This window comes from Bacillus sp. JK74, assembly GCF_053663395.1.
The window spans coordinates 1-57671 of sequence record NZ_JBSJQB010000008.1; the positions used below are offsets into that span (position 1 = coordinate 1).

Genomic DNA, 57671 nt, shown 5'->3' on the forward strand with positions numbered 1-57671 from the left:
AGCTGCCGGAACGTCTCCTCCAGCCGGCTGCGGTCAAGCGGGCCCGTCAGTTCCAGCACAGCCGGCATATTGTAGCCGACACCGCCGTCTTCAAGCTGCTGGAGCACATACATCCGTTTCTGCGCCGAAGACACCGGGTAGGTATCTTGTGTTTGCGCAGGCTGAATCGCTTCATACGGGCTCTCTTCCAAGTCCTGAATAACCGAAGCGAGCTCTTCCACCGTCGGCCGGGCGAAGATGTCCTGTAACGGAACCTGAACACCGAACTCTTTGGCGATGCGGGAGACGAGAGCCGTCGCTTTTAACGAATGGCCGCCCCGCTCAAAAAAGTGATCCCGGATGCCGACGGGTCCGTTTTTCAGCACCTCTTCCCAAAGGGCGCAAAGCTTCATTTCCGTGACGTTCCGCGGGGCGGTGTACACCTGTCTGTCTGCCGCTCCGCCGGGAGCCGGCAGCGCGCGGCGGTCAAGCTTTCCGCTCGGCGTGACCGGCCATTCGCTCATCTCTATAAACTGAGCCGGCATCATGTAGGCCGGAAGGCGTGTTGCAAGCTCCGCCCGCACGTCATCGCTTTTTCGTCCTTCAATATAGGCGTAAAGCGCGGTTTCGCCGTGTTCGGTCCGGGCGGTGACTGCCGCCTCACGAATGCCGTCGATGCGCCGGATCGCCGTTTCGATTTCTCCCGGTTCAATCCGGTAGCCGCGGACTTTCACCTGTCCGTCTGAACGACCGAGCCATTCGACAAGGCCGTCTTCTGTCCAGCGTGCGATATCACCCGTCTGATACATGCGTTCTCCCGGATAAAACGGATCATCGACAAAACGCTCCTCCGTCAGCTCAGGCCGGTTCAGATAGCCGCGGGCCACGCCTGTCCCTGCGATATACAGCTCTCCGATACAGCCCGGCGGCAGAAGCTGTTTCTTTTGATTTAAAATATACAGCCGCATGTTATGTCCGGAACTGCCGATCGGAACATTGTGAAATTCCTTTCCTTGCGGCAAATCGAAGTACGCCGCTTCTACCGTCGCTTCCGTCGGACCGTAGGAATTTGTCAATTCCGTTCCCGGCAGAAGGTCATAAAAACGGGAAACCAAGTGCGGGCCCAATTGTTCGCCCCCGGCAAAAACCCTTTTTAAGCAGGTCTTTTTGATCGGCTGTTTTCTGGAATTTATATATTCCAAGAAAGCATGAAGCATGGATGGCACAAAATGAGCTGCCGTTATGCGGTTTTTCTCCAATGCGTTCAGTATCATTTCAGGGTCTTTCTCGCCGCCTTGTGGAAGGAGAAAAACAGAAGCTCCCGCGATCGGCCACCAAAACAGCTCCCAAATCGAAGCATCGAAAGAGTATGATGTTTTATGCAAAATGGTGTCGGAATCCTTTAATCCATAACGCGTTTGCAGCGAGTATAAAAAGTTTACGGCTGACTGATGTTCAACCTGCACGCCTTTTGGGCGTCCCGTAGAACCGGATGTATAGATGGTATAAGCCAATGAATCAGGTTTCACCGGAACATTGGGGTTGGCCGCAGCTTCCGGGTTTCCTGTTTGTCCGCTTTTCAGAGAGATCATTTCTCCCTCAAAAAGATCTGGTGCGAAAAGTTCTGGTTCTGCCAGTAAGAATTTCACGCCGCTGTCTTTCAGTAAAAAGCGAATCCGCTCTTCCGGATAATCCGGATCAATCGGCAGATATGCACCGCCTGCTTTTAAGACAGCGTAAATGCCGATCAGCATGTCAGGAGAACGCCGGCCCATAATGGCAGTCTTATCCTCCAGCCTTATCCCCCGCTTGATCAGCTGGTGCGCAAGCTCATTCGCTCTTTCGTTCAGTTCCTGATACGTAATCGAAATGTCATCAGTTAAAATCGCCGGACGGTCCGGCGTTTTTTCTGCCTGTTGTTCCAGCAGCTCATGAAGAGGCTGATGAAGCGGAAACGCTGTTTTCTGCAAGGGGCTGAAATTTTGAAGCAGAGACACTTCTTCTTTTTCTGACAAAACAGAAATATCGTCTAATTCCAAACCCGGATCAGCTGCGGCGTTTTCGGCAAGTGTCGTGAAAAATTCCGCCCATTTTTGAATCGTTTTTCTCTCAAACAAATCGGTGCTGTATTCAAACTGGCAGTACAATTCACCGGCGTTTTCGGAGATGTACAGCGATAAGTCAAATTTAGAAATCGGCAGGCTGACATCTGCCGGCTGCAGTTCAAGTCCGGCTGCCCTAAGCTTCTGCTGTTCCATATTTTGCAGCGCAAATGTTGTGTCAAACAGCGGATTTCGGGACATGTCCCGCGGCACACCGAGCTTATCGACGAGCTCTTCTAACGGGTAATCCTGATGTTCGTAAGCCTCAAGCGCTGTTTGGCGAATTTCCTTTAAATATTCTTTGAACGTCATGCTTCCGTCGGGACGCGTCCTGAAAGCGAGCGTATTGACAAACATGCCCAGAACGGCGTCAAGGTCGGCATGAGGCCTTCCTGCAATCGGAGACCCGACAATCATATCTTCCTGTCCGCTTAAACGGGCTAACAGAACCGTGTACACACCGAGCAGCGTCATATAAAGTGTGCATTTGTTTTCTTTCGCCAGCTTTTTCAACTGTGCTGTATGTTTTTCGCTGATGACAAATGACACCCGGTCACCGGAAAAGCTCCGCACCGGGGGACGCGGCTTATCAGCCGGCAATTCAAGCACGGGAATCTCCCCGGCAAGCCGGTTCAGCCAGTATTCCTCTTGTTTCCGATATGCGGCGCCCGCCTTAAATGATTGCTGCCAGACGGCATAATCTTTGTATTGAATCCGTAACGGCGGCAGACTTCTCTCAGCATACAGCTCACTGAATTCACGTATCAAAAGATTGACGGATACGCCGTCTGAAATAATATGATGCATGTCAGCTAAAAGCAGTTGCCGGTCTTTTTCTATTTGGACAAATCCCGCCCGGAAAAGGGGCGCTTTGCCGAGATCGAACGGCCGGATAAACGATTCGGCTGATTGTTCTTTTGTAAATGCAAACGGCACTTCGTCATGAATTCTCTGCACAGGCCGGCCGTTTTTTTCTTCAAAGGACGTTCTGAGCGGTTCATGCCGCCGGATCAGCTCCTTGAACACGGCTTCCATCCTGTCTCGGTCAAACGGCCCCTTCACCTCTAAAACGGCTGGAATGTTATAGCTGACACCGCCATTTTCAAGCTGGTGAAGGACATACATCCGTTTTTGAGCGGATGAGACAGGATAAGTTTCTTTTGTTTCTGTCTTTTCTATGGATGCGAACGGATTCTCTTCTGCTTCACCGATGATTTTGGCGAGTTCTTCTACAGTCGGATAGCTGAAGACATCACTCAGCGGGATTTGCACGCTGCACTCTTTAGCTATTTTTGCAACGAGTGCCGTCGCCTTTAATGAATGGCCGCCAAGCTCGAAAAAGTGATCGTGAACGCCGATCGGGCCGGTTTGAAGCACTTCTTCCCATATGCGGGTAAGCTTCAGCTCGGTCACATTCCGTGGAGCTGTATATCGACGGCCCGCTGCGTACGCCGAAGCTTCCGGAAGGGCCCGCTGATCGACTTTGCCGTTTCCAGTGAGCGGAATCGAGTCAACGAAAGCCCATTTGACCGGAATCATATAATCAGGCAGCTCCTTGGCCAAATCACTTCGCAGCTGAGAAGGATCAGTCGCTTGTGAGACGCTGCAGTAGGCGCATAATTCATTTTCGCCCGACTCATTCGTTTGAATCAGCACGGCAGCTTCTTTCACGGCATGATGATTTGCCAGGACGGTTTCAATTTCCTTTGGTTCAATCCGGTACCCTCTGATCTTCACTTGATCATCTGTCCGGCCGATGTATTCAATTTGGCCGTCCGCACGCAGTCTTGCCAAATCTCCGGTCCGGTACATGACGGCGCCCGTTCTGAACGGATCCGGCAAAAATTTCTCTTCGGTCAGCGCCGGATTGTTCACATAGCCTCTTCCTGTATTCGCTCCGGAAATATACAATTCTCCCGCAATTCCGAGAGGCTGAAGCTGTCTGTTTTTGCTGAGAATATACATTTTGTTATGATGGATCGGTTTCCCGATCGGCGGATGTTCAGGTATGTCATCTCCCGGAGAAATCGTATACGTTGAAACCACATGGGTTTCTGACGGGCCGTAATGATTATGCAAATGCATACCGTGTAAACGGAGCGTCTGCCTGAACAAACGTGAGATAGTCAGCTGCTCCCCGGCCGTAATGACATGCTTCACACAGCGGGGAAAAGACTGTGCATAACCTTCTTCATTGAAAAGCATCTTGACAAACGCAGTCGGGAAAAACACCACCTCTGTTTTGTGCTGATCGATAAACGAATACAGCTGAGAAACATCCCGTTTGATTGATTCGGGCACGATACAAAGGGTGCCGCCGCTTAAGAGTACTGAAAATAACTCCTGATAGCAGACGTCAAACGCCAAAGATGCGTACTGCAGCACATTTGTGCAAAAATCAATGTCTGTGTTCGTCAATTGGTCAGAAAGAAGGTTGGCCATATTTTTATGTTCGAGCAGCACGCCCTTCGGTTTCCCTGTCGTACCGGATGTATAAATCATATAAAGGAGGTCGTCCGCCGTATTAATGGATTGCACATTGCTTCCGTCCGCTTCCGTCCCGGCCTCTTCTATATATGTAACCTGCAGCGTTTGTCCCGCGGGGAGTGACTGATGCCGCTCTGTTACAACATGGATGCAGCCGCTGTTTTCAATAACATATCGGATACGCTCCTTTGGACTGCCGGGATCTATCGGGACAAAGGCGCCGCCTGCTTTTAAAATACCGAGAACGGCCGCCGCTAAAGAAGGGGAACGGCCGAGCATGACGCCTACCGGCTCCTCCCGCTTTAATCCGCGTTTTTGCAGCAGACGGGCCAGCTTATTAGCCGATTCATTCAGCTCTTTGTACGTCACTGACCCGCCTTCATACCGGATCGCGATTTGATCCGGCGTTTGTGCGGCCTGCCGTTCAAACATCGCATGAATCGTGTCATACTCAGGCTTTTCAGTTTCTTCAGAAATCGGAGCAAGCAGCTGCTCTTTTTCCTCAGGAGTGATGATTACAAGCTTATCCGGCGTGATATCAGGTTTGTCGAGAATCTGGGAAACGATATGTGTCAAATGACCTTTGATATTTTCGATAAATTGGCGGTCATACACGCTTGAATCGTATCTCATTTTCAAATGAATCTCGTCACCCGGCGCCACCATAAGATAAAAACTGTAATTGGTTTCGTCTTCCATGCTGAAATCATGGATGTGAAAAAGGTCTTTCGTGTCCCCCTTGCTGTTCAGTACATCAAGCTCCTGTTCAACCGGATAATTCTCAAAGACGAGAATATGGTCAATTAAGCCTTGTTTTACCTGTGAATTCGCCTGTATATCATAAAGCGGATGATAGCTGTATGCCTGTCCTTTCAAAGCGTCCTTTTGCACGTTTTTGATCAGCTTTTGAAACGGGATGTCCGCCCCGCTGATCCGGACAGGCACGGTATTAATGAACAGACCGATCATTCGCTCGATGCCTTCGATTTCAGACGGCCTTCCGGAAATAACAGAACCAAAAACCGCATCTTCTGTCTGGTTATACGCCTGAAGCAAAATGCCCCAGAGCGTGTGGAAAATGGTGCTCAGCGTGACCTCTTCTTTCACGGCCAGATCTTTCAGCTTAGCCGTGTCCTCTTTTGAAAAGGAAAACGTCACTTCCTCTTGGCTGCTTTCGCCGGCTTTTTTCTGCTTCGGCAGAACAGTCTGCTGCTCAAAGCCTTCAAGGTATCGCTCCCAATACGAAGCGGCTTTTTCTTTATCTTGCTCCATCAGCCACTTGATGTAGGTCCCGTACGGCACAGCGGGCTCAAGCGTTAACGGTGTCCGGCGGAGCCGCGAGGCGTATATCTGGAAGAACTCTTTCAGCACGATTCCGAGACACCAGCCATCCATAATAATGTGATGAAAACTCCATATGCACGTATATTCACATTCACCGGTTTGAAGCAGCGTCACCCGCATCAGCATGTCTTTTTGCAGGTGAAATCCTTTCTTACGGTCTCTTCGTTTGGCTTCTTCAATATGCTTGATTTGATCAGCCTTGTTTAAATTGGTGAGATTTTCCTCAATGATGCTGACGTTCCGCTCTTTTAATACGACCTGCTGCGGCACTGACACGTTCTGGCTGATAAAGATCGTTCTGAAAATATCATGTCTTTCGAAAAGGGCATGAACGCTCTCTTCAAACACGCGGGTGTCAACCTTCCCCGTTATTGAAAAGGAGGCCTGCTCGGCGTAAGCCTGTGATTCCTTTTGCAGGAGGGAATGAAAAAGCATTCCTTCCTGCATATAAGACAGCGGATAAATATCCTGAATTGCATTCTTTTTTGTCATGTTATAATCTCCCCGTCGCCTTTTTCTACAGTTCCTCGACAAAACTCGCTATGCTGTCCAAATCATCAGATGTTAACGTTTTGCTGCTAAAATCACTAACGGTTTTTTCTGCTTCCTCTTTGCCTGTGCAGTGCGCCATAATATCACGCAAATATTGCTGTAAAGTTTGCAGCAGCTGTTCCATCGTTTCTTTGCGGAAGCGGCTCGGCGGATAGCTCAAACTGAAGTGCAGTTTATGTTGAGCGGCCATCGCGCTCATTTCCACCGCTTGTTCCCGCTGCCATGTCGGCGTGATGTCGTGCCCGCTCGCAAGACCGGATAAACTGAATGTGTGCTGATCTTCTGTATCATTGAATTGCCCTAAATAGTTAAAACTGATTTCAGGCGCTTGTCTGAAGCGGATTGTTTTTTGTTCAGGCGGTGTCATGTATTTTAAAATGCCGTAGCCTATTCCTTTATCCGGTATTCTTCCGAGTGTGTCTTTGACCGTTTTTACAGCCGTTCCAAGCTCAGCGCCTGCTGTGTTCAAGTCAATGAGCACCGGGTACATGGAGGTAAACCAGCCTACGGTGCGGCTGATGTCGAGCTCCGGCATGATGTGCTCTCTCCCGTGCCCTTCCATCGCGATGCGCAGTCTGCCGCCCCCTGTCCAGTCCCGTAAAGCCAAAGCTGCGGCAGTCAGAAGAATATCTTGCGTATCGGTATGGTATGCCCGGTTGACCTGCTGAAGCAAAACGGACGTTTCTTCTTCTGTAAGTGTAAAGCTTACCGTTTGCCGAATGCTGTCGGCTCCCGTCTGATGCTGCGGTTTTTCATAAGGAAGTTCGGCGGCTGTTTCTTCTTCAATAAAACGCCAATATTCTTCTTCACGCATCAGCTTGCTGCTTTTTGCGTATTCTGAAAGCCTTACGGCGTATTGCTTAAACGAATCGGTCTTTGGCGGAAGCTGGACCGGCTGACCTTTTACGGCTTGAGTGTAAGCGGCAGATAAATCCTCCAGCAGAATACGCCATGACACTCCGTCAACCGCCAGGTGATGTACGGTGATGAATAAATAATCCCCTGACCGGGTTTTGAACCAGCCGGCTTTTAATAACGGCCCTTTTTCAATATCCATCCGCTGTTGGAGCGCAGCCACTTCATCTTCTATTTCTCTTTCCCAAGTATCTGTCTCAGACAGATCCCAAATGTCCAAGCTGTACAGTTCTTCTTTTTGAATACCGTGATTGATTTGTCTGATACTTTCGTTTTCTGCACTGACGGTGATCCGGAGTGCATCATGATGAATGACAAGATGCTCCAAAGCTTGTTTGAGCGGCTGTTTATGCAATGCGTCAGAGCTGAACATCATGACGGACTGATTGAAATGATTTCTGTTTTCCATCCGCTGTGATAAAAACCAGTGCTGAACGGGTGTCCAAGGTATGTCTCCTTCCACCGGCCGCTGATCGATGACTCTTTCCGCTTTCCGGATAAGAGGCGCGAGTTCCTTAATGGACGGATGCCGGAATAAGTCACTTGCCGTCATTTTCCACCCGTAGCGTCCGAGCCGTGCGGCAACTTGCAGCGCTTTGATTGAATCGCCGCCCAACTCAAAAAATGAGTCTTCAATCCCGACTTGTTTTGTGCCGAGCACTTCCTGCCAGATCACGGAAAGCTGTTCTTCAAGCTCATTGCGGGGAGCTGTGTATGCGGTTTGAAGCGCGAGCTCCGGTTCGGGCAGATTTTTCCGATCCAATTTACCGTTCGGCGTAAGCGGCAGCTTCTCAAGTTCCATCATATAGGCCGGAACCATGTAATTCGGCAGTTGCTTAGAAAGTGAAGAACGCACTTTTTCTGTATCCATGTCCGCCTGCAGACTCATATATGCGATCAGTTCTTTATTGCCGGACTGCCCGGTTCTGACTGACACGGCAGCTTCTTTCACGCCGTCCAGGCTCCTTAGTGCGGCTTCAATCTCTCCCAGCTCGACCCGATAACCGCGGATTTTCACTTGATCATCCATCCGTCCGGCATATTCAATCGTTCCGTCCGGCAGCCAGCGGGCTAAATCCCCGGTGCGGTACATCCGTTCTCCGGGAACAAAAGGATTAGGGACAAATTTTTCTTCCGTCAGCTCAGGGCGGCCGAAATATCCTCTTGCCACACCGTCTCCGCCTGTGCATAATTCACCGATGACGCCGATCGGCTGCGGTGTTCCCCTGCTGTTTATGATATATGCGGTTGAATTTCCGACAGGGCGGCCGATCGGGATTGAATGATCGTATGATTGTTCAATCAAAAAGCAAGTCGAGAACGTCGTGTTTTCAGTCGGCCCGTATCCATTCCATACCGAGAGATACGGCAGCGCATTCCGAACCCGGTTTACATGACTTGGGGACAGTGCTTCCCCGCCGATAATCAATCGGGATAATCCGGAAAACACGTATTCATTTTGTTCTGATAGATGATTGAACAAAGACGATGTCAGCCACAGTGTCGTAATGCCGTTTTGCTGTATAAATGTTTCCAGAACATCAGAGTCGAGATAGGTTTCCTGGTCACTTACATATAAAGAAGCGCCGTTTAAAAGCGGACCGAATATTTCAAATGTCGTTACATCAAATCCTAATGATGAAGTAAACAACAGTCTGTCTTCCGGCGTAAAATCAATATAATTGCTGTTTTTCACAAGGCGGATCACGCTTCGCTGTTCAATCATGACGCCTTTTGGCGCACCTGTTGACCCGGATGTATAAATCATGTAGGCCAATGATTCAGATCCGCCGAGCGGTTCGGGATTTTCCGAACTCAAGCCGGCCTTTGTTTGAATATCCTCTATGAATAAACGTTTTCCTGAAAGCGGCAGACCGTCAAGTTTATCAGATTGGAGAAGAATATCAGCTTTACAGTCTTTAAGCATCCATTCAGCCCGTTCCCGAGGCACATCGTCACCGATAGGCAAGTAGGCGCCTCCCGCTTTTAATATTCCGAGGATTCCGGAAGCAAGCTCTGTTGTGCGGCCGGTTAATAATGCGACAACGCTTTCCGGACCGACGCCATTTGATCGGAGAGCCGCCGCTATTCTGTTAGCCCGTTCGTTCAGCTCACGGTATGTCAAGATTTGTCCATCATATACAACTGCCCGGGCATCGGGGGTTTCTTCAGCCTGCCGCTCAAATAAACGGCTGATGGTTTCGTGTCTTGGGTAATCGCTTTTCGTCTGATTAAACTGATAAATGACGCGATTTGTTTCAGCATCATCCAGTACGTGAATGTCACCAAGCGGTATTATTTGGTCTTCAATTACTTTTGTAAGAATTCGGGTAAAGTAAGAAAGCCATTTTTCGATTGTCTGTTTTTGATAGATATCTGTATTGAATTCAAAATCAAAGCTGATGGAACCGTCAGACCCTTCTGACGCGTAAAGCGTGGCATCAAACTTTGCGGTTTTATGACTTGTATCCGCAGCTTGAGTCAAATGCAGCTCATTTAAATTCAGGGATTCACGCTCCATATTTTGGAGCACAAACATCACGTCAAACAGCGGATTGCGGCTCATGTCCCGCTGCACGCCGAGCCGTTCCACCAGCTCTTCAAACGGGTAGTCCTGATGTTCATACGCTTCCAGTGCGGCCTGGCGGACTTCCGCCAAATAATCGGTAAACCGCTTGTCCCCTTTCGGCTCCGTTCTGATGGCAAGCGTGTTGACGAACATGCCGAGAATCGGTTCAAGGTCTTTGTGCGGACGCCCGGCAATCGGCGAGCCGACGATGATGTCTTCCTGCCCGCTCAATCTTGCGAGTAACGTATTGTACGCGGCGAGAAGCACCATATACAAAGTGGAGCCGTGATCCCGGGCGATGCGGTGAAGGCCGGATGCCGTGGCAGCGTCAAGCGTGCACGATACGCTGCCGCCCGCAAAGCTTCTGACAGCCGGACGGGGCTTGTCAGCCGGAAGCTCAAGCACCGGAAGCTCTCCTTCTAGCCGCTTCAGCCAATACGCTTCCTGCTTTTGATACCCTTCTTTCTCCTGAAACGACCGCTGCCAGACGGCATAGTCTTTATATTGAAGGCGCATCGGCGCAAGCGAACGGCCTGCGTACAGCTCGCCGAATTCTTTTATCAAGGTGTTGACGGACACACCATCGGAAATAATATGATGCATATCCGTTAATAAAAGATGGCGTTCGTCCGATTCTTTCACGAGAGCCGCACGGAAGAGCGGCGCTTCCTCCAGACAAAACGGCCGGACGAATGCGTCAGCTGACTCGGCCTCATCGAGCTGAAACGGTACGCTGTCATGGATGCGCTGCACCGGTTCGCCGTCAGGCCCCGTTTCGAAGGACGTTCTAAGCGATTCGTGCCGCTCCACAAGCTGCCGGAACGTCTCCTCCAGCCGGACACGGTCAAGCGGGCCCGTCAGTTCCAGCACAGCCGGCATATTGTAGCCGACACCGCCGTCTTCAAGCTGCTGGAGCACATACATCCGTTTCTGCGCTGAAGACACCGGATAAGTGTCCTGTGTTTTCGCCGGCTGAATCGCTTCATACGGGCTCTCTTCCAAGTCCTGAATAACCGAAGCGAGCTCTTCCACCGTCGGCCGGGCGAAGATGTCCTGTAACGGCACCTGAACACCGAACTCCTTGGCGATGCGGGAGACGAGAGCCGTCGCTTTTAACGAATGGCCGCCCCGCTCAAAAAAGTGATCCCGGATGCCGACGGGTCCGTTTTTCAGCACCTCTTCCCAAAGGGCGCAAAGCTTCATTTCCGTGACGTTCCGCGGTGCGGTGTACGCTTGTCTGCCTGCCGCTCCGTCAGGAGCCGGCAGCGCGCGGCGGTCAAGCTTTCCGCTCGGTGTGACCGGCCACTCGCTCATCTCTATAAACTGAGCCGGCATCATGTAGGCCGGAAGACGTTTCGCAAGCTCCGCCCGCACGTCATCGCTTTTTCGTCCTTCAATATAGGCGTAAAGTGCGGTTTCGCCGTGTTCGGTCCGGGCGGTGACCGCCGCCTCACGAATGCCGTCAATTCGCCGGATCGCCGCTTCAATTTCTCCCGGTTCAATCCGGTAGCCGCGGACTTTCACCTGTCCGTCTGAACGCCCGAGCCATTCAACAAGGCCGTCTTCTGTCCAGCGTGCGATATCGCCCGTCTGATACATGCGTTCTCCCGGATAAAACGGATCATCGAGAAAGCGCTCCTCCGTCAGCTCAGGGCGGTTCAGATAGCCGCGGGCCACGCCTGTCCCTGCGATGTACAGCTCTCCTGCCACGCCCGCAGGCTGGATGGTTCCCCCGCTATCTAATACATACAGACGGGCACCAGGAACGGGTTTTCCGATCGGAAGCCGCGTCCGTCTGCTGTCCCGTTTTCGGTCACAGACGTAAAAGGCCGCATCGACCGTCGCTTCTGTCGGCCCGTAGCCGTGAATAAGCATGGTCTCCGGCAGAAGATCGGCAAACCGGGCAGCCGTAAGCGGGGAAAGAGCTTCCCCCCCGGCAAACACGCGTGTCAGTGTTCTGCCGAGGCGGGTTCTTGTTTCTGCAGGCTCAGTTTCCAGCGCGTCTAAAAAGCTGTTGACCATCGCCGGAATAAAATGTGCGGTCGTCACCTTTTCAGAAGAAAAAGCTTCAATCATCCGCACTGGATCTTTCTCCCAGCCGGCCGGAAGCAGATACACGGAGGCGCCGGACATCGTCCACCAAAACAATTGCCAGATGGAGGCGTCGAATGAAAAGGATGATTTCAGCACGATAATATCCTCTTCCGTTAACGGAAACTGCCCTTGCATCCCTGATAAAAAGGCGGCGGCTTGACGGTGTTCAACAGCCACTCCCTTCGGTGTTCCCGTCGAACCGGACGTATAAATGATATAAGCGAGCGAATCAGCATCCGCTTCGTCAGAGACAGCCCCTGTCTCCGTCTCACTTGTCAGAGAAGAAAGAGACACTTCTAGCGTTTCGCCGGAAAAACCGGGAACGGATAACCCCGGCTGTGCAAGCAGGAGACAAGCGCCGCAGTCATCGAGCATATAGCGCAGCCTGTCCTCAGGATAGTCAGGGTCAAGCGGCACATAGGCGCCGCCCGCTTTTAACACGGCAAGCACAGAAACCGCCATCTCCGGCGAGCGTTCAGCGAGTACGCCGACCATGCTTTCTTTGCGGACGCCTTTTTGTCGGAGCCGGACGGCGAGCCTGTCCGTGTACTGATCGAGCTCGGCGTACGTCAGCATACCGTCCGGAAAACGGAGCGCCGGACGATGCGGCGAAAGCGCGGCGCGGCGGGCAAACAGCCCGTGAAGAGTCGGAGCCGGCGGTTCAACCGTTTCTGTATGGTTAAATGCATCCATCATACTTCTGGCTTCACACGCATCCAGCAATGCGATCTCGGAAGCGCCGATTTCAGGGTCGGAAATGACTGAGTTCACCATATGCCGTAAAAATGTTTCGATATTCTTCATAAAAACATCGTCGTATATACCGGTATCAAATTTTAAGCGGATATAAAGAGAATTGCCCGGAATCACCTTTATGCTGCATCCGTAGTTTGTGACTTCTTCCATCGTGAAATCCTCTACCGCAAAATCAAATGAACCGGCCTGACTCACATTTTCAATTTCACGCTGGGCCGGCACATTTTCAAACACGATAATATGGTCAAACAGCGCTTGCTTCAGAGGGCTTTGCGCCTGAATGTCATACAGCGGATAATAGCTGTACGCTTCTGCTTGCAGCGTCTCCTGCTGCAAATGCCTGACAAGCTCCAGAAAAGAAAATGAACCGCTTTTCACCCGTACGGGAATCGTATTAATAAACAGTCCCACCATTTTTTCCACGCCTGCGAGATCCGACGGCCGGCCGGAAACGACAGAACCGAAAACGGCATCATCACAGCGGCTGACACGCTGCAGCAAAATGCCCCACAGTGCCTGGAACACTGTATTCAGCGTTGCTCCAGCCCTTGCCGCAATGTTCTTCAGCTCATTTGTCTGCTCTTCAGAAATGGTGAAAACCGCCTGCTCAAGTTCGCCGTTTGGTTCCGCGGATTTTTTCGGAAGAGACGCCGATTGCTCAAGATCGGCAAGTCTCGTTTTCCAAAAAATCTCGGCTTCTTTACGATCCTGCTTCATGAGCCATTTAATATACTTCCCATATGGCTGAACAGGCTCGAGAGACGGAAGCCGTCCGTCTCCCAGAGATTGATAGATCATCAGAAATTCCTTCATGACAATTCCGAAGCACCAGCCATCCATGACAATATGATGATGGCTCCATATACAAACATAGCGTTCAGGCGCTTTTTTCAAAATGGAGACTCTCATGAGAGGATCTGATTGCAAATCAAAGCCTTTATCTTTATCTTCTTTTCTGAACCGGTCGGCATATTTGTCTTGCGCCTTCTCGTCCAAATGAGAAATATCATGAAACTGAACGCGGCTCGGCCTGTTTTTCAACACGACTTGGCGGGGCTTCGCCACATTCTTATGAATAAATGTCGTACGGAAAATATCGTATCGTTCAAAAACAGCATCTATACTTTTTTGGAATCGTTCCCGGTCAAGCTGTCCGCTGATCGTAAACACCGCTTGTTCGAAGTAGGCTCTTGAGTCATGATCCAACAGAGAATGAAAAAGCATGCCCTCCTGCATAAAAGACAAAGGATATATATCTTGTATTTCCGGTTGCTGCCCCATTGCGCCACTCCTTTTCTATAGTTTGTTGACGGCTCCCATAATGTCATTCAGATCTTCCAGCGTTAACTCCTCGTCACTGAAATCAGCGGCGCTCCATTCACGCTCCTCTTTGCCTGTGCAATGCGTGATGATCTGCTTGAGAAAGGTATGAAAATATCCCGTCAAAACTTCAATCGTTTCTTTTTGATACTGAAAACGGTTGTACACGACATGCATGCTGAGACATTCCGACGATACGGAGCCGCTGATATCAAGTGTGTACGGACGTTCCCAGTCTGGGCTGACTTCATTTCCCGCTTTTACGGGAGAAACACCGAAGCCGCTGGAACGGATTTCCCGGTCAAACTGTCCCAGATAGTTAAAACTGATTTCAGGAGAATCAGATTCAGTCTCTCCCCAGAGTTTGCTTATATATTTCAGCACCCCGTATCCCGCTCCTTTATGCGGTATGCGGCGCATCATGTCTTTTGTCCGCTTAATGTGATAGCCGAGACGCTCGCCGTCATCAGGCTGATCTTGAAAACTTGCGTCAACCAATACCGGATAAATTGACGTAAACCAGCCGATGGTTCTGCTGATATCAAGATGCTCCAGATGCTCTTCCCTTCCGTGGCCTTCCATGCTGATTTTGAATGTCTCGTTTCCGGTCCATCTGTTCAGCGCTAGGCTTAACGCGGCAAGCAATAATTCGCCCGTCTCTGTTGTGTATGCTCTGTTTGCTTCCGTTAACAGCTGCTCAGTCTCCTGTTTTGTCAATGTAACGGTCATCACATCTGTATCTTTCAGAAGATTGGAAGAGGTGCGGGCATCTTTCGGAAGCGGTTTGACCGCCGCTTTTTCTCTTTCGGACCAGTAGTCTGCTTCCTGTAACAGCCGGCGGCTTTTTGCATAATCAGAGATTTGCTTCGCGTAAGTCTGATAGGAATCGGTTTTCGCCGGAAGCGCGGTTTCTTTTCCTTCGAGCGCCTGCCTGTAGCACGCGGTGAGATCTTCAAATAAAATCCTCCATGACACTCCGTCAATGACAAGGTGATGAATGGAAAGCAGCAGATGATCGCCATCAGCGGCATGAAATAAGCCGACAGCTACGAGCGGACCTGTCTCCAGCCGAATGGAAGTTTGAATACGGGCGGCCGCCTGTTCAATTGCGGCGTGCTCCTCTTGTAATGAACCTTTCTCTCTTACGTCATGCGTTTCAAACGTAAAGAGTTCTTCTTCAGAAAGGTTTTCTGCTCTGTTATATTGAATCACTGATCCGTTTTGTGTGCCGCATACCATCCGTAATGCGTCATGATGAACCGCGAGCTGCGCCAGCGCTTTTCTCATAGCAGATTCATTGATTCTGTCCGCACTGCGGAGCATAACGGACTGATTAAAATGATCATACGGCAATGATTGCGAAAAGAACCAGTGCTGGATCGGCGTCAGCGGCACGTCTCCCGTGACGGGAGACTGATCAATCACGCGGCGGACTTTCCGGAGCCGCATCGACACTTCTCCCAGTGTCTGATGCTCGAACAGCTCGCGGACGGTCGTTTCATAGCCCTGCTGTTTCAGCCTCGCACATACTTGCAGCGCTTTAATCGAATCCCCGCCGAGATGGAAGAAATGAGCATTGGGGCCGAGTCCTTCAACACCTAAGAGTTCTTCCCAGATGTCAGCCATCATTTCTTCAGTTTCATTTCTCAGGCTGATATCATCTCCAAGGCTTTCATTTAATTCAGGCTGCGGGAGTGCCTTCTCGTCCAGCTTCCCATTCGCCGTCAAAGGCAGTTCATCAAGCTCTATCAAGCGTGCGGGAATCATATATTCCGGCAGAAAAGCTCTGAGAGAGGCCTGAACCTCTGCTTCTTTTATTTTTTCATTCCCGTGTAAGACCGCGTATGCGTAAATGGAGTGCTGACCGTGCTGATCAGCACGTGTGATCACGGCGGCCTCTTTCACGAAGGAAAGCTCCTGCAGCGCTGATTTTATTTCTCCCAGCTCAATTCTGTGGCCTCTGACTTTTACTTGCGCATCTTTCCGCCCGACATATTCCAGCTCGCCATTTGAGAGTCTTTTGGCAATATCGCCCGTCCGGTAGAGCCGCATGCCGGTATTGTGCGGATTCGTGATGAACCGGGAGGCGGTTAAATCATCCCTGTTTACATATCCCCTCGCGACGCCTTCCCCGCCGATATAAAGCTCACCTGGAATTCCGATCGGCTGCGGATTCATATAGGCGTCCATGACAAAAGCATGAAGGGTTTCCAGCGGTCTGCCGATATTGCTTTTATTTCTCTCAATATCATCCATCTTCAGTTTTTTGCATGTGACGTGAACCGTGGTTTCCGTAATGCCGTACATATTAACAAGCTCCGTCTCCGGGTACTTCTCTTTCCAGCTTTTCAGCATGCCGGGCTGAAGCGCTTCTCCACCGAAAATGACATATCGAAGCTTCAGCTTGTCCGTATGCCCGGCCTCTTCATGAATGAGTCCGGAAAAAGCCGTCGGCGTTTGGTTCAGCACCGTTACGCCTTCACTTTGCAGCAGCTGCCGGTACAAATGCGGATCACGGGCAGTTTCTTTCGGCACGATAACTACCTTTCCGCCGTATAAGAGCGCGCCGAATATTTCCCAGACAGAAAAATCAAAGCAATAGGAGTGGAACAGCGTCCAAACGTCTCCAGAGCCGAAATCAAACGGCAGTCCTCTATGTGTGATAAGGCTGATGACATTGCGGTGTTCCGTCATAACGCCTTTCGGTTTTCCGGTTGTGCCCGATGTGTAAATCACGTAAGCCGGCTGTTCAGGCGTTATCATTTCTTTCGTTCTGTCTGCTGAAACGGATTCAGGCTTATCAATGTATAATACCGGCAGCCCGTCCATTCCGGATATCCCAAGACCCGATTGCGTCAACAGAACACGCGCGCCGCTGTCAGTCAGCATAAATGAAATCCGCTCGTCCGGATAGTCAGGATCAATCGGCAGATAAGCCCCTCCCGCTTTTAAAATACCGAGAATCCCAATCAGCATATCCGGGGATCGTTCGGTCATAATTCCGACAATCTGTCCGGAGCGGATGCCGTTTTCCGACAGCATATCGGCGATTCGATCCGCCTTTTCATTGAGCTCGCGGTATGTGAGACGCTCATCGGACATAACGGCTGCAATTTGATCCGGCATTTTTTCCGCCTGTGCTTCAAATAAACTGACGATCGTCTCATGCCTCGGATACTCAGCTGTTTGATTTTCCGCTTGAAGAAGCATCTGCCGCTCGTTTTTATCCAGCAAATGAATGTCAGACAGCTTCCGCTCATCATCCGATGCGATTTGTCCTAAAAGCGCTTTAAAATGACCGGCCCACCGTTCGATCGTATCTTTTTCAAACAACGCGGTACTGTATTCAAAATGAAAATCCAGTGAGCCGTCCGGCTGTTCCTCGGCATGAAGCGTCAAGTCGAATTTTGAAATGTCATGTTTCACTGCATGTGAAGAAACGGATAAGCCCGGAAGGTTCACTTTGAAATCATCACTGTTTTGCAAAACGAGCATGGCATCAAACAGCGGATTGCGATTGACTTCCCGGTGTGTATCAAGCTTTTGGGCAAGTTCTTCAAACGGGAAGTCCTGATGTTCGGCTGCGCCGAGGGCGAGCATTTTCACCTCTTCTAAATAAGCGCGGAATGTCTTATCCCCTTTCGGCCTGCTTCTCATTGCCACGGTATTTACAAACATGCCGATGACCCCATCAAGCTCAGCGCGGCTTCTGCCGGCCGCAGGTGAACCGACGATAATGTCTTCCTGCCCGCTCAATTTAGAAAGGAACAAGGAGTAGCCTGCCAAAAGAATCATATACAGCGTCGAACCCGTCTCATCCATAAGCCGGCGCAAATTCTCCGCCGTTTCTTTTTGAAGGCGCGTTCGTACAACGGACCCGCTGAAATCAGGAAGCTGCGGGCGCTTTTTATCGAGCGGCAGATCAAGAACGGGAATGTTTTCCCCGATCGCATCCAGCCAATACCGCTCATGTTTTTTGAATTCTTCAGCGGCGAACCGCTCATGCTGCCAGACGGAAAAATCTTTGTACTGAAGTTTTAACGGCCGCAGCTCTTTTCCTCTGTACAAATCCGTCAATTCTTGAATCAGAACGCTCATTGACACACCGTCTGCGATAAGATGATGCATATCAAGCAGCAGAAAATGACGTTCTTCAGTGGCTTTGGCTAAAGTCACTCTCAAAAGCGGCGCTTTTTCCACGTCAAACGGCTTGACGAAAGCTTCCATTGTCTCTTGAAGAAGTGTCCCGGATGGCATGTGAACCTCTGTGAGATCGAGATCGACATGTGAATGTATGTGCTGCATCGGCTCCCCGTTTCGTAAAACAAATGATGTGCGTAACGCTTCATGCCTTTGTAACAGCGCTGAAAAGGCTTCGTGCAGACAATCCCGGTTGAGTCTGCCGCTCAGCTCCAGACAAACGGGCATATGATAGCCCGTGCTGTCCGCCGCAAGCTGATGAAGGGCATAGAGCCTTTTTTGCGCAAAAGATAGCGGGTACAAGTCCTTTGCCTCCGCAGGCGTGATTTCTGCATATTCTCCTCTTTTCCTCTGTTCTAGGAAGCGGGCCATGCTCTCGATGGTCGGATGTTCAAAAACATGGCGGACGGCAAGTTCAATTTGCAGCCGTTTATGTATGTTTGAAACAAGCGACGCGGCTTTCAGCGACTGTCCGCCGATTTGGAAGAAATCATCTCTCATACTGATGTGTTTCCGTTTCAGCACTTCTTGCCAAATAGACAGCAGCTCAGTCTCAAGTATTGTGCGCGGAGCTTGATAATCACCGGTTCTCTCAGTTTCTTTCGGCTCAGGAAGTGCGGCCCGGTCAAGTTTTCCGCTCACAGACAGCGGCATTTCCGTCAATTTGGTAAAGCTTCCCGGGATCATATAAGCAGGTAATCTCCCGGCCAATTCGGCATGAGGGTCAAATGTCACACCCGCGTTTTCCAGCACGACATAAGCTGCAAGCTCCTGTTCCCCGTCCTCCGTTTTGCGCACGATGACTGCCGCCTCTTTTACCCCGGACAGACTTCTGAGTGCCGTTTCGATTTCTCCCAATTCAATTCTGTAACCTCTTACCTTCACCTGATCGTCAAAGCGTCCCATATATTCAATCGTTCCGTCCGGTAAAAATCGGGCTGCATCTCCCGTTCTGTACAGCCGTTCACCTTTACGAAACGGATGAGGGGTAAAGACTTTGTCCGTCAGCTCTTTTTGCTGAAAATATCCGTCCGCCAGACCTTTTCCGGAAATACACAGTTCACCGACGGCTCCGACCGGCTGCAGCCGATCTCCGTGCATCATATAGACAGAAGTGTTGGCAATCGGGCGCCCGATCGTAATCCGGCTGCTTTTTTGCAGGTTGCGCAGAACCGTCGTGGCCACACTGTTTTCCGTCGGGCCGTATTCATTCAGCAGCTCGGCATTCGGGCATATGTTGCGGCTCGCTTCCACGATATCAGGGGTGGCCGCTTCCCCGGCAAATGTCACCGCCCGAAGCGTCTGCGCATCCTTTTTCGTCAGCGAATCAAGCAGAACGCGATACAGAGACGGAACGATCAGAAGATGGCTCACTCCGTGGCGGGCGATTTTCTGTTTTATTGAAAGGACGTCTTTCGCATCATCTTCATCAGTTAACAGTACACAGGCGCCCGACAGAAGCGGAGTGAAAAGACTCGTTAATGACCCGTCAAATACGTATGAAAAAAGATGAAGCGCTATGTCTCCTCCTGTCATCCCGTATTCTTCACGCCGCCATTGCAATGTATTGCTGATCGCTTTGTGTTGTACAAGCACCCCTTTCGGCCGGCCTGTCGTTCCGGAGGTGTAAATGACATACGCCCAATTTCCGCTGTCAGACACCGGCGGAAGCGGTGCGGTCTGCTGAGAAACCGTTTCCTCCATGATGACGACGCTGCCCTTGAAATGGGGCGGAATGAGGGGGAGCAGGTCTTTTTCAGTCACGAGCAGTGAGGCTTCACTGTCTCTCAGTAAAAATGAAATCCGTTCAGGCGGAAATTCCGCATCAATCGGCATATAGGCGCTGCCCGACTTCCAAATTCCGAGCAGAGCGGCAACCGTACTCATTGATCGGCGCAGCATAACAGCGGTGATCTGATCGGAACGGGCGCCTTTTTCCCTTAACGCATGGGCAATCTGATTCGCCCGCTGATTTAATTTTTTGTAGCTCCAGCTTACTCCGTTATATCTCAACGCCTCTTGGTCAGGCATTTTTGCCGCCTGTTCTTCAAACAGCCCATGAACGGTTGTCTCAGGGTACGGACGGTTCGTTTCGTTAAACGAATGAATCAGGGCTTCTTCCCCCGGAGGTACGAGACTGATGCTTGATAAAAGCCTGTCCGGATCTTCCGTTACACAGGAGATGACCTCCAGAATATGCCCTTTGATCCGTTTCATGTCTTCCCGATCGTAGATGCCCGCATTGTAGCTGAATTTCACATAAAACTCTTCTCCCGGAACGATGACGACGTTAAGATCGTAATTGGTTTCTTCCGCCATCGAAAAGTTTTCAAGTGAGAGCGCACTGCTTTCCGTTTGCTGCCAGCCGTTTACCGCAGCCTGCATCTGAACCGGATAATTTTCAAAGACAAGGATATGGTTCAAGAGATCTTTTTGCAGGCCGCTCTCGTTTTGAATGTCATAAAGCGGATAATAGCTGTGCTCTTCCGCAGCGAGTGACTCTTTTTGCACCTTTTTGAGAAGAGAAGAAAAAGTCATATCACCAGCCGCGCGCACCCTTACCGGCACGGTATTGATAAACAGTCCGGCCATGGATTCAATGCCGCTGATAGCTGACGGCCTGCCGGAAACAACTGAACCGAAGACGGCATCTTCAGTGCCGTTGTAACGATGGAGCAGCAGACCCCAAATGCCCGTAAATATAGTATTCAGCGTGACCCCGATGCCTCGGGCAATGTCTGTCAGTTTTTGCACGGTTTCAGGCTCAAGGGAAAATTGAAAATGCTCAGATACATAACCGTTTTGCGCCGGCTTATTCTTCGTTTGCGGAACGGAAACGGTTTCTCCGTAATCTTCCAAGCAGCGCGACCAGAACGCTGACGTCTCTTCTTTATTCCGGCTTCGGAGCCATTTGATATAAGTGCTGTAAGGAGCCGGACTGCCGAGGTTTACAGGCCGCCCGTTCCGGATCGCATAATACATGCTGAAGAAATCTTTCAGTACAAGGCCCAAGCTCCAGCCGTCCATCATAATGTGATGATGAGTCCAAACGCATGTATGGCGGTTTTCTCCCGTTTGAAAAAGAGTCAAGCGCATTAAGGGGCCTTTTTGCAGATCAAACCCCTTATGCCGATCGTTTTCCTTAAATTTGTCAATGATGCTTTGCTGCCATTCTTCCGAATAGTCTGAAATGTTCTCAGTCTGTACGGCAGTGTCACGGCGTGAAAGGACAACCTGCTGCGGCCCTTCAAGGTCAGGCACTTCTTTTATGAAAATCGTTCTGAAAATATCATAACGGCTGACAAGCATATCCAGACTTTTTTGGAATGTATCAATGCATAAATCCCCGCTGACTGTAAACGAAATCTGCTCGACATATGCGTTTGATCCGGAATCCAGAAGCGAATGAAACAGCATGCCTTCCTGCATATATGATAAAGGGTAAATATCTTGAATTTCTGTCGCTTGTGTCACGAATGCCACACACCTTTTTATGAAATTAAAGTCCTTTTACGAGATCTTCAATGCTTGATAGTGCTTGAGCGGTCAATTCTGTATGGCTGTAATCCGTTAATGTTTTTTCCCGCTCTTTCTTGCCGGAACAATGGGCGATGATGTCCTCGAGGTGAGTATGGAAACGATTCATGAAGAACTCGATTGCCCCCGGTGCAAATACATCGGTATAAACGGCTTTTACCTCCAGTTGCCCGGCCGCCACCATCGCGTTAATATCCAGATCAAACTCGCGGATGCGCCCGGATGCTATATCATGCTGCGGCTTGAACGGTGACATCTTCAGCGTCCCCTCAAGACCGTCAAACGCACCGAGATAGTTAAAGCTTATTTCTGGGTCTTTATAAAGAATGTTTCGCGAATATCTCAGCAGCCCGTAGCCGGTTCCGTGATGAGGAACCCGTCTCATCATGTCTTTTACCGTCTTTATGCGGTGCGCGGTTTTTTCGCCTGAGCCGTCCGGCACTCTCATATCCAAAAGCACCGGGTAAACAGATGTAAACCAGCCTGCCGTTCTTGACATATCAATGTCAGGAATATGCCCTTGGCGTCCGTGTCCTTCAGTGCTGATAAGCATCTGTTCGGAACCCGTCCACTCATGAAGCGCCATTCCAAGCGCCGTTAAAAGCAATTCATGAACATCCGTTCCGTATGCCTGCTGTGTTTCCAACAGCAGCTGCTTCGTGACTTCGCTGCTTAATATCCACGATGCAGTGCGCGCGTTTTCCTGCAATCGTCCGGCGTTTTCATCAGTTATTTTCGGCAGCGGCGCTGTTTTACCAGACATCACGCTGTCCCAGTATGCGGCTTCCTCCAGCAATGCTTTGCTCTTGGAAATGTCAAAAAGCTCTTCAGCATACTTTATATAAGAATCGCTTTTCGGCGGCAGTTCGATTTGTTTGCCGTCCAATGCCTGCTGATAAGCTGTCTGCAGATCTTCAAGCAATATCCTCCATGACACGCCGTCCGTGATAAGGTGATGAATCGTGATAAGCAGATGGTCGGCTTCTTTCAGCCTGAACACTCCGAGATGAAGCAGAGGGCCTTGATCAAGGCGCATAGCCTGCTGTATTTCTTTTTCCTCAGCGGCTATCCGTTTTTCCGGCTGTGTTTCTTCTGAAAGATCTATGACGTTAAGCGTAAAGATTTCTTCATGCTGCTCTGTGATTCCGCGGTTATATTGAACAACTTCCCCATGCTCATTTTCAGTGAAAGTCATTCGCAGCGCATCATGATGTTCTGTCAGCGCGCAAACCGCCTGATACAGCGCATCTATTTCGAGGCTGTCTTCACTGCACAACATGACTGATTGGTTATAATGAAGCTCAAACGCACCCGGCTCCTCAAAAAATCTCTGCTGGATCGGTGTCAGCGGAGCGCTTCCTTCTATCGGGCCCTGATCAGCCGTTGCAACAGCCGGCGTGAGGTGTTTCGCGAGTTCTGCAATCGTCGGGAACTGAAACAAATCGCGGATCGACATGTTCCAGCCTTCTCCGGCGAGTCGGGCTGACACTTGAAGCGCCTTAATGGAATCTCCCCCAAGCTCAAAGAAAGAGTGATGAATTCCCGCTTTCTGAATATGAAGCACATCTTCCCAAATCCGGCATAACATCGCCTGTTTTTCATCGCCGGGCGCGACAAATGCCTGTGATGAATGTATCTCTTCTGCCGGCAATGCCGATTTATCAAGTTTGCCGTTCAGTGTCAGGGGCATGCTGTCTAAACCGATAATATGAGACGGCATCATATAAGCCGGAAGCTCCTGCATAAGAGACTGGCGGAGTGATGAGATATCGGCCTCTTTAGGAACGATGTATGCCGCTAACCGGGCTTGTCCTTCGGCATCTTTCATCACGGTAACAGCCGCTTCTTTGACTTGATCGTGTTTCAAAAGCACACTTTCTATTTCTCCCGTCTCAATTCTGTATCCCCTGATCTTCACCTGCTTATCAATCCGCCCTTGAAAACGAAGAGTTCCATCCGGCAGCCAGCAAGCCTGATCTCCGGTTCTGTAAAGTGTTTCTCCCGTTTGTAACGGGTCACTGAATGCGTCCTCTGTCAGCTCAGGCTGTCCCCAATATCCTTTGGCGACGCCGGCGCCTCCGATATACAGCTCTCCGAAAACGCCGATCGGCTGGACCTGTTTGTCTTTGTTTAAGACGTACATTTGCACATTCGGAAGCGGAACACCGATCGGCACATCATCTTCCCGCGGCTCTTCGCTCATTCCGGCTTCATAATACGAAGAATCAATTGTCGCTTCTGTTACACCGTAGCTGTTAATGATCCGCATTTCTTTCCCAAAGCGTTCATGAAGCGTATAAAAATCTTGCGACTTGATCATATCTGAACCAAGTACCAGTATTTTTACGCTTTGCAGCGCGAGTTTCCGGCGGTATATATATTCCATAAACGGAACAATCAGCGCGGGTGTCGACTCCATAAACGTGATACGGTGCTGATCAATGAGCCGATAAAGCTGCTGCGGCTCAAGCCGGACGTCATCCGGACAAATGACAAGCGTTCCCCCGTTCAGCAGGGCGCGTGCAAGATCCCCTGAAAATACATCAAATGAGAAACTCGCCATCTGCAGCACTCTGACCGGTATAAGATCAAGCTCATAAATCCTGCGCCATGCAAGTGCTGCATGCGTAAAGCTGCGATTTCTGACTTCGACTCCCTTCGGCGTTCCCGTTGTTCCCGAAGTATATATGATATATGCGGTATCATCCGGTGACGCTGCCGGCTGAATATTCTTTGCAGAAATATCGTATTGATCTTCATGATCAAGCTGAATGAGAAATAGATTGTGATCCGTCAGCTGTGAAGCAAGTTCTTTGTATTCTGACTGCACCATCAAGACGGATGCCGCGCTGTCTTTTAATAAATAGCGAATCCGTTCCTCAGGATAATGGGAGTCAACCGGTATATACGCCCCTCCTGATTTCATGACGGCAAGAACACTGACGATCGCTTCAATCGAACGGTTTGCCAATATAGCTGCTCTTTTTCCCGGACCGAATCCATTTTTGTGTAATGTTCGGGCAAGCCGATTTGCCCGCTCATTAAGCTGGAAATAGCTGATCTGTTGTGCTCCTTCAATAACAGCGGTCTGATGAGGCGTTTCTTCTGCTTTCTCTTCAAACAGCTGGTGAAACAGTTTGTGTTTTTCCATGAATTCGGTTTGTGTGTTATTAAACTCAATCAGTAACTTTTGTTTTTCTTCTTCATCCAAAATGTCAGCTTTCGATAGTGTGACTTCCGGTTCGGCGGCAACATGGCGCAAGAGATTCAGTAAGTGGCCCATCCAGCGTTCAATCGTTTCTTTTATAAAAAGCTCGGTGCTGAATTCCATCTCAAAGCGGATGTTTCCATCGGATTCAGCCGCTGATAAGGTCAGGTCAAAACTTGATACATCATGTTCGGTATGCTCTGAGCGTGACGCCTTCAGACCGGCCAGATTTATCTCCTCTCGCTCCATATTCTGAAGAATAAACATCGCGTCAAACAGCGGATTGCGGCTCATGTCCCGCTGCACGCCGAGCCGTTCCACCAGCTCTTCAAACGGGTAGTCCTGATGCTCATACGCCTCAAGCGCCGCCTGGCGGACTTCCGCCAAATAATCGGTAAACCGTTTGTCCCCCTTCGGCTCCGTTCTGATGGCGAGCGTGTTGACGAACATGCCGAGAATCGGTTCAAGGTCTTTGTGCGGACGCCCGGCAATCGGCGAGCCGACAATGATGTCTTCCTGCCCGCTCAATCTCGCGAGTAACGTATTGTACGCGGCGAGAAGAACCATATACAAAGTGGAGCCGTGATCGCGTGCGATGCGGTGAAGGCCGGATGCCGTTTCAGCGTCAAGCGTGCACGATACGCTGCCGCCCGCAAAGCTTCTGACAGCCGGACGGGGCTTATCAGCCGGAAGCTCAAGCACCGGAAGCTCTCCTTCGAGCCGTTTCAGCCAATACGCTTCCTGCTTCTGATACCCTTCTTTCTGCTGAAACGACCGCTGCCAGACGGCATAGTCTTTATATTGAAGGCGCATCGGCGCAAGCGAACGGCCTGCGTACAGCTCGCCGAATTCTTTTATCAAGGTGTTGACGGACACACCATCGGAAATAATATGATGCATATCCGTTAATAAAAGATGGCGTTCGTCCGATTCTTTCACGAGGGCCGCACGGAAGAGCGGCGCTTCCTCCAGACAAAACGGCCGGACGAATGCGTCAGCTGAATCGGCCTCATCGAGCTGAAACGGTACGCTGTCATGGATGCGCTGCACCGGTTCGCCGTCAGGCCCTGTTTCAAAGGACGTTCTGAGCGACTCGTGCCGCTCCACAAGCTGCCGGAACGTCTCCTCCAGCCGGCTGCGGTCAAGCGGGCCCGTCAGTTCCAGCACAGCCGGCATATTGTAGCCGACACCGCCGTCTTCAAGCTGCTGGAGCACATACATCCGTTTCTGCGCCGAAGACACCGGGTATGTGTCCTGTTTTTGCGCAGGCTGAATCGCTTCATACGGGCTCTCTTCCAAGTCCTGAATAACCGAAGCGAGCTCTTCCACCGTCGGCCGGGCGAAGATGTCCTGTAACGGCACCTGAACACCGAACTCTTTGGCGATGCGGGAGACGAGAGCCGTCGCTTTTAACGAATGGCCGCCCCGCTCAAAAAAGTGATCCCGGATGCCGACAGGGCCGTTTTTCAGCACCTCTTCCCAAAGGGCGCAAAGCTTCATTTCCGTGACGTTCCGAGGGGCTGTGTACGCCCGTCTGTCTGCCGATCCGCCGGGAGCCGGCAGCGCGCGGCGGTCAAGCTTTCCGCTCGGTGTGACCGGCCACTCGCTCATCTCTATAAACTGAGCCGGCACCATGTAGGCCGGAAGGCGTGCCGCAAGCTCCGCCCGCACGTCATCGCTTTTTCGTCCTTCAATATAGGCATAAAGTGCGGTCTCGCCGTGTTCGGTCCGGGCAGTGACCGCCGCCTCACGAATGCCGTCAATGCGCCGGATCGCCGTTTCGATCTCCCCCGGTTCAATCCGGTAGCCGCGGACTTTCACTTGTCCGTCTGAACGCCCGAGCCATTCGACAAGGCCGTCTTCTGTCCAGCGTGCAATATCGCCCGTCTGATACATGCGTTCTCCCGGATAAAACGGATCATCGAGAAAGCGCTCCTCCGTCAGCTCAGGGCGGTTCAGATAGCCCCGGGCCACGCCGGTCCCCGCGATGTACAGCTCTCCTGCCACGCCCGCAGGCTGGACGGTTCCCCCGCCGTCTAACACATAAAGACGGGCACCCGGAACGGGTTTTCCGATCGGAAGCCGCGTCCGTCCGCTGTCCCGTTTTCGATCACAGACGTAAAAGGCCGCATCGACCGTCGCTTCTGTCGGCCCGTAGCCGTGAATAAGCACGGTCTCCGGCAGAAGATCGGCAAACCGGGCAGCCGTAAGCGGGGAAAGAGCTTCCCCTCCGGCAAACACGCGTGTCAGTGTTCTGCCGAGGCGTGTTCTTGTTTCTGCAGGCTCAGTTTCCAGCGCGTCTAAAAAGCTGTTGACCATCGCCGGAATAAAATGCGCGGTCGTCACCTTTTCAGAAGAAAAAGCTTCAATCATCCGCACAGGATCTTTCTCCCAGCCGGCCGGAAGCAGATACACGGAGGCGCCTGACATCGTCCACCAAAACAATTGCCAGATGGAGGCGTCGAATGAAAAGGATGATTTCAGCACGATAATGTCCTCTTCCGTTAACGGAAACTGCCCTTGCATCCCTGATAAAAAGGCGGCGGCCTGACGGTGTTCAACAGCCACTCCCTTCGGTGTTCCCGTCGAACCGGACGTATAAATGATATAAGCGAGCGAATCAGCATCCGCTTCGTCAGAGACAGCCCCTGTCTCCGCCTCACCTGTAAGGGCAGAAAGAGACACTTCTAGCGTTTCGCCGGAAAAACCGGGAACGGATAACCCCGACTGTTGAAGCAGGAGATAGGCGCCGCAGTCATCGAGCATATAGCGCAGCCTGTCCTCCGGATATTCCGGGTCAAGCGGCACGTAGGCGCCGCCTGCTTTTAACACGGCAAGCACTGAAATCACCACCTCTGGCGAGCGTTCAGCGAGCACACCGACCACGCTTTCTTTGCGGACGCCTTTTTGGCGGAGCCGAACAGCGAGTCTGTCTGTGTACCGGTCAAGCTCGGCGTACGTCAGCATACCGTCCGGAAAACGAAGCGCCGGACAATGCGGCGAAAGCGCGGCGCGGCGGGTGAACAGCCCGTGAAGCGTCGGGGCCGGCGGTTCAACCGCTTCTGTATGGTTAAAAGCAGTTAACACCCGTTTCTTTTCTTTTTCATCCGCCATATCAATATGCCGAATCAGCCGGTTTGGATTTCTAACGGCATTTTCAACGATCGTCAGCAAATGAGTTTGAATCCGTTTAATCGATGTTTCAGTAAATAAAGCGGATTGATAATCAAAATTCAGCTCAATCAACCCCGTATCTGTCCGCTCCTTAATTAAAATGGACAGCTCATTTGCCGTATGCCCGCTGAAAAACATCGCCGTTTCATAATCGAAGCCCTCCGCCTGATGCCACGCGAGAGGCTGGTATTGCATCGAAATCCCGATGATATTTTGCAGATCGTGATGAACCTGCCTTAATTCATTGACAAAAAGATTGTAAGGATATTTCTGGTGCCGCATAACAGACAGCTGCTCTTTTCCTACGCTGCGGACAAAGGACAGGAACTCCGCATCAGGATCTGCCGTCATTCTGATCGGCAGTGTGCTGACGAACATGCCGAGCATATCCTTTTCGAGCCTGGAGCCCCGGTTTCCGTAATAAGTGCCGATGGCAATATCTTTTTTAGCCGTCAGACGGCTGATGCATATGTATAACGAAGCCATAAACAGAGAGATGATGCTGATATTATTTTCTTTGCAAAAACGCCGGATAGATTGTTCTAAGGAGTGAGAAAGAGTGATTGTATCTCTGGAAGCCGCAGTGCTTTGTCTAAGATGAGAGGTTCGTTCCGCCAGTGAAAGGTGTTCCGGAACGGTTCGGTATGTTTCAGTCCAAAATGAACGGTCCTTTTGAAAACGGGAAGACTGTAAGTATTGCTGTTCTTTTTCCATGTAGCTGAGATAGGAAGGCCTGTGATGTTCAGCTAAATCCTCGCCCCGCATGATCTTTTGGTAGATATCAATGAGCTGGTTGCCGAGCAGGTTGAGCGAGATGCCGTCCATGATAATATGGTGAAATTTTGAATAAAGCCAAACTTCTTCGTCTGACATGACAAGCAGAGTAAATTGATACAGAGGTGAATGAAACAGCTTGAACGGAACACGGGTCTGCGTGTCAATCCATGCGTCCCGCTCTGAGTTATCAGTATGAGTAAAATCAACAGTCTCTAAAGAAATCGGCCGATGCCCGGCCAGATACAGCTGGGGTTCTGATCCGTCCCCTTCTGTCAGTTGAAACCTGAGCGAATCATTTTGCGAGATAGAAAAATCTAAAGCATGGCGCAGTACGTCAAAATCAATGTCCCCCCTGAATTTGACGCATGCCGCGAGATTGCAGATACTTGTGCCCGGTTCGAGCAGCTCGGTAAACCACACTCTTCTTTGTGCGTGAGTTAAAGAATAAACAGTGTTCTTCAATGGAATCCCTCCGCTTCAATTTAAGAGGATAAGAAAGTGAAATAATTACAATTAAATTTCGACAGCATATGACTAAATCATCCATATAAGCATTATTTTAAAACATATTTTAGAAATCACAATAAAAAATTAAATTTTCTCTAACATTTTTTAGAATATAGTATATATTCCTCACTTCATTTCTTCATTTCTATAATCTTTATACCATGTAAAACGGTATGTATGCACACTGCAAACTGGTTCTTAAACACTATAATAAGGAATAAAATGTATAATTAATTGCGCTTTTAAAAAGGTTTTTCCTCCTGAAAAGAAGTTTCATGTTAGAAAATGAAAAATCGGTGAACAAGTAAGAAAGTAGTATGTAAAAAAAAGGAAGTATATTGCGATATTACTTTTTGAAAAGATTGATTCATAATCGCAATATAATGTTTTACAGACATCAAAAAAAAGCCGAACCCTCTAAGGATCCGGCCCTTCTTATTGATTTGCCAGCACGACTGCGATTTTGTCTTCGATGTCTTTGCCGTCATCTTCGTCAAGCAGCCCGTTTTGAAGCACGGAAAAAATAAGCGTATCTCCTGTTTTTGTGTCTGCATAGCCGGCAATCGAACTGACTGATGTTAGTGACCCGGTTTTCGCTTTAATTTTGCCCTCTGCCGGAGTATTCTTCAGCCGGTTCCGAAGAGTGCCTCCCGTCATTCTGTCGCTTGCACCGGCGACAGGGAGCGAACGAAGGAAAGCCGGGTACCACCTTTCTTTCTGAACCGCATACAAAAGCTCTCCGATTTGGCCGGCGGATACGCCGTTAATATGAGAAACGCCGGATCCGTCTCTTGCAATCAATTCATCCGGATTCAGCCCGAACGATTTGAGCTCCGATTTCATCACGTCCAAGCCCTTTTCCCAGCTGCCCTCCCCTTTTTTCACTTTTCCCATTTCCTTGATCAGAATTTCGGCGTGCCCGTTGTTGCTCAGTTTCATAAACGGGATCAATAATTCTGAAAGAGGCATGGACGTCCGTGATGTGACAAGCTGGGTGCGGTGCGGCATTCGCCCTGTTCTGATTTTCCCTTTTACAGTTATACCCTGTTTAGTAAGCGCTTGTTTCCATAAATCTAAAGCATAGGACGACGGGTCCCACACTGCCGCCCATTCTCTTGCCTTTGCCGAGCCGGCAGGTATGGTTCCCTTTATCGTAATCACATTGCCACCGTGCTCCCGTTCAACCGTCAATTCTTTCTTTTCATCAGAAGCGACGGTTTTCACTTCATTTTTCACACGAACGACGTCCGTATGGGGAGAAATCGAAATACGCGGCTTTTTACCGGGCTGTTTCGCCGGGGTGATTTCAGCAATCACCGTTCCGGTATCATAATCTTCATTTGGGGAAGCAGTAAGAGCTGATACTTGCGCGCCATAATATTGGCCTTCATCACTCCACGGAAGATCAACTGAATACCTGGTATCGTCATACCACGAATCATCCCCGACCAGATCTCCTTTAATGACATGGATGCCTCTGGCTTTGACTTGTTTAGCCATCTTCTCAAAATCAGAAGCCAATAGGGTCGGATCGCCTTTTCCCCTGAGATAAAGGTTTCCGCGCAGCTGTTTTCCTTTCACGGCGCCGTCTGCCCGTACTTCTGTCTTAAAGGTGTAATCTTCTCCGAGAACGGAAAGCGCCGCAGATGCCGTCAACAGTTTCATCAATGATGCAGGCCTCAGCCGCATATCTTCCCGGCTGCCGAACAGCACCTCCCCTGTTTTTGCTGACCGGACACTGACGCCCGCTGAAGCCCCCTTTAAAGCGGGTTCTTCATCCAGAATGTGTTCCAGCTCTTTTTGCAAAGTATTTTTTTGTTCAGCCGCCTTAGCCGCATCATCAATATAAGGAACTTCGGCAATGATCAAAAGCAGAATCACCGCGCACAAGCGTTTCACATATGTTTTCAATGTTATCCCGCCTCTTTCCTATTCTTCGTCATGCAAAATGGTGATCCTGGATGACGCAGCCGCTTCTTCGCCCGGTTTCAGAATCTGAAGCCCTGTCAGTGATGCAGGCTGATTCAGATTAAAAGCATCTGTAACGGAAGTATAAGGCTCAAGACTGACAAACCCCTGCTTTCCGTCGCCGTTATATACCACCCAATGCTTGAAAGACGTGTCCGCTTGATACAAAACGGATAATTTCTCATTCGGATGATAAATAACAGCTTCGTTATTGCCGCCATTCCGTCCGGAAGAAAGAAAAACATCGTCAAACTGTTTATTTTTCAAAGACATCCCGTGACGGAACGCTTCTTTATCAGGCACATCCAATAAACGGCCTGTCGGTACGAAACGTTCATTTAATTCCCACATGCGGTCAGCCGTCAAAAATAGACGGGATCGCTCTTCATTGAAAACAAATGTGGAATGATAGCCTAGCCCCCAAGGAAAAGCCTCCGTTCCCTTATTCATAATCAGCGCCCGCTGCGTAAACACATTGTCTTTTAATGTATAGGTCATCCGGACAATGACATCGTGCGGAAATTGTTTATGAACACGGGGAATCTTTGAAAGATCAATTTCTGTTTCGACTGTCATTCCATCGCCCTCTTCTTTCGCTGCCGCCGCTTTCCAATGCTGATTGTGAAGAAAGCCGTGAATATGATTATGTTTATCCTCTTCGTTTATCTCGAATTGATACGCGCGGCCGTCAAAACGAAACGTCCCGTCCGTAATCCGGTTCGGCGGGAATAAAACGGGAATGCCGTACAGCATCGGTTTTTTGAGGAATTCCTCCGCAGTTTCCGGTTCTCTCAGAAGCCGCATACCGGTTCTTTTATCCCGAAGCGATATGACATTTGATCCCCACTCCGGCACAATGATGCATTCAGCCTGATCAGTCTCCGCCTTTATGGCTGAAACTCCTAAATAAGTCGTATGTTCAATCGTCATAAGCACCTGCCCTTTCCTTGTTTTCTAGCATGTATAGGAATTCCATTTTCTAAACTCATTTTCCTTCTCTAAAAAAACATCGCCCGTATGAATTGAGCGATGTGCGGTAAAACCTTATTCAATCAGCCGGGTAATCTGTTTTTTCTTCCATACAAACCGGTAATATCCGTATTGCAGCAGCAGGCTGACGACAAAAGCCGCCGGATAACCGACCCAAATGCCGAGAATGCCGAGATTCGTATAATGAGAAAGAATAAAGGCCACAGGCACTTCAATTCCCCAAATCGTAAAAATGCTGATAATCGTCGGCCATAACACCGTACCGCTCGCCCGCATTGTTGCTGAAACAATCTGAGCGTGACCGAAAATCAGATAGCTCCAAAGGGTAATCATAATCAGATTGCGGGCAATGTGGAGTGTATCCTGATCGGTTAAAAACAAAGCCAGTATCTGCCGGGAGAAGGTGTAAATCAGCACAATCAAAACCCCGCCGATCAAATAATTCAGGCCGATCCCGACTTTGATGACCTGCTTCAGCCGGCCGAATTGATTGGCGCCAATGGATTGGGCGGCAAAAATTGAAACGGCGATACCGAGGCTTACCGCCGGCATCTGCACATAACTCGCCACTTGGTTGACGACCCCATAAGCAGCCGTCGCGTTTGATCCGTAATGATTGACAAATGAAATGACCGCAATTTCAGAAAGTGATACGAGTATCATATTGATGCTTGACGGAATACCGAGACGGAGTAAAAGCGCGAGCAGCTTTTTGTCCATTTTAAGAGAACGGAGCGCAGTCCGGTCAAATGCCAATGGATGTTTCCTTTTCCGCAAATAAACCATGAGTACGATAAATGTCACGATGTTTGAAATCACGGTTGCATACGCCGAACCGTAAATGCCGAACTTCGGAAGTCCGAAAAGCCCGAGAATCAATAAGGGCAAGAGACCGATGTTTATGACTGTACTGACGATTAACGTATAAAACGGAGTCTTTGAATCTCCCGTTCCGCGTAAAAATGTCGTATACGCAAAATATAAAAACATCAGCGGCATTGCGCAAAACAAAATGCGCGCATATCGGACACTGACATCTATTACGTTTTCCGGCGTTCCCATCAGCCGCAGAATATCAAGCGTAAACACACTGCCGACAACTGCCAGAACAACACCGAGCATAAAGGTAAAAGTCAGTGTAGTGCCGACAATCGCCTTCATCCTCTCTTCGTTTTTCGCGCCGTAAGCCTGACCGATCAGAATGGAACTTCCCGAACCGATTCCGATCGTAAAGGAGATCAGCAGAAAAAACAGCGGAAAAAAAGACGATACGGCGGCAAGCGCATCGACTCCAAGCCACCTTCCGACAAATACCATTCCGACCAATTGGCCGACAGATTGCAATACATTGCTTAAAAGCAGCGGCACTAAAAACAGTGACATCGATCGCCAGACAGACTGGCCGCGGCCTTCCGCTGTTTCTAAATGATCTTGTACTTCCATATGTAGGACTCCTTTTTTGATTTTCTTCCATTTTATTATTCAGCAGACAGCTTGTAAAAACCTTTTGTTCAATGAAACTCTTTATCTTTTTCTCACGTCTTACATGGAAATAAACCATAAAAATAAAAAGTCCGGAAAATATTTCTGAAAAGGTATTGTAATCTTACCGTAATTATTGTAACATTTGTAACATAAGAGAAAGAGATTGATTGAAGGAGAGATTATATCATGAAAAAATGGCTATTATTCCTCACTACTATTACATTGATTCTGTCATTGGGCACTGCGGCGACCGCAAAAAATGCATCTAATGACCTTACACAAAAACAAGCACTTCAACTGGCCCTGTCAGCGAGAGAACATTTTTGGAACACGATGAGCGGCGGTGCGCTTAAATCAAACGCAAACTGCACATCTGAACCGTTTGAATATCAAAATCTTCAATACGTATTTATGTGCAAAGACCTCGGAACAAAAGCGAAAGCCGTAAAATATCTGACACCCGCTTTTACAAAGCAAGCGATTGACAAAGGGCTCAAAGATTACCACTTCACTGTAAAAGACGGCAAATTGGCTGTTCCGGTTGGCGACGGAGATAACCTCCTGAATTGGAAAAAAGCAAAAATGACTCTTCTTTCTAAAAAAGGAAGCGTTCAAACATACCGCTTCACTGTACCGACTCTTGACGGTTCTCCGTCAGCAAAACGCGATGTAACATTCGTAAAAGAAAACAACGTTTGGAAAGTCAATCAATTTGATGCTGTCATATAAGAAAAAGCCCGCTTGCTTACAGCGGGCTTTTTTCACATCATTTCCACCAGGTTCTTGCAAAATATTAAACTCAAAAACCCCTTGTATAACAAGGGGTTTTCTGTTTTGCCGACATTATTAATCTGCGCCTATCTTATACAAAAAACGCTCTAGGAGAGATTCGAACTCCCGACCTGCAGTTTAGGAAACTGCTGCACTATCCGCTGTGCTACTAGAGCCTGCTTCTATTATAGTAACGCTGGCGGCCGTTTTTTTCAAGCCTACAGCCCTCCGAACACTTTATAGGCGGCTCTCGTCGTATCTTCATCTATTCCGATATAACGCATTGTAATAGACGGAGAAGAATGATTCAAAATCCTCTGCAGTTCAGCAATGTCTTTTGTCCTCTGATAAAAATGATACCCGAACGTCTTTCTAAGCGTATGCGTCCCGATTTCCTCCAATCCGCAAGCGGCTGCCGCTTCCTTTAATATTCTGTATGCCTGAATCCGGGAAATAGGCTTATTCGTCCGTTTCGATTTAAACAAATAGTCATCCTCTTTCATGTCTTTTGTATAAGCGTATATGTCGGCCTTTAAAGACTCCAGTATCAGAATTTTTCTTTTCTTTCTCGTTTTGCTTTCGGTTGCCCACACATGGTCTTTGTTCCTTACATCCCTCACGCGAAGCGGCAGAACATCAGAAATCCGCAGTGCGCTGTTCATGCCGAAAATAAATAAAAAATAATCACGATCACTTTTCTTCATTAAATACTGTTTGACTTCCTGGATCTTCTCCAAACTTCGGATCGGCTGTACGATATGCATCAAAAAACCCCTTATAATTGGTAAAGTAACATATTGAGCATTATGTTACTATTATAGCCGAAACCTGTTGAATGATAAAGGATAAAGGGCCTTATGTAACATAATATACATAGTGTTACATAAGGGGAATAAGGCATGCAGTTTCATCGAAGTCTTCAAAAACATCATTTTCGACCCGGTGGCGGGCTTTTAAATCAATAGATACTCACGGTATTAAAAAAGAAAAACAACGTCCTTAAAACAAAATTTGAGCATTCGTTTTTTTGTGAGCAACCGAAAAAATGAAAAAAAAGACACAATATGAAATTGTGTCCTAGTCTTCATCTTTTACATCAATGTCTTCAGGAAGCGGCTCATTTAAAAACTCTTGAATCATTTCCTTATATTTTTCCAGCTGTTCGAGATGGGTTTGAAATTGTTCCTTGTTGATTAAATATTGCTGTCCGTCATGTACGGCCCTTATTTTATTCGTCAAAACAAGATTGTGCACATATTCTTCAGGAAGACTGGTAAACTCAGCTGTCTCTTTGATCGTTAAATACATGGCTCACGTTCCTTTCATATGTCATGTGAGTGAATTCTGTTTTGTTTATTGTAGCTTATTTTTTGTCTTTATGCTTGTTTCACAGCTTTTTCTGTCCGGTTTCCCATTTAGCCTATTTGCGACTGATTACATTCACACAGAAACTCCGGCTTTTTGCGCACCGGACTATTCCGTTTGTCACTTGTGAAAACAGCACATTTTACTTACTCTATAATTGTAAGCGGAAAACAAAGGAGGCAGACTATGAAAAAGAAAAAGTTTATGAATCTCTGTTTTATCGTTCTGCTCAGTACTTTGCTCGCGGCCGGAAGCATCCCTTATCACGCTCAGGCTAAGAAACACCCGTTTTCCTATGACGACTACAAACAGGTAGATGTCGGCAAAGACGGCATGGTTGCCACCGCCCATCCTCTCGCTTCACAAATCGGTGCCGACGTGCTGAAAAAAGGCGGCAATGCAGTTGACGCCGCGGTCGCCATTCAATTCGCATTAAACGTAACTGAACCTATGATGTCGGGAATCGGCGGCGGCGGATTTATGATGGTTTATGATGCGAAGACGAAAGACACCACCATTATCGACAGCCGGGAACGCGCACCGGCAGGCGCAACACCGGATATGTTCCTTGACGAGAACGGCAAAGCCATCCCTTTCTCCGAACGCGTTACTAAAGGGACTGCAGTCGGTGTTCCGGGAACATTAAAAGGACTTGAAAAAGCGCTCGACAAATGGGGCACACGCTCCATGAAACAACTCATCACCCCTTCCATTAAACTTGCCTCAAAAGGCTTTCCGATCGATTCGGTTTTAGCTGATGCCATCTCAGATTATAAAGACAAATTATCACACACCGCTGCAAAAGACGTGTTTCTTCCGGACGGAGAACCTCTGAAAGAAGGAGACACACTCATCCAAAAAGACTTAGCCAAAACATTTACAGCTATTAAGTACAAAGGCACAAAAGCATTCTATGACGGTGCATTCTCCAAAAAGCTTGCGGAAACAGTGCAGGAATTCGGCGGCTCAATGACAGAAAAAGATATTAAAAACTTCAATGTGACGATTGACGAACCGATCTGGGGAGATTACCAGGGCTATCATATCGCAACTGCTCCTCCTCCAAGCTCGGGCGGTGTTTTCCTGTTGCAAATGCTGAACCTCCTGGATGATTTTAAGCTTTCTCAATATGATATCCGTTCTTGGCAAAAATATCAGCTTCTCGCAGAAACGATGCATTTGGCTTATGCTGACCGCGCCGCATTTGCCGGGGATCCAGAATTCGTCAACGTCCCTCTCAAAGGCCTCTTGAATCCAGATTATATCAATGCCCGCAGACAGCTGATAGATATTGATAAAGTCAATAAAAAACCGAAAGCCGGCGACCCTTGGGCCTATCAGGAAGGTTCTGCAAACTATAAACAAGTGAAGCAGCCGACTGACAAACAAGAAGGCCAAACGACTCACTTCACGGTAACTGACCGCTTCGGCAATGTCGTATCTTATACGACAACGATTGAACAGCTGTTCGGTTCCGGCATTATGGTTCCCGGATACGGTGTTGTGTTGAATAATGAGTTAACAGACTTCGATGCGGTGCCTGGCGGCGCAAATGAAGTGCAGCCGAATAAACGTCCGCTCAGCAGCATGACTCCGACTATTTTATTCAAAAATAACGAACCTGTCCTGACTGTCGGCTCTCCCGGCGGAGCAACGATTATTTCTTCCGTCCTGCAAACGATCCTGAACAAAGTTGAGTACGGCATGGATCTGAAAGCGGCGGTCGAAGAGCCGAGAATTTACACAAACAGCATGACATCCTATCGATATGAAAAAGGAGTGCCGGAAGAAGCCCGCACAAAACTGAACGAAATGGGGCATAAATTCGGCAGCAGCCCGGTTGATATCGGTAATGTGCAAAGCATCCTGATCGACCGTGAAAACGGCACCTTCACCGGAGTTGCCGACTCAAGCCGAAACGGAGCCGCAATCGGCGTAAACTTGAAACAATATAAAAAATAACTAGACAAAAAGCCTCATTTCTCAAGCTGAGAAATGAGGCTTTTGTTTATTCTGCACTGTATTCAGATGAGGATTTTTCAGATGTTAACGAGGCAAGTAAAAGCACGCCACACATCGCGATGACAACACCCGCTGATCCGATCCATGTCACTGACGCAAGAGACAGATGAGTGACAACAATGCCCCCGATGCCCGCCCCGGCCGCCATAGCCAGCTGCATCACGGACTGGTTGAGGCCAAGTAATACACCCGATGATTCAGGCTCCATCGTTGCCAAATGATACTGCTGAGCAGGTCCTGATGACCAGGCGGCGAAGGACCAAAAAATAAGCACTGCCGCCGCTCCGAAAGCAGAATGTGTGACAAACGGCAATAACATGAGCATGATAGCATGAAGCGCCATTCCGCCGGTTAATGTCATACGCGCCCCCCATTTGTCTGCACTGAAACCGCCTGCTTTAGAACCGGCAAGACTTGCAACACCGAAAATAAGCAGCAATGTACTCAGTATTCCGCTGCCGATATGAGTGACGTTCAGTAAATACGGAGAAAGGTACGTATACGCAACCGAATAGCCTCCGAGCCAAAAAAACGTAATAGCCAGCCCGACAGCCACCTTTCGTTTCTTCAAAAGAGAAAATTGCTGAATGAGCGGCACCGGTTTATCTCCTTTTATCTCAGGCAACGCGAAACGTATAATAAGCATAGCAATGATTCCGATTGCCGCAATTCCGGCGAAAACCACCTTCCAGCCGAAAGCTTCAGACACGGTTCTTCCGATCGGAACACCGATAATGAGCGCCGCCGTAAACCCCATAATGACGGTTGCGAGAGAACTTGCCTGTTTTCCCGGGGGAGCGATTTTTGCTGCGATCGTAAGCGCGGTGACCACCACAGTTCCTGCTCCAAGCGCCATGATCACCCGGGCTGCCGCAAATAAGCCGTATCCCTGTACGAGAAATGAAATGATATTTCCGATTACAAACAATCCAAGAGCATAGATCATAAGCTTCCTTCTATCCAGTTTTGCTGTAAGGGCCATCATGACAGGCGTTCCGATTGCATAAACAAGTGAAAAAATCGTAATCAGCTGCCCAGCTGCTGCCACAGTAACTCCCAAGGAACCTGCAATTTTATCAAGCATGCCGGATATCACATATTCAGACGTCCCCACTAAAAAGCTGATAATTGCCAAAATGTAAATCTTCCAGGTATTTTGCACCTGACACACTCCTTCATTGATGATTTATATAAAGATATATTGTGATATATCGATATAAAGAGTTGAACAAACAGAAACAAATCGCAATATGTCGATGTGTAATCGGAAAAAGAAACTGAATCCCTCTTCTAAAGGATTCAGCCCTACATTTCGCGCTGAAAATAATCGGCCATCGCCTTTATCGCATCTTCATCTCTTTTATAATAGGTGTATTTGCCAATCCGTTTTGTTTGGATAAGGCCTGCCCGCTGAAGGATGGAAAGATATTGAGACGCCGTTGACTGTGTCATCTGAAGCTTATCGGTGATCTGGCTGACACATACTCCGATCTCATTCATATCAATGCCATCATGCGGTGCGAAGTGACGGTCCGGCTCTTTCAGCCACTGTAAAATCTCAAGCCGTGACTCATTAGACAACGCTTTAAAAACATCAATAGGTTTCATACGCTTTATTATATCGTGATTTTACGATATGTCAATGTTATATTTCTTGAATCTCTATTTTTTGTTTTGTCTCTCTTATGATCCGGGAAATAAAATCACTCACATTCTCTTCAAATGTGTTTTCCCGCCCGTATTGCCTTACATGTACAGAATGGTGGCGGCACTCTTGATCTCCCACAACCGCAATATACGGTATTTTTTTCATTTGTGCTTCTCTGATTTTATAGCCGAGTTTTTCATCACGCTGATCGAGCTCAGCCCGGATACCCGCTTTCTTTTTGAGAAAACCGGAACGAAAAAAAATTGGCGTACACAGCTGTTCTGTTTTCTCATTTTCCGTTCGATAATGTTTTTAATCCATTCAGCAGTTCTTCAAACGCCGATGTCAAAAATAAATCACTCCGGTAGATGAATGATATATTCATATTCCGAAAATGTTCAGGAAGCTCATGAAGAAAAAGATTTTTCCTGTTTTGAAAATAACGGACGGCTGATGCAGGCAGAAAGGAGACCCCCATCCCCGCCTGCACCGCCCCAATAATGGCTTCCAACGTACCGAATTCAATGATTTTATGTGCGGGCACTGCCTCTTCTTTCAGTATGTTTTTTATTTTGCGGCGGTGCGAACAGCCCGCGGCAAAATACAGAATCGGCTCTCGCAGCAAGTCTTGCAAACTGCCTTCCCGCTTATTTGAAACCAAGACCAATTCTTCTTGAAATACAGCGACTTGCTCAAGATCTTCATATTCGACCGGTCCGTAAACAAAAGCGCCGTCCAGCTCATAGTGTAGAACGCGCTGCACTAAGGTATGTGTATCACCCGTTGACAGCGACAGCTGTACTTTCGGGTAGCGGCTGCAATACTCCGTGAAAAATTGAGGGAGATGGACGGCTGCCGCCGTTTCAAGAGAACCGATTCGAAGCGGGCCGTTCGGATCGCCTGCCTCTTGCGCCGTTTTTTGCGCCTCATGCAGCAATTGAAGGATTCTGTCTGCGTCTTTTAATAAGTTTTCACCTGCTGGCGTCAGCGTCATTCCCCGATTTGTGCGGTAAAAAAGCTGTGTTTGCAATTGCCGTTCCAGCTGCTGAATCCGGTTTGTCACATTTGATTGAACATAATGCAGGCTTTCTGCCGCCTTTGAAATACTTCCTTTGCGGGCGACAGCCTGAAAAATCTTTAAGTCTCCGCTTTCCATGTAAGGGCACCTTCTTGCTATGATTTTTATTGATAGCCGGCTATCAATTTTCATTTATTTACTGCAGCTGATACAGCCTGTAAAATCTTTCTCATCAATCATAAAGGAGAGAAGAAAGATGAATGCCCTTATCATACACGAAAATGGCTTTGATTTCAGGCAGGCACCTGACAAAAGGCCGGGTAACGGCGAAGTAAAAATAAAGCTGAAAACAGCCGGATTAAACCATCGTGATTTGTTTTTAATAAAAAAACACGAAACCGGAAACCATGAATTTATTCTCGGTTCAGACGGCGCGGGAATCGTAACCGAAATAGGACACGGCGTCCGGTCTCATTTACTGAATGCAGAAGTCATCATCAACCCGGTGCTGAATTGGAAGACTGTTGAGGACGTACCAGCCGTCCCTGATATTTTAGGCGGTCCGAGCGACGGAACATTTTCACCTTATGTCATCGTTCCTGCGGAAAATGCCGTTTTAAAACCCGAACACCTGACTTGGGAGGAAGCGGGCGTCCTGCCGTTATCAGCATTAACCGCTTATCGCGCCTTATTTACAAAAGGACAATTAAAAAAAGGCGAACACCTTATCCTTCCGGGCATCGGAAGCGGCGTGGCAACATACGCCTTATTCATGGCAAAAGCTATCGGAGCGACAGTCAGCGTCACCTCCCGCAGTGAAAACAAAAAACAAACCGCACTGTCATACGGTGCAGACCGGGCGATTGACAGCTACGGTGACTGGAATGAGGCGCTGAATGGCGAAAAAGCAGATATCATACTTGACGGTGTAGGCCCCGCCTTATTTCAACACTATCTTGACATTATTAAACCGAATGGCCGGATCGTAACATTCGGCGCCAGTTCAGGCGATCAGCTCGGATTTCCCATTCGCTCGCTGTTTTTTCCGCAGATTCATATTCTCGGTACATCAATGGGAAGCAATGAGGAATTCGCGGATATGCTGGAATTGATAAACCGCTGCGGCATCCGTCCCATTATCGATCGCATGTACCCTCTCGGTGAAGCAGCTGCCGCTTTTAACAGGATGCGGGAAGGACAGCAGTTCGGCAATATCGGCTTTCGTATAGATGTCTAAAAAAAGGAGCGGACCCGTCCGTTCCCTTATTTGTTTATAAGCGTTTCCGCTTGAAATTCAAAATGTTGTTCTTCATCGATTAAAATCTGCCCGCAAATCGACTGCAGACACACAGAGCCCGTCACGTTTTTTAAGGCGTCATAAATAAACGGCGGCGATGACTTCCGCCGTCAGCAGCACCATGATCGACAGCTCAAGGCTTGCAAATCGTCTCAGTCTCCGGAAGAAAACAATCTCTCCGCTCTGTAAAACAAAATTCCATATTTATCTTCCATTTCCATATTTCCTTTATATGACCAATACAAGAAGAAGGAGGTTCCATTTCAATACGAAAAACCGGCTGTTCCCAGCCGGTTTTATAAATAAATCCCTTTATTTACGGTAAAACAGTGCTCCCCATTAAATAACTGTCGACTTCGCGCGCTGCTTCCCGGCCTTCATTAATCGCCCATACAATCAGGCTTTGGCCCCTTCTCGCATCCCCTGCGGCGAAAACACCGTCAACATTCGTTTTATAATCCCCATATGCCGCCTGAATTTTATGATTTGCCGAATCGACACCGAACTGTTTCAATAATGGCTGTTCTGTTCCTTCAAAACCGATGGCGATGAACACCAGCTGAGCAGGCCAGACTTTTTCTGTACCGGGCAGTTCATGAAATTCATACTTTCCGAATTCGTTTCTGACTTTTTCCATTTGGATGGTGTGGATCTCTTGTAAGCGGCCCTGCTTATCGGCCACCATTTTTGTCGTCTGAATTGAATATTCTCTCGGGTCTTTGCCGAACTTTGCCTGCGCTTCTTCATAGGCGTATTCAAGGGTAAAGACGTGCGGCTGTTCAGGCCACATATTGTCGTTCGTGCGCGTCTGAGGAAGTTTAGGATGTTTCCCGAACTGGTGCACGCTGCGCGCTTTTTGGCGCAGCGCGGTTGCCACGCAGTCAGCTCCTGTGTCTCCTCCGCCGATCACGATGACATCTTTCCCTTTAGCGTCTATAAATTGTTTGTCTTTGAAGTTGGAATCTAAATAGCTTTTCGTCGCCAGTGTTAAATAGTCCATCGCATAATGGACGCCTTTTGCTTCCCGGCCTTCAATCAGCAGATTGCGCTGCTTTTGGGCGCCTGTGCACAAAATGACGGCATCAAATTGTTCTTTCAGCTCATCTGCCGTTATGTCAACGCCGATTTCGGTATTTGTCACAAAATCTATACCTTCCTGCGTCAAAAGCTTAATACGGCGTTCGACGACATTTTTCTCAAGCTTCATGCTCGGAATGCCGTACATCAGCAGGCCGCCGGCTCTGTCGGCACGCTCATAGACCGTTACGGAATGACCGGCTTGATTCAGCTGATCAGCGCTTGCCAGACCTGCCGGGCCTGAACCGACGACAGCGACTTTTTTACCTGTGCGTTTCACGGGAATTCTCGGCTGAATCCATCCATTTTCAAAACCTTTGTCAATGATCGTCCGCTCGATGTTTTTAATTGAAACAGCCGGATCTGAAATGGCCAGCGTACAAGATCCTTCACAAGGAGCGGGACAGACCCGCCCTGTGAATTCAGGAAAGTTATTCGTTTTCAGAAGGCGCTCCAAGGCTTCTTTCCAGCGCCCCCGATAGACGAGGTCATTCCACTCCGGTATCAGATTATAAATCGGGCAGCCGGAGGTAAAACCGTTGATATCAGCGCCGATTTGGCAAAACGGTGTGCCGCAATCCATACACCGCGCCCCCTGCCGCTTTGACGCTTCATCTGAAAATGGAGCCGAATACTCTTTCCAATCCTTTAAGCGAGTGAGAGGGTCCCGCTCAGCCGGTTTTTCTCGTTTTTCTTCCATGAATCCAGTTGGTTTCCCCATGTTCCTCTCCCCTTTCTTACTGTACTACCGCTTGTTTTTGATCTTTGGCAGGCGTTTGGAGGACCTTTGTATTGGCTTCAAAAGCATACATAATTGCGTCTTCTTCTGATAAACCCGCCGCTTTTTGTTCTTCGATGCTGAGGAGCATTTGTTTATAGTTTTTCGGAATGATTTTGATAAAGGTTTCTGCGGCTTTTTCCCAATTGTCCAGGAGATCTGCGGCTTTTTTGCTGTTTGTCAGCGCCGCATGCCGTTTGACCATTTCTTGCACTCCTTTGATCTCCGCCTCATCCGTCAGCTTTTCAAATGAAATCATTTCCATGTTGCATTTGCGTTTAAATGCTTTGGCATCTTCACTCAGGACGTATGCGATACCGCCTGACATTCCCGCCCCGAAGTTTTTGCCGACTTCGCCGAGGACGACAACCCGGCCGCCTGTCATGTATTCACATCCGTGGTCTCCGATACCTTCTACAACGACATTGACTCCGCTGTTACGGACTGCAAAACGTTCACCGGCGCGCCCGTTAATGTACGCTTCCCCGCTTGTTGCTCCGTAAAATGCGACGTTCCCGATAATAACGTTATCGTGTGTTTCACAATTGAAGGCATCAGGCGCTTTCACGATGATTTTTCCGCCTGAAAGCCCTTTGCCTACGTAGTCATTTGAATCCCCGTTCAAATGAAGCGTCATCCCTTTAGGGACAAATGCTCCGAAACTCTGTCCGGCTGATCCGGTAAAATGAAGTCTGATCGTATCATCCGGCAGGCCTTCCGCTCCGTAGCGTTTAGAAATTTCACTTCCCGTCACGGTTCCGGCTACGCGATTTGTATTATTGATCTTGATTTCAGCTTCCGCTTCCTGACCGGCTTCAATTGCAGCCTGCACCGCCGGAAGAATAACTGTCATATCAAGCGACTCGTCGATTTTATGGTTTTGCGCCGTACGGAAAGTGCGTATGCCTTCAGGCTGGTACAGCAGTGTGGATAAATCAAGCTGTCCCGCTTTCCAATGCGCTTTCGCACGTTCACTGACATGAAGAACGTCTGTCCGTCCGATCATTTCATCAAGCGTCTTAAAGCCTAACTGCGCCATATATTCACGCACTTCTTCTGCGACAAACAGCATGTAATTTACGATATGGTCTGGATCGCCCATGAATTTTTTGCGGAGCTCCGGATTTTGCGTCGCGACACCTACAGGACATGTATCTAAATGGCAGGCGCGCATCATGACGCAGCCAAGAACGACAAGCGGCGCTGTAGCAAAGCCGAATTCCTCCGCACCGAGCAAGGCGGCCATCACGACATCTCGGCCTGTCATCAGCTTACCGTCCGTTTCCAATACCACGCGATCCCGTAAACCGTTCAGCATCAGCGTTTGGTGAGCTTCTGCAAGACCAAGCTCCCACGGAAGACCCGTATGTTTAATACTCGTTTTCGGCGATGCGCCCGTTCCGCCATCGTAGCCGCTGATGACGATGACATCCGCAGTGCCTTTTGCCACACCGGCCGCAATCGTGCCGACACCGGCTTTTGACACGAGCTTGACGCTGATTCGCGCGCTTCGATTTGCATTTTTTAAATCATGGATCAGCTGCGCCAAATCTTCAATTGAATAAATATCATGGTGAGGAGGCGGTGAGATCAGCCCTACACCTGGTGTAGAACCGCGGACATCCGCGACCCAAGGATATACTTTGTTCCCCGGAAGCTGACCGCCTTCTCCCGGCTTCGCCCCTTGCGCCATTTTGATCTGCAATTCATCCGCATTGACGAGATAATGGCTCTTTACGCCGAAACGGCCGGAAGCGATCTGTTTAATCGCACTTCTTCTGTCGTCGCCATTTTCATCCGGAACGAAACGTTTCGGATCCTCGCCGCCTTCTCCGCTGTTGCTTTTTCCGCCAAGCCTGTTCATCGCTATCGCTAAAGCCTCATGGGCTTCCTTGCTTAATGAACCGAACGACATCGCTCCTGTTTTAAAACGTTTCACGATGGACGCAGCTGATTCAACTTCCTCTAATTTTAAAGGCTTGCGGTCTTCTTTGAAGGCGAACAGATTGCGTAAAAATCCGATTCGTTCTTCATCCGCTGCTTGAGAATACTGCTTAAACAGGCTGTAATCATTTTTTCGGCAGGCCCATTGCAGCGTATGGATGGTTTTCGGGTTGAAAGCGTGGTGCTCTCCCCCGTTCCGCCATTGGAATTCACTTCCCGGATCAAGAGTTTGGCTGTAATCATCCTTGTACGCCGCTTGGTGGCGCTGTTTCGCTTCTTGCGCAATCGTCTCGATATCGATTCCGCCAAGCTGAGATGCAGTACCGGTAAAGTATTTTGCGATAACGTCTTCACCGATGCCGACCGCTTCAAAAATTTGGGCGCCCCTGTAACTTTGCACAGTTGAAATCCCCATTTTTGACATCACTTTCACGACGCCTTCTGTTACGCTCTTTCCGTATTTGCTGACAGCTTCTTCATACGGAATATCAAGCCGGCCTTCATCGATTTCCTGCTTATACGTAGCATAAGTCAAATACGGATTGACAGCATCGGCACCATACCCGATGAGAGCCGCAAAGTGATGAACTTCACGCGCTTCCCCGGATTCAACGATAATGCTTGCTTTTGTTCGCAGGCCTTGACGGATCAAATGCTGATGCAGCGCACTGACGGCCAAAAGCGGCGGAATCGGCGTCAATTCCCTACTCATTGCCCTGTCAGATAAAATTAACAGAGATACGCCTTCCTTGATCGCTTTTTCCGCTTGCTGAAACAAATCCTTCAGGCCTTTTTCCAGGTCATCGGAAAACAGCGTGCGGATGTTCTGGCTCTTAATGTCAGGGTGCACAAGTGTTTTCAGCGCATAAAACTGTTCGTTTGATAATACAGGAGTATACAATTTTATGCGGCGTGCATTTCTTTCACTCGGATGCAGCAGATCGCCTTCAGCTCCAAGCCATGTCACCGTAGAGGTCACAAGCTGCTCGCGGATCGCGTCAATCGGCGGGTTTGTGACTTGCGCAAACAGCTGTTTAAAGTAATGAAACAGTGATTGGGCGCGATCGGATAAAACGGCGAGCGGCGAATCATTTCCCATAGAGCCGAGCGGGTCCTTGCCTTCTTTAATAACAGGAATTAAATACTTCTGAATATCTTCATACGTATAGCCGAACGCTTTTTGACGGACGAGAAGATCATCGAATTGTTCCTCTTCCCGGATTTCCGGGTCAGGATTCACTTGAACCAATTCTTCTTCAAGCCATTTTTGATACGGGAATTCATTGGCTATTTCTGTTTTTACTTCTTCATCTGAAATAATCCGGCCTTCCTCTAAGTCAATGAGCAGCATTTTTCCGGGCTCCAGACGTTTTTTATGAAGAATGTTCTCCTGCTCCACTTCAATAACGCCGACCTCAGATGAGAAAATAATATGGTCATCTTTTGTCACATAGTAACGTGCCGGACGCAGGCCGTTACGGTCAAGGATGGCGCCGATCTGTTTTCCGTCCGTAAACGAAATGGCGGTCGGCCCGTCCCACGGCTCCATTAAAGAGCTGTGATATTCATAAAAAGCCCGTTTCGCTTTAGACATGTGAGTGTTTTCTGTCCATGGTTCCGGAATCAGCATCATTGCCGTATGTGCCGGTTTCCGCCCCGCCATCACGAAAAATTCAAACGCATTATCAAGAATGGATGAGTCACTGCCCTCAGCATTTAAAATCGGCAGCACTTTGTGAAGATCGTCTCCGAAGCTTTCTGAAACGAACTGCTGCTCCCTCGCTCTCATCCAATTGATGTTGCCCCGAAGCGTATTGATTTCTCCGTTATGAATCAGATAGCGGTTCGGATGGGCACGTTCCCAAGTAGGAAAGGTATTTGTGCTGAATCTTGAATGCACGAGTGAAAATGCAGATACGAAGGTTTCATCCTGCAAATCCAAATAAAAAGCGTCAACCTGCTCAGGCGTTAACAACCCTTTATAAACAATAGTCTGGCTTGACAAGCTTGCGAAGTAAAAATCAAGCTGTTCTTGAACGCCCCAATTTTCCGCCTGCTTCCGGATGACATACAGTTTGCGTTCAAAAGCAAGGCTGTCTTTCAAATCGTTTGCGGCTCCGATAAATACTTGACGCACATACGGGCAAGTGCTTTGTGCCACTGTTCCGATTTTTCCGACATTTACAGGGACGGTTCTCCAGCCGAGAACAATCTGTCCTTCCTGCTCAATGAATGCATTCACCTGTTTTTCGATCTTTTTTCTTTCCTCTTCATTTTGCGAGAAAAAGACCATTCCTACCCCGTAACGGCCTTTTTCCGGCAGCTTCATTTCTCCGCACTCTTTCTTAAAAAAAGCATCAGGGATCTGAACCATCAGGCCGGCGCCGTCACCCGTATTCGGATCACTGCCCTGTCCTCCTCTGTGATCCAGCTGGCAAAGCATCTTCAGTCCTTTTTTGACAATGTCATGTGAAGGTTTCCCTTTTAAATGGGCATACAAGCCGATTCCGCATGCATCGTGCTCAAATTCCGGACGGTAGAGACCTTGTGCTTTCGGCATTTGATTGTAAGTCATAATTCCTCTCCCCCGATCAGTTTCCGTTAATTATCGGTCATAAAATCTGACAACTTTAAATTAATTGTAAGTTTTCAAAACAATATAAACAATATATAATTTAGATCAAATACATCTCAAAATGAGATAGATGGGTGTGAACGCAATGGAATTACGCCAGCTTCGGTATTTTATGGAGGTAGCAGAACGGGAACATGTGTCAGAAGCGGCTGATCATCTGCATGTCGCACAATCCGCCATCAGCCGGCAGATTGCAAATCTTGAAGAAGAGCTGAAAGTCACTTTATTTGAACGGGAAGGCAGAAATATTAAATTAACGCCGATCGGCAAACAATTTTTAGAACATGTTAAAACGGCGATGAAAGCAATTGATTATGCGAAGGAACAAATTGATGAATATCTTGATCCGAATCGCGGAACCGTCAAAATAGGATTTCCGACGAGCCTTGCAAGCCAGCTTTTGCCGACTGTGATTTCGGCATTTAAAGAGGAATACCCGAACGTTGAGTTTTTGCTCCGCCAGGGTTCTTATAAGTTTTTAATTGAAGCGGTAAGAAACAGGGATATAGATGCTGCGCTGCTCGGCCCCGTTCCGACGGAATTCCCCGACATAACAGGCAATATCTTATTCACGGAAAAGATTTACGCGCTTGTTCCGCTGCATCATCCGCTTGCCAAACAGAAAAATATTCATTTAATTGATCTGCGCGGCGACCAATTCGTTTTATTTCCTGAAGGATTTATTCTCCGAAACATGGCGATTGACGCTTGCAGACAGGCCGGCTTTGCGCCGCTTGTATCGACGGAAGGCGAGGATTTAGATGCCATTAAAGGATTAGTCTCCGCGGGGATGGGAGTTACTTTATTACCCGAAAGCACCTTTGCAGAAACCACACCCCGGTTCACGGTCAAAATTCCGATTGAATTTCCTCAAGTGAAGCGCACCGTAGGCATTATTAAACCAGAAGGAAGAGAACTGGCTCCGTCTGCAAATGATTTCTATCATTTTGTCATTCAATTTTTCTCCAAACTTGAACAATATCAATAAAAAACAAACCCGAGCTTCAAAACGAAGCCTCGGGCTTTTTCATATTTTTATAGATCTTTCTCAGCCGATCGGAATGGATAATTCAACGTGGCAGACAAACGCTTCCGGATCAATGACTGATTGATCGGTCTGTTTGTGCGGCGTTTCTTTAAATGTCTTCAGCTGGGCTGAGGAATAGTTGACGATGCCGAGTCCGAGCTCTTCTCCCTGCTGATCAAGCAGCCTGACAACCGCTCCGCTGCTGAATCTGCCCTTAATCTGTTCGATATCCTGCGGTGACAGCGCCATATTTCCGTTCGCGACATCGCGGCTGCTTTTCTTTTCCATCACAATTTCGCCTTCGGGGCCGGAATTAAATGCAAGCCATTGTTCTTTGTGGTTTAACGGCAGGGTTCCTTCCGCTTCAAAATAAGTTCCTTCAGCCGCCTCATCTACCGCTTGAAGCAGAATGTCCGGAATGTTAGCCTGCCCGAGAAAGCCTTTAATACCGGAGGCCATTACAATTTTAAAAGCATCCAGTTTCGAACGCATTCCGCCGGTTCCCATTTCACTCCCGGCATCTCCCGCGCTTGCTTCTATTTCCGGAGTGATGTCACTTACATGTCTGATTCTTTTCGCTTTCGGATTGCTGCGCGGATTATCATCATATAAACCGTCAATGTCTGATAAAATCACAAGCATGTCGGCATCAATTAAACCTGCCACCTTCGCTGCGAGTGTATCGTTATCTCCGAATTTCAGCCGGTTGACTGTGACCGTGTCATTTTCATTAATAATCGGAATAATGCCTCGTTCCAAAAGGACGTTCATCGTATTGCGCACATTATGGTAGCGGTATTCGTCGGAAAAGTCGCTTCTTGTAATTAATATTTGTGATGCGACATAACCGTGCGCTAAAAACAGCTTTGAATAAGCCTCCATTAATAATCCCTGCCCGATGGAAGCAGAAGCCTGTTTTTCAGGGAGGCCTTCCGGTTTCTGAATAAATCCGAGCTTCCGATAACCTGCCGCCACTGCGCCGGAAGATATTAAAATCACTTCATAGCCGCTGTCTTTCAGCTGTGCGATTTGATCCACCAATGCTTCCAGCTTTCTTCTGCTGATTTCCCCGTGCAGGCTCGTCAGTGAGCTGCTTCCGATTTTCACCGCGACTCTTTTGATCTTCGTCCGAGACGTCACTGTATCACTCCTGTTTCTTAACGATTATAGTGCTGCCGTTTTTTCAATTGTTTTGCTGATCTCAATAGAACGTTCGGTCGCATGTTTAATGGCTTTGGCAATGGCTTCTCCGCCGCCTTCTGACCTGAGCGCATCGAGGCCGGCTTCCGTCGTGCCGTTTGGAGAGGTGATGTTTTCCCGAAGCACATCCGGTTTTTCACCCGTTTCCATCAGCATTTTAGCAGCGCCCAATAACGTTTGCGCGCCGATTTTGCGGGACAGCCGTTTGTCTAAGCCGGCTTCTTCACCTGCTTTTTCAATAAACTCCATTAAATAATAGAAGTACGCCGGTCCGCTGCCTGCGATGCCGGTGAAAATGTCCATCTGATCTTCCTTGATCACGTACACTTCCCCGAGGCATTCCAAAAGGGATACCGCGGTTTTTGCTGAGCCGTAAGAGACATGGTCTCCGAAAGCCGCAGCTGTTGCCGATTCGCCGATCATGCTGGATGTGTTCGGCATCACTCTTACAACTGGCTGACGGTCATGTAATGATTGTTGTATAAATGAGGTTGTTATGCCTGCCAGAACAGACAGGATGATTTGATGAGGTTGGATACGCCGTTTCAGCGTAGCAAGAGCGATTTCAGCATCCTTCGGTTTCATGGCTAAAATAAAGACATCAATGTCTTCGGTTTTCATGCTGTCAAAAGCAATGCCTTGAATTCCGTATTGATGTTCCAATTCAGCGAGTCGCTCTGTATTGCGGCGGTTTGTCACGCAGATGTTTTGGTTGGGAATTTTTTTTGCGCGGACCATGCCTGATATCATTCCTTCAGCCATTGATCCTGCTCCGATAAAAGCAACTTTCTTTTGATCTAAGATCGGTAACATCTCCCTTGTTCGTATTTTGTTCGTATTTTTCACACGTTTTTTATGTTACCACTTCAGGAGTCGATGTCAAGTTTGAAGGTTTTATTGATATGTATTGTTCCGAGCCTGTTATTATGTATAATGAATCACAGAACAAACCTTTTGAGTCCGGGAGGCCGGGTGCGTTCCGGCCGGATTTAAAAGTTATCTGAAATGGCTTTTTCAATCAGCTTTTTGCAGCGGTCAAGCTCTGTCTTCAGCTGTTTTTTGTAAAGCTTCGCAGCTTCATAGTCTTTAAATTGATAGAGAACGACTTCCTGGAGTTTGGCTCCCTCTTTTTTCACTTTTACTTGCTTTAAAATCCCGTCATCCAAAAGTTCGTGAAGTGAACGGTACACCTCGGTATGATTCGGCTTAAAACCGAGGGGTTTAAATTCCGAACGCAGCACCTCGAGAAGCTTCAGTCCGTAAAGCCGTTCCTGCTCTGTCATTGTAATCATGTAAAGCTTTAAAAAGGCTCTTTGTTTCACTAAAAAACCGGTTGAACTTCTTTTTTCTTCTTTCAATACGTGCACATCCTTCCTTCTAACAAATTATTCCATGTACTAAATATTCTCTTTATATCCCGTTTTCCCTTTTATTGTTCGGACAGTTTGGTTTGTATTGATTTGTTTTTTGGAGGAGGGGAAAAATAATCTTGATGAACATTTGGTACATAGTTTATTTAGTTTAATTATAGCTGATATCGGTTTCTTTTTCACTCTTTTTTCTGCAAAAACGGCTCTTTATGCCTATTTATTCGGGTTGTGAAAACAAAAAAAGACCCGTCACGAAGACAGGTCCCCTTTTGTTTAAGGATTAGTTGACCACAAACCGGCCGTTTTGATGAAAATGCGCGGATGTAATTTCAATTGAGCAACCATATATTCTGCAAGATCCTCAGGCTGCATGACTTTTTCCGGATTGCCGTCTGTCAGATTTAATTCAATAGACATGTCGCTTGCAACCGTGCTCGGAGTCATTGCGCTGACACGGATATTGTGTTTTCTGACTTCCTGCATGAGAGATTCGGTCAGACCGAGAACGGCAAATTTAGAAGCGCTGTACGCACTTGTCGCCGCGGCGCCTCTTTGGCCCGCCGTAGAAGAAATATTAATGATATCTCCTGATTTTCTCTCAATCATTTCAGGAAGAACGGCGCGTGTCACGTGGTATACACCCATTACATTAACTTGAATGATGTCTTCCCACTCTTCAGGCGTAAGATCCAAAAATCCGCCGAATTTGCTGATTCCGGCATTGTTAATCAGGATGTCAACCTCACCGAGTTCTTCTTTAATAGAGGAGACGGCTTGTTCAACCTCTTTTTGGTTTTTCACATCGGCTGCAGCGAATGATGCCTTTACACCAAGGGCTTTCACTTCTTCCGCAACCTTTTCGACATTTGCTTCTGTACGGCCGATTAAACCGATATTGACTCCTTCTTTTGCTAAAGCGATAGCGGCGGCGCGGCCGATTCCTCTGCCCGCACCCGTGATAAGAGCCGTTTTGTTTTGTAGGCTTTCCATGTCTTTCACCCTTTCTGAATGTCCTTATGTACGATTTCACATTATAAGCAGAAAAAAAACAATTAGCAAATAAAATGATTCAACACGATCCGTAAAGGGTATCAACTGAAAAAAAGGAGTGAAAAGCAGATGATCATCATTTTGTATATCAGTGCTGCCGTTGCGGCTGCCGCATTAATTTATGCAGCCGTATCCGCCGTGCATTTTAAAAGAAACACAGCGCCTGATATAAAGAAGATTAACGCCGCGACAGCGTCTATGCAGACGTCCGTTGAAGAAATCAAAACAGAAACCCGTTTGTTATCACAAAAGCAGAAAGAACTGCAGGAAGACTTTCTTACTAAAAAAACAGCCGTGCAAACGACGGCAGCCGAAGTTAAAGGAACGCCTCACGTCCTGAAAATGCTCTGGAACGCCGGTAAAAGCGGTTTATGAGCCTGCATGTCATCCGACGTTTTTGATGACACTAAGAGAAACTGGCGGATTCAAGGAGGCATAATATGATTTGCGATCGTGAGCGGCTTGCGCATTTTTTGCAGCAGCTTAAAGCATTATCATCTTCGGGAGGATTTACAAAATCGGATTTGCTGACTCCGGAGTTCCATTTAGCCAAGGACGGAGATCTGGATATGTATTATTCGCCTCATAATGAGTATATCAACCCACATGCTGCGGTTGTCATCTCCGGAATTACACCCGGTTTTTTTCAGATGCAGCGGGCTTACAAAGCAGCGGCACAGCTTTTAAAAAACGGCGAATCTCTTGAGGTGATAGCATATGAGACAAAAAAAGCGGCCGGACTTTCCGGTTCCATGAGGCAGCACATCATCGAAATGCTTAATGAATGCGGTCTGCCGGCCGCGCTTCACGTTGAGGATTCATCCCGGTTTTTTGATTCAAAACGGGAGCTGCTTCATACGACATAAGTTATCAAACACCCTGTTTTTTATAAACAGAAAAACTATACGGGACACCGGCCGGCCATCAGCAGATCAGCTCTTCTCAGCCGTTACGCGCTGACATGTTTTCCGGATGAAATAGAAATGATGAAAAAAGACATTCTGCTTATCCCTCTCGGAAAAGCAGCAGAATCAGCCTGCCGCACGCTGAAGAAGAACGGCAGAATGGGCCATGCGGTCATTCTGGAAGGCTTCCCGCATCCGTCCGGAGCAAACGGACATCGTTTCAAACAATTTCACGAAAACCAACAATCGTTACGTGAACAAATTCAGCGGTTTGCCGGGTTTCTTCAGCAGCCGTAAAAAAACGCCCCGAATTTTCGGGGCGCTGCTGTTAAGAAGCGTATTCAGGCAATGCTTTATTGTGTTTTGCCGTTTTCTCTTCAGGTATTTTGATTTGATTTGTCAAGATTGCACTTACGAAATAGAGCGCTGCGAAAATCCATACAACGCCTTGTGCGCCGACAAGCCCGATGAACGCCCAGGCAAGCGCGGGGCCGACAAATGCCGACAGGCCCGCAGCCAGATTTAACACAGACATGGCAGCACCTTTATTGCTGCCGGCCGCCGTCGGCACGATAGCTCCGATCGGAACGAACCCGGCGAGGAGCCCTCCCCATATAAAACCGACAATGCTGACGAAAAGCAAGTTCCCATGTGATACAACAGGAGCATAATATAATAAAAGAGTAAAAATGCCGCAGCCCACTCCTCCGAACCACATGACGGTCTTTTTCCAGCCGAAGGCATCGCCGACTGCGCCGAATATTAAGTTAAAGACGATATTTCCGAGAAAGATCGTTCCCCAAATTTGAAGCCAAACATTTGTAGAAATGCCGTGCTGCGCCATATGCATCGGGAGGAATACCGGAAATCCGTATGTTCCGATGCTGTTAATGATTCGAATGATCCCCCCAGAGAGCACGCGCGGATTTTCAGCAAGGATGGTGATTCCCTTCATTAATTCCTGCGCCTTTTCCCGCTTATCTGCCTTTTTCTTTTCAAAGCGGTCCCTATTTAAAATCAAAGCAAAAAACGCGCCGAGACATACCCAGAAAATTGAACTCCACAGCGTATTCAAATAGCCGAAGGATTTGATGGCCCAGCTTGAATACCAAGCACCGAATACAAACATCCCGCAGCAATATGCAATCCAGAACCAGCCGACCGCCGTACTGAGCCTGTTTTTCGGCGACCGGTAAATCACCCATGTCAAAAATGAATAGGCAAACAGCGGGTAACCCAGCCCTTTAATAAAATACGTGACATACATCACCGGCAAATTAAGATTCTCAAATCCGTATGCGATAAACGCGGCTGTTCCGATGACGTAAAACAACAGCCCCATAAACATCGTCCGCTTTGCGCCGAAGGCTTCGAGGCAGACTCCTGAAAACCACGACGCCACAGCAAGAGAAATACCGTAAACCGTAAACAAGGATGCTGATTGCTGTACCGTCAAGCCGTTTTCGACTAAAAACGGGCTGAGCCAGCCTTGTTCAAGGCCGTCCCCCATCATAAACAGCACGACCCCTAAAAATCCCCAGGCGAGCTGTTTTGGAATTCCTATTTTATTAAGCATTTTTGTTCCTCCTCAGCAATCTTTCATGTTGTCACCTCATCCCCAAGTCAGGCTTTCACCGCCGGCTGAAAATGAGTAAATAATTTTTGCGTATGTTTCCATTCTTCATATAGGAAGAGATCCGTCTGATCCGCTTCCGGCTCAATTATCTTTGTGCGGGTCGAAAGCTCTGCTTTCACACCGAGAGCTTCGTTGCAAATCATCACCGCTCCCATTGCGGATGCCTGGCTGAACCCCTCTCTCTTATAGATTTTCTTTTGAAGAAGGTTAGCAAGAAACTGCGTCAAAGCATCACTTTGGAAACCGCCGCCGCACACCTTCACATAATCTTGTGAAAAGGAAGCCGCCTCTGTTAACGTCTCATAGTTCCATTTGATTGAAAAAGCGATTTCCAGCAGTGCGGCTTTAACAAAATGGGCTCTGCTTAAGTTTTGGGACAGGGGAGCGTCAAATATAAATCCGCCTTTTGCCAGTGCGTTTTTCTCAGGCGATAAATAGGAGCCTAACGCAGAAATACAGGCATGATCATGTTTCGGCAGACTTGCGATTTCCCGTTCCATGACGCTGTAGGATTCATTCGGATAAAAAATGGATTTTAATTTTTGATAATTGAGTCCTGTTACACCCGGATTCGTTTCAAGAAGCCATTGACCTTCTTCTGTATGGCAATTCAGCCATGCATTCTCTAAACTTTCGGTTCCGGTCTCCGCTGTTATCTTTGTAATCGGCGTCGTTGTGCCGGATACGATGACGATATCTCCCGGCTTTGCATCTGCACTTTTGATGGCAAGCTGTGTGTCTCCCCCGCCTGCAATCACAGGCACTCTTTCAGAAAGACCGAGCACCGCCGCTTTCTTAAACGTTAACATTCCGACAACCGCCCCAGATCGGACGAGTGAAGGAAGAATGGCAGAAGGCACACCGAAGATGTTGCATAATTTCTCTGACCACGCCTTTTTCCTTACGTCAAACAGCAGTGTTTCAGCAGCCTGTGACGGTTCATAGCTTAAAATTCCGCTCAGCTCAAATGTCACCCAGTCACTGACGCTAGTGATGCACTTCACTTCTTTCCATAAAGACGGCTGTCTGGCTTTTAATCCGACAAGTTTCATGGCGGAAAATAAAGCGCTCGGAAGGCGTCCGGTTTGCTGATGCACTTCTTCTGCCTCAATCCCGCCTTCCCATTCACGCCCTCTGTTATCAATGTTGGGCAGACCGAGAAATGCCTTTTTATCTTTATTGATCAGAACGATTCCCTGCCTCTGGCTTGTTGAGGTGATTCCGATTAATGTAATATGAGGGCTCTTGGCAATAGCCTTTCTTGCCATAGCGCTGATTTGCGTCCATAACCCTTCCGGTGAGAAATATCGTCCGTCCGGATAAAGCGGATCCGTCACATATTCGATGTCTTCCCTTTCAAGCGCGGTCACTTCGCCGCCGGCAGTCACGACCGCAACTCGCGCATTCCCCGTCCCGATGTCAAATACAAGGTAGCCTTTTTGTTCAGCCATTACAGCCTCCTCCTTCCGTTTCAAGTTCTCTTTTGTTATAAAGTTCACGTATTGAGCAGGTTTGATCTTGTTTCCATTTGAAAAGCGCTTCATTTAAAATCTTCACATGATGATCTTCCACTTCAAATGTTGCGCCCGCTAAATGGGGAGTCGCGAACACATTCGGCAAAGAGATCAAATCATAATCAGAAGATTCAGGCGGTTCATGATAAAACACGTCAAGGATCGCTCCCTTAATCCGCCGTTCTTTCAGCACCCGCAGCAGCTCTTCCCTGTCTGTAACCGCCGCTCTTGACGTATTGACAAAAACAGCTTCCTGTTTCATCAATTGAAAGTGCCGGGCGCCGATAAGGCCGATGGTTTCTTCTGTGCGCGGCAAGTGAACGGAAACAATATCACTTTCAGAAAATACCCGTTCAATCGTCGTTTTTTCATACTCCCGGTTTTCATGACGGACAAATGGATCATAGTAAAGCACCTTGCAATCAAAAGCGGCCAATAGCCGGGCGATTC

At 48.3% G+C, this 57671-nt stretch carries 26 protein-coding genes, 1 tRNA gene and 2 pseudogenes (1 of these 29 running past the window's edge); 6 read left to right on the top strand and 23 right to left on the bottom strand.

Features of this window, described 5'->3' with window-relative positions; translation table 11 throughout:
* From ACWJJ5_RS17985 to ACWJJ5_RS18015, 7 genes are all read right to left on the bottom strand, one after another.
* Positions 1–6404 (bottom strand): amino acid adenylation domain-containing protein (locus ACWJJ5_RS17985; protein WP_454022593.1); only part of this gene is annotated, 6404 nt, incomplete at its 3' end.
* A 25-nt stretch (positions 6405–6429) separates the two neighbouring features.
* The gene (locus tag ACWJJ5_RS17990) at positions 6430–14079 is read right to left on the bottom strand and encodes an amino acid adenylation domain-containing protein (protein WP_454022594.1); all 7650 of its coding nucleotides are present in this window, start codon (positions 14077–14079) and stop codon (positions 6430–6432) included.
* A 15-nt stretch (positions 14080–14094) separates the two neighbouring features.
* Positions 14095–21792 carry an amino acid adenylation domain-containing protein gene (locus tag ACWJJ5_RS17995; RefSeq protein WP_454022595.1) on the bottom strand — a complete coding sequence of 2566 codons (7698 nt, stop codon included), beginning with the start codon at positions 21790–21792 and terminating at the stop codon, positions 14095–14097.
* Positions 21793–21817: 25 nt separating this feature from the next.
* The gene (locus ACWJJ5_RS18000; RefSeq protein ID WP_454022596.1) at positions 21818–29476 is read right to left on the bottom strand and encodes an amino acid adenylation domain-containing protein; all 7659 of its coding nucleotides are present in this window, start codon (positions 29474–29476) and stop codon (positions 21818–21820) included.
* Positions 29477–29956: 480 nt separating this feature from the next.
* Complete coding sequence (gene dacB, locus ACWJJ5_RS18005) at positions 29957–31432, bottom strand: D-alanyl-D-alanine carboxypeptidase/D-alanyl-D-alanine endopeptidase (RefSeq protein WP_454022597.1); 1476 nt, start codon at positions 31430–31432, stop codon at positions 29957–29959.
* An 18-nt stretch (positions 31433–31450) separates the two neighbouring features.
* Positions 31451–32419, bottom strand: coding sequence for an aldose 1-epimerase (locus ACWJJ5_RS18010; protein ID WP_077723164.1), 969 nt, complete (start codon positions 32417–32419; stop codon positions 31451–31453).
* Between the two features lie 114 nt (positions 32420–32533).
* Complete coding sequence (locus tag ACWJJ5_RS18015; protein ID WP_146276906.1) at positions 32534–33922, bottom strand: MATE family efflux transporter; 1389 nt, start codon at positions 33920–33922, stop codon at positions 32534–32536.
* A gap of 228 nt (positions 33923–34150) precedes the next feature.
* Between ACWJJ5_RS18015 and ACWJJ5_RS18020 the strand changes: the two genes are divergently transcribed.
* On the top strand, positions 34151–34693 hold the full coding sequence (locus ACWJJ5_RS18020) for an IseA DL-endopeptidase inhibitor family protein (protein ID WP_015417595.1): 543 nt from the start codon (positions 34151–34153) through the stop codon (positions 34691–34693).
* Between the two features lie 145 nt (positions 34694–34838).
* Here the strand turns inward: ACWJJ5_RS18020 and ACWJJ5_RS18025 are convergent.
* The 3 genes from ACWJJ5_RS18025 to ACWJJ5_RS18035 all read right to left on the bottom strand — a co-directional run bounded on the left by ACWJJ5_RS18025 (position 34839) and on the right by ACWJJ5_RS18035 (position 36043).
* Positions 34839–34911: transfer RNA gene (locus ACWJJ5_RS18025), tRNA-Arg, on the bottom strand.
* Positions 34912–34953: 42 nt separating this feature from the next.
* Entirely contained in the window at positions 34954–35499 is a 546-nt protein-coding gene (locus ACWJJ5_RS18030) for a site-specific integrase (RefSeq protein WP_003153850.1), read from the bottom strand.
* 313 nt (positions 35500–35812) lie between these two features.
* Positions 35813–36043 carry an excisionase family DNA-binding protein gene (locus tag ACWJJ5_RS18035; RefSeq protein WP_003153848.1) on the bottom strand — a complete coding sequence of 77 codons (231 nt, stop codon included), beginning with the start codon at positions 36041–36043 and terminating at the stop codon, positions 35813–35815.
* 243 nt (positions 36044–36286) lie between these two features.
* Between ACWJJ5_RS18035 and ggt the strand changes: the two genes are divergently transcribed.
* On the top strand, positions 36287–38062 hold the full coding sequence (ggt, locus tag ACWJJ5_RS18040; protein WP_077722426.1) for a gamma-glutamyltransferase: 1776 nt from the start codon (positions 36287–36289) through the stop codon (positions 38060–38062).
* A gap of 46 nt (positions 38063–38108) precedes the next feature.
* On the opposite strand, the gene ACWJJ5_RS18045 is transcribed toward ggt, so the two are convergent.
* The 4 genes and pseudogenes from ACWJJ5_RS18045 to ACWJJ5_RS18060 form a co-directional block, all read right to left on the bottom strand.
* Positions 38109–39284 (bottom strand): MFS transporter, encoded by a 1176-nt coding sequence (locus tag ACWJJ5_RS18045; protein WP_031379059.1) that lies wholly within the window; start codon positions 39282–39284, stop codon positions 38109–38111.
* Positions 39285–39427: 143 nt separating this feature from the next.
* A complete protein-coding gene (locus tag ACWJJ5_RS18050; RefSeq protein WP_003153841.1) occupies positions 39428–39730 on the bottom strand; it encodes an ArsR/SmtB family transcription factor in 303 nt (100 codons plus the stop codon).
* Positions 39731–39767: 37 nt separating this feature from the next.
* A pseudogene (locus ACWJJ5_RS18055) lies at positions 39768–40007 on the bottom strand (His/Gly/Thr/Pro-type tRNA ligase C-terminal domain-containing protein); the annotation flags it as partial.
* 52 nt (positions 40008–40059) lie between these two features.
* Positions 40060–40926: a LysR family transcriptional regulator gene (locus ACWJJ5_RS18060; RefSeq protein WP_173612976.1), complete on the bottom strand. Its 867-nt coding sequence runs from the start codon at positions 40924–40926 to the stop codon at positions 40060–40062.
* A gap of 118 nt (positions 40927–41044) precedes the next feature.
* Here ACWJJ5_RS18060 and ACWJJ5_RS18065 point away from each other — a divergent pair, with 118 nt between their 5' ends.
* Positions 41045–42025 (top strand): zinc-binding dehydrogenase, encoded by a 981-nt coding sequence (locus ACWJJ5_RS18065; protein WP_454022598.1) that lies wholly within the window; start codon positions 41045–41047, stop codon positions 42023–42025.
* A gap of 376 nt (positions 42026–42401) precedes the next feature.
* On the opposite strand, the gene gltD is transcribed toward ACWJJ5_RS18065, so the two are convergent.
* Together gltD and gltB are read right to left on the bottom strand one after the other, a co-directional pair.
* Positions 42402–43883 carry a glutamate synthase small subunit gene (gene gltD, locus ACWJJ5_RS18070; protein WP_077722432.1) on the bottom strand — a complete coding sequence of 494 codons (1482 nt, stop codon included), beginning with the start codon at positions 43881–43883 and terminating at the stop codon, positions 42402–42404.
* A gap of 16 nt (positions 43884–43899) precedes the next feature.
* Entirely contained in the window at positions 43900–48459 is a 4560-nt protein-coding gene (gene gltB, locus ACWJJ5_RS18075) for a glutamate synthase large subunit (RefSeq protein ID WP_454022599.1), read from the bottom strand.
* A gap of 145 nt (positions 48460–48604) precedes the next feature.
* Here gltB and ACWJJ5_RS18080 point away from each other — a divergent pair, with 145 nt between their 5' ends.
* Positions 48605–49507, top strand: coding sequence for a LysR family transcriptional regulator (locus ACWJJ5_RS18080; protein ID WP_025852255.1), 903 nt, complete (start codon positions 48605–48607; stop codon positions 49505–49507).
* Between the two features lie 60 nt (positions 49508–49567).
* Here ACWJJ5_RS18080 and proB read toward each other — a convergent pair whose 3' ends face one another.
* The 4 genes from proB to ACWJJ5_RS18100 all read right to left on the bottom strand — a co-directional run bounded on the left by proB (position 49568) and on the right by ACWJJ5_RS18100 (position 53106).
* The gene (gene proB / locus ACWJJ5_RS18085) at positions 49568–50686 is read right to left on the bottom strand and encodes a glutamate 5-kinase (protein ID WP_014305177.1); all 1119 of its coding nucleotides are present in this window, start codon (positions 50684–50686) and stop codon (positions 49568–49570) included.
* Between the two features lie 24 nt (positions 50687–50710).
* Positions 50711–51559, bottom strand: a complete 849-nt coding sequence (gene proC / locus ACWJJ5_RS18090) for a pyrroline-5-carboxylate reductase (RefSeq protein WP_014418088.1) — start codon at positions 51557–51559, stop codon at positions 50711–50713.
* 176 nt (positions 51560–51735) lie between these two features.
* Entirely contained in the window at positions 51736–52104 is a 369-nt protein-coding gene (gene rtp, locus ACWJJ5_RS18095) for a replication termination protein (RefSeq protein ID WP_454022600.1), read from the bottom strand.
* 285 nt (positions 52105–52389) lie between these two features.
* Positions 52390–53106 carry a 3-ketoacyl-ACP reductase gene (locus tag ACWJJ5_RS18100; protein ID WP_015417604.1) on the bottom strand — a complete coding sequence of 239 codons (717 nt, stop codon included), beginning with the start codon at positions 53104–53106 and terminating at the stop codon, positions 52390–52392.
* Positions 53107–53235: 129 nt separating this feature from the next.
* Between ACWJJ5_RS18100 and ACWJJ5_RS18105 the strand changes: the two genes are divergently transcribed.
* The gene (locus tag ACWJJ5_RS18105) at positions 53236–53541 is read left to right on the top strand and encodes a DUF948 domain-containing protein (protein WP_003153826.1); all 306 of its coding nucleotides are present in this window, start codon (positions 53236–53238) and stop codon (positions 53539–53541) included.
* Positions 53542–53606: 65 nt separating this feature from the next.
* A pseudogene (locus ACWJJ5_RS18110) lies at positions 53607–54368 on the top strand (hypothetical protein).
* Positions 54369–54399: 31 nt separating this feature from the next.
* Here ACWJJ5_RS18110 and ACWJJ5_RS18115 read toward each other — a convergent pair.
* The 3 genes in view from ACWJJ5_RS18115 to ACWJJ5_RS18125 are tightly spaced (at most 47 nt apart) and all read right to left on the bottom strand, a layout consistent with a single transcriptional unit that may run on beyond the window.
* Complete coding sequence (locus ACWJJ5_RS18115; protein ID WP_014305179.1) at positions 54400–55647, bottom strand: RbtT/DalT/CsbX family MFS transporter; 1248 nt, start codon at positions 55645–55647, stop codon at positions 54400–54402.
* 47 nt (positions 55648–55694) lie between these two features.
* Positions 55695–57158 (bottom strand): FGGY-family carbohydrate kinase, encoded by a 1464-nt coding sequence (locus ACWJJ5_RS18120; RefSeq protein WP_173612983.1) that lies wholly within the window; start codon positions 57156–57158, stop codon positions 55695–55697.
* A protein-coding gene (locus ACWJJ5_RS18125) for a 2-hydroxyacid dehydrogenase (protein ID WP_070082715.1) crosses the window boundary here: on the bottom strand, positions 57151–57671 show its 3' portion. The gene runs 496 nt beyond the window's last position; the window shows 521 of its 1017 coding nt (coding positions 497–1017); the start codon falls outside the window, past its right edge; the stop codon is at positions 57151–57153. Before ACWJJ5_RS18125 ends, ACWJJ5_RS18120 begins: the two co-directional genes overlap by 8 nt.

Bases quoted from the DNA above. Each gene is read 5' to 3' on its own strand.
- ACWJJ5_RS18030 (WP_003153850.1), bottom strand. From the start codon at position 35,499: ATGCATATCGTACAGCCGATCCGAAGTTTGGAGAAGATCCAGGAAGTC.
- ACWJJ5_RS18080 (WP_025852255.1), top strand. From the start codon at position 48,605: ATGGAATTACGCCAGCTTCGGTATTTTATGGAGGTAGCAGAACGGGAA.
- ACWJJ5_RS18100 (WP_015417604.1), bottom strand. From the start codon at position 53,106: ATGGAAAGCCTACAAAACAAAACGGCTCTTATCACGGGTGCGGGCAGA.
- ACWJJ5_RS18015 (WP_146276906.1), bottom strand. From the start codon at position 33,922: ATGGAAGTACAAGATCATTTAGAAACAGCGGAAGGCCGCGGCCAGTCT.
- ACWJJ5_RS18035 (WP_003153848.1), bottom strand. From the start codon at position 36,043: ATGTATTTAACGATCAAAGAGACAGCTGAGTTTACCAGTCTTCCTGAA.
- ACWJJ5_RS17990 (WP_454022594.1), bottom strand. From the start codon at position 14,079: ATGGGGCAGCAACCGGAAATACAAGATATATATCCTTTGTCTTTTATG.
- gltB (WP_454022599.1), bottom strand. From the start codon at position 48,459: ATGACTTACAATCAAATGCCGAAAGCACAAGGTCTCTACCGTCCGGAA.
- gltD (WP_077722432.1), bottom strand. From the start codon at position 43,883: ATGGGGAAACCAACTGGATTCATGGAAGAAAAACGAGAAAAACCGGCT.
- ACWJJ5_RS18060 (WP_173612976.1), bottom strand. From the start codon at position 40,926: ATGGAAAGCGGAGACTTAAAGATTTTTCAGGCTGTCGCCCGCAAAGGA.
- ACWJJ5_RS18105 (WP_003153826.1), top strand. From the start codon at position 53,236: ATGATCATCATTTTGTATATCAGTGCTGCCGTTGCGGCTGCCGCATTA.
- ACWJJ5_RS18010 (WP_077723164.1), bottom strand. From the start codon at position 32,419: ATGACGATTGAACATACGACTTATTTAGGAGTTTCAGCCATAAAGGCG.
- ACWJJ5_RS18115 (WP_014305179.1), bottom strand. From the start codon at position 55,647: ATGCTTAATAAAATAGGAATTCCAAAACAGCTCGCCTGGGGATTTTTA.
- proC (WP_014418088.1), bottom strand. From the start codon at position 51,559: ATGTTACCGATCTTAGATCAAAAGAAAGTTGCTTTTATCGGAGCAGGA.
- ACWJJ5_RS18120 (WP_173612983.1), bottom strand. From the start codon at position 57,158: ATGGCTGAACAAAAAGGCTACCTTGTATTTGACATCGGGACGGGGAAT.
- ACWJJ5_RS18050 (WP_003153841.1), bottom strand. From the start codon at position 39,730: ATGAAACCTATTGATGTTTTTAAAGCGTTGTCTAATGAGTCACGGCTT.
- ACWJJ5_RS18065 (WP_454022598.1), top strand. From the start codon at position 41,045: ATGAATGCCCTTATCATACACGAAAATGGCTTTGATTTCAGGCAGGCA.
- ggt (WP_077722426.1), top strand. From the start codon at position 36,287: ATGAAAAAGAAAAAGTTTATGAATCTCTGTTTTATCGTTCTGCTCAGT.
- ACWJJ5_RS18020 (WP_015417595.1), top strand. From the start codon at position 34,151: ATGAAAAAATGGCTATTATTCCTCACTACTATTACATTGATTCTGTCA.